The sequence below is a fragment of the Yinghuangia sp. YIM S09857 genome (assembly GCF_051388915.1).
Lineage (GTDB): Bacteria > Actinomycetota > Actinomycetes > Streptomycetales > Streptomycetaceae > Yinghuangia.
In genome coordinates this window covers 461157-515996 of record NZ_JBPKBH010000004.1, presented here as the reverse complement: position 1 = coordinate 515996, position 54840 = coordinate 461157, and the positions used below count along the sequence as shown (strand labels likewise).

Below are 54840 nucleotides of genomic sequence, written 5' to 3'. Positions count from 1 at the left end.
CCCCCCCCCCCCCCCCCCCCCCCCCCCCCCCCCCCCCCCCCCCCCCCCCCCCAGGGCCGTGCTCGGGTGGCTCGTGCCGACCGTCCTTTTGGTACAAAGGGACGTCCGTCAGCGCCGACGGCGTGGCACGCGCGAGGAGAGTCCGATGGCCGCCGAGGAGATCATCCGCAGGTACGACCTCGCGCCGCACCCGGAAGGCGGCTTCTTCCGGCGGATCTACACCAGCCCGCACACGGTCGCGCTGCCGTACGGCGAACGTCCGACGGCGACCTCCATCTACTACCTGCTGACCGCCGGCGAGCCGATCTCCCGGCTGCACCGCAACCGCAGCGACATCCTGCACCACCTCATCGACGGCGGCCCGGTCGACTACGTCACCCTGGACGACCGGGGCGAACTCACCCGGACGCGCCTGGCCCCGGACGGCGAACGCAGCCTCGTGGTGCCGGGCGGGGTCTGGAAGGCGTCCAGTCTGCCGCCGGATGTCGACTACGCCCTCGTGGCCGAGTTGGTCACCCCGGGGTTCTCCTTCGACGACCATGAGTTCGCGCCGGAGGCTCTTCTTGCCGAGCACCCAGGGCATGCGGCGACGCTCACCCCCTATGTCCTGTGGCACGTGTAAAAAGGGGTTCGGGCCCGCGCAGACCAAGCCCCGCGCGTCGCGATCAGCGGGCCGCGCGCAGGCGGTACGCCTCGCGCCACAGCAGCGACGTGAGCGTCTGACCGCGGCGGCGGTCGGGGCGGAACAGGAGGCGGCGGCCGTCGGTGACCTGAATCGCCCCGACGATCAGGTCCGGTGGCAGGTGCGACGCGCGCACCTGGCTGTCCGGCTGCCGCAGCGCCGCCGGTACCACCGGTGCCGGAACGGCGTGGTCCGCGGTCCAGGCGCGCGGCAGGCCGGGGGCCTGCCGAGGGAACTCGGCGTACCAGTCGCGCCAGGTCCACGGCGGGGCCGCGCACTCGCGCAGGAGGAAGAACCGCTCGACCGCGGCAGCCGGATACGGTTCGACGTGTGCCTGGAGGGCACGTACGACGAAGGCGAGATCGTCGGCCAGCGGGCGGTCGAGCGACGACATGGACAGCACGGGTGGGCTCGCCGCGAGGCCGCTTCGAGGTAGCCCGGTGCGCGCGGCGAGCGCCTCACAGAAGTCCGCAAATCCGGGGTGGTCCGCGAGCGGCGTGAGCACGAACTCGTAGCTGAAGACGTCGGCGACGCAATGCTCGCAGGACCGCGAGGTACTGTCCTCCTCGATCCACTCGGGCAGGGTGATGCCGTGGGCGTTCAGCACGCGTCGGCGTCTGTGCTCCCGGCGCGCGTCGTAGTAGGGCGTCACGTTCATCACGCGGATGTATTCGTCGAGGAACCGCAGCCATTGGCCTGGTGTCAGGTCCTCCCGCAACTCCGGCGCACGGTGGCGGACACGCGTTTCGATCGCCGCCATGACGTCGCGCGGCTCGAAGGCCGTGGCCCGCCGGTCCGCGAGGCTCCTCCCGAGCCAGTACAGCAGGCACCACCTCGACAGCGAGCCGGTGTGCCAGGGTGTGAGCCGGTCGCGTACCCGCTGTGCCTGCCACGCGATGTCGAACTCCGTGTTGGTCACCACCTCCTGCACCAGGTCGAGCCGGTGCGGGGGCAGATCGGCCACGACGATGTGCCCCGGCTGCGCACGGCGGTGCCGCCGTTCGGGCCCCAGTTCCCCGAAGGCGAACGTCATCGGGTCACCACCGCGGCCCGCGACCGGGGTGGTGCTCAGGAACACCCCGCGTTCGGGCTCGTGCGGAAGCGGGCGAAGCCCCAGGCGCAGTATGGAAGCCAGGCAATCGTCGGTCGTCCCGTGGAAGAGCAGTGCCATGTGGGCACTCTAGGACGGCTGCTTGGGGGACACGGAACGCCTGCGCTGAACGGCTGTTCTGTCGGTCCGTTTCGCGACGTCGGCCGGCGGCCTCGGTGAGCGTCACCGGCGGGGACCTCGGCGTCCGGGTCAGACACGGAAGGGGTGCAGGGTGTCTTCGATGTCGGTGCGCAGGAGGGCAAGGGGGTCGCCTTCGCCGTCCACGGCCCAGAGCATGAGGGTTCCGCTGAAGACGACGTGCAGGGTGCGGGCGGTGCGGGAGGTGTCCATGGCGTCGCGCAACTCGCCTGCGAATACCGCCTCGTCGAGCAGGGCGGCGGTCGCCTTGCGGAAGGCGGCGGCCTGGGCGGCGGCGTGGGCGCGGAACTCCGGGTCGGTGAGGTCGAGTTGCAGGAACGCCAGGTTGTTGGCCATCTCCTGGGGGGTGCTCGTGCCGACCGCCATCGCGGCGTACGCGTCGTGCAGGGCCTTGACGGGTGAGTCGGGGGCGGCGGTACGGGCGCGGGCGAACGCGGCTCTGGTGTCGTCCGGCGCGCGTTCGGCGAGGGCGAGCAGGAGGCCGCGCTTGGAGCCGAAGCGTTGGACGAGGGTTGCGGGCGCCAGCCCGGCTTCCTTGGCGACGGCACCCAGGGTCAGGCTGTTGGGCCCGTGCTGCCCGATGGCTCGCGCGGTCGCCTGGAGAATCGCCTCGTCGCTGGTCGTACGTGGTCGTGCCATCCCTGAGCCCTTTCGGTTGTGGTGAGAGATTGGTGGCCGTCGGCTATCCGGTTTCCGACGCGCGTCGGGTTAGTAAACGTACGTTCGTTTACTTGCTGTGACGGTAGCGCAGGGACCTGGGGTTTGTAAATGCATGTTCGTTTACTAATGCGGGCGGCAGGTGGCGCGCCCACCAACGCTGTCAGACCGAGATGGCACCCTGCCCCCATGGCTCAGCCCCTCAAGGACATGATCAACGCGCAATCGGTCGCGACCCTCGCGGACGGGATCGCCGCCGCCCGCGCGGCCTTCCCGCGCGACCGCTTCGTCGCCACCGCACTCGACGGCCTGGAGGGCCTGGAGCTCAAAAGCCGGGTACGCCACGTCGCCCGCGCCCTGCACACCACCCTCGACCTCCCCTTCCCCGAGGCCGCCCCCGTCCTCCGTGAAGCCGCCGCCCACGTCCGCCTCGACATGTGGAGCGGCTGGCCCGCCACCGACTACATCGCCGAGTACGGCGTCGCGCACCTCGACGAGGCCATGGCCACGATCGCGGTCATCACGCCGTACGCCACCGGCGAGTTCGCCGTACGCCCCTACCTCGACCGCTACCGCGAGACCGCGCTCGCCACCATGCGCGGCTGGGCCGACTCCGACGACGAACACCTCCGCCGCCTCGCCTCCGAGGGAACACGCCCGCGCCTGCCCTGGGGTACGCGCGTCCGCTGGCTGATGGACGCAACCGGCCCCACGCTGCCCATCCTCGATCACCTGCGCGACGACCCCAGCGAGTACGTCCGCCGCTCGGTCGCCAACCACGTCAACGACATCGCGAAGGACGACCCGGCCACCGCGGTCGCGCTGCTCGCCCGCTGGCAGGTCGCGGGCGGCACGCACACCGACCGCGTCCTGCGCCACGCCGTACGCGGCCTGCTGCGCACCGGCCACCCCGAGGCCCTGACCCTCGTCGGCGCGGCACACGGCACCGGACGCGTAGACGCCCTCACCGCCGACCCCACCGTCGCGGTGGGCGACCGCCTCCCCTTCAAGGTGACCGTACGCGCCGACGCCCCCGGCGCCCTGGTGCTCAGGTACGCGGTGGTGCGCGACGGTTCGCGCCGCGTGTTCCACCTGGGCGAACGCCTCGCCGAGGCCGAAGGCGACACGTTCACCCTCGCCAAGGCCCACTCGTTCCGTCCGGTCACCACCCGCACGGAACCGCCGGGTCCGCGAACCCTGGAGATCATCGTCAACGGTGAACCCCGCGCCACCGCGGCGTTCACCCTCACCCCCTGACCGGGGCCCAGGCAGCGAAGGCCCTGGAGCCGCCGGGTAGTTGCCCCGGCGGCTCCCCATGGGGCGAAGGTCTCACGCTTCCGTCAGTGGCACGCCCCGCCACGCCCCAACGTCTCCACCGGCGTCGCCCCCGGCCTGGTCCACTGCGGCACAGGCCGACTGGTCGGACCCCACGTCGACTCCCCGTCCGCGTCCGTGCGCCAGTACCAGCACGCGTGCCGCCCCTCGGGCCGACCCTCCGGCTGGTCCTCCCACGTCTCGCCGCGGCCGTACGGCGTCATGTCGAGCAGCCCGAAGGAGCCGTTCACCACCTCGATGCCACGGCCGGTGGTCGAGTAGGTGAGGAACGTACGGTCCCCGTCACGCAGATAGGCGGTGAGGTACCCCATGTCGCCCCCGGCCGGGCCCGCCACGCCGCGCACCGAGTACCAGGGTTCGGTGTAGCCCATGAAGTCGACGTACGCCGCGACTTCGTCCCATGCGCCGGTCGTCAGCACCGCATACGAGACACCGCGCGCGTTGAGGTAGACGGCGTCCTTCACGTGCCATGCGCAGGCCGTGCAGCCCTCGCACTGCCCTTGGTGCGGCGCCCCGTCGTACCACATGTGCTTGTAGACGACGAGTTCGTCGCGGCCCTGGAAGAGGTCCAGGAACGGGACGGGACCGTCGGGCCCGACGATTTCGACGGTCCCGTCGAACTCCACCATCGGCAGGCGGCGTCGGGCCGCCGCGATGGCGTCGCCTTCGCGCGTGTGGGCCTTTTCGCGGACGAGGAGCTCGTCGCGGGCGGCCTGCCAAGTGGCGAGGTCGACGACGGGCGGGAGTCCGGTCTTCGAGGTGGTCTGTTCGTCCGGTGCGGGGGTCATGCGCTCTCCTGATGTCCTCGGCGACGGCGACGCTTCGCGTCCTCCAAGTACAGACTCGATCGGACGCCCGAACTCATCGCTCCGGACGCCACGACCACCCGGCCGGCCGAACCACCGCCGTCACGAATCGCCGCCGTCACGAATCGCCGCCGTCACGAATCGCCGCCGTCACGAATCGCCGCCGTCGGGCAGGAGAACGATCTTGCCGCGCGTGTGCCCCGTGCGACTGGCGTCCCAAGCCGCCCGGACCTCGGCGAACGGGTACGTCGCGGCGACCTCCACGCGCAGCTTGCCCCGGTCCACCAGCTCGCCCAGCTCGGCGAGTTTCGCGCCGTCCGGACGTACCCAGATCCAACTGCCGCCGTGCTGCTCGACGGTGTTGTCCGCGATCGACGCGTGCCGACCGTCCGGCGCGAGGACCGCGAGGGTGGTTTCCAGCTGTCCGCCGACGAAGTCCGCGACGGCGGTGGCCCCTTCGGGTGCGAGGTCGCGAATGCGTTCGACGACGCCTTCCCCGTACGCGGTCGGCTCGGCGCCCAACTCGCGCAGGTAGTCGTGGTTGCGCTCCGACGCGGTCCCGATCACCCGGGCGCCCTTCTCGCGCGCGAACTGCACGCCGATGCTGCCCACTCCCCCGGCGGCCCCGTGGATCACCACCACGTCGCCGGGTCCCACTCCCAGACGTTCCAAGGTGCGTTGCGCGGTCATGCCGGCGAGCGGCAGACCCGCGGCGGCGGGCCAGTCCAGGGCGGCGGGCTTGCGGGCCGCCGACGCCGCGTTGACCGCGACGAGTTCGGCGTACGTCCCGCCGTGCACCATGTCCTTGCGGGCGTACGCCATCACCTCGTCGCCGATCTCGAACTCCGGCGCGTCGGGCCCGCGCGCGACGACCACGCCGGCCACGTCCCACCCGGGGACCACCGGGAAGACGGCGTCCATCATGCCGTCGAGCTTGCCCGTCATCAGCTTCCAGTCCACCGGGTTGACCGCCGCGGCACGCACCCGCACGAGAATCTGGCCCGGACCGCACTTGGGATCGGGCATCTCGGTGACGGACAGGCCGGAGTCATCGGTGGCGTACGCGTTGTAGGTCACGGCTCGCATGCGTCGGAATCCCCTTGTCGGTGGCGTGAGTTCGGTCGGTTTGTCGAAGTCGGTGCGGAAATCCAGCCGGAACAGGTTCAGTTGACCAGGCGTCGTACGCCCCCACTCGTCCTCACAGCTCGATCCACCCCGCGGCCAGCGCCGTGACCCCCGCGACGGCCCCCGCGATCGAGAAGACCAGCAGCGCGAGTTCCGGACGCGAGAACCAACGCCGGCCCTGCTCCCGGCGGGCCATGACGAAAAGGATCGTCGCCGGGGCGTACACGATGAACGAGACCAGCACGTACTTCATCCCTGCGGCGTACAGCAGAAACGCGGTGTAGACCGTGGCGATGACGCTGATGACGAGGTCACGCCCACTCCCGCCGCCCCCATCGGCGTTCGCCCCGGGCGCCGGCCGCCCCGACCCTGTCCCCGACCCCGCTCCGAATCCGAACCCCGGCCCCGCCGCGATCTTGACGGCGAACAACGCCGCCAGCAGAAACGGGATAAGCGACAGCGCGCTCGTCATATTGAGCGCGAAATCGAAGGCGTCGTCCGAGAACAGCGTGACGATCAACACGACTTGGGTCAGCAGCGTCGACATGAGCAGCGCCGCCGTCGGCACGTCCTCCGGCGTGGCGCGTCCGAGGAACCGCGGCATGTCGTCGTCCTTCGCGGCCACGAACAGCACTTCGGCCGCCATCAGGGTCCATGCCAGGTACGCCCCGAGCACCGACACGATGAGCCCGACGCTGATGAAGACCTCGCCCCACGTGCCCACCGCGTCCTCAAGAACACCCGCCATCGAAGGCTGCCGCAGCTCGGCGATCTCGTCCATCGGCATGATCCCGTACGACACGATCGTCACCGATGCGAACACCGCGAAGACGCTGAGGAACCCGAGGATCGTCGCGCGCCCCACGTCCTCACGGCGCTTGGCGTGCCGCGAATAGACGCTCGCACCCTCGACGCCGAGGAAGACGAAGACGGTCGCGAGCATGGTGCCGCGCACCTGGTCGAAGAGCGAGCCGGTGTAGTCGGCGCCCGTGACGTTGTCGGCGAAGACCCCCGGGTCGAGGTAGAAGAGCGCCAGGACGACGAAGAAGAGGATCGGCACGATCTTGGCGACCGTGACGATCCGGTTGATCGCCGCGGCCTCCTTCACGCCGCGCCGGATCAGCAGGAAGAACCCCCACAGCCCGACCGAGGAGAGCACCACCGCGAGCACGGTGTCGCCGTCGCCCAGCACGGGGGCGATGGCGCCGATGGTGGACATGATGAGGACCCAGTACGTCGCGTTCCCCACGCACGCGCTCGCCCAGTAGCCGAAAGCCGAGAAGAAGCCGGGGTACTCGCCGAAACCGGCCTTGGCGTACGCGTACACACCCGCGTCCAGGTCCGGCCGCCGCACCGCGAGCGTCTGGAACACGAAGGCGAGCATCAGCATGCCGGTGCCCGCGATCGCCCACGCGATCAGCGCCCCGGTGACCCCGGTCTCCTGCGCGAAGCGGCGCGGCAGGGAGAACACCCCGGCGCCGACCATGGAGCCGACCACGAGTGCGGTGAGCGTCGGCACGGAGAGCTTCACAGCACCGCCCGCCCCCGACGCACTCGATCCCGAGGTGCCCGACGCCGACATGCCCGATCCCGACGTGCCCGATCCCGAGGTTCGCGACCCCGACGTGCCCGACCCCTGCCTGCCCGATCCCTGCGAACCTGGTTCCTTCGTGCCCTCGGGGCCCGTCATTCGCGTCCTCCGCGGTCGCCGACCGATGGCCACACCCTAGAAGAACCGCATGAATTCACACTGAAACGCCACAAACAATATGAAGAACTGTCAGATCGCGTTTATCCCCGTAGCTAACCGATCACTCTCCCGGGAGCGCCGCCGCGGCGGAGCCGTGCCCGGAAGCACCCGTACGCACCCGACCGCGTCCGGCACCGCCGCCGCAGACCCGCGAAAGGCAAGGTGACCGCATGGCCGCTCCGGCCGACTCCCCCGTCCAGGCGTACGGCGTGCACTCCGAAGTGGGCCGGCTCCGCAAGGTCCTGGTCTGCGCCCCCGGCCTCGCGCACCGCAGGCTGACGCCCACAAACGCCGACGAGCTCCTCTTCGACGACGTCATGTGGGTGGAGAACGCGCAGCGCGACCACGCCGACTTCGTCGACAAGCTGACCTCGCGCGGCGTCGAGGTCGTGGAGCTGCACGCGCTGCTGGCCGAGACCATGGCCATCCCGGACGCGAAGGCGTGGCTGCTGGACCGCAAGATCACCGCGAACCAGGTCGGCCTGGGCCTCATCGAGACCACCCGGGCGTTCCTGGAGACGCTGGAGGCACGGCAGCTCGCGGAGTACCTGATCGGCGGGCTGGCCACCGCCGACCTGCCGGAGGAGTTCCGGCCGCCGTACGTGCTGCTCGCCCGCGAGCAGGTCGGCTCCCGCGAGTACCTGATGCCCCCACTGCCCAACACCCTCTACACGCGCGACACCACGTGCTGGCTGTACGGCGGCCTCACCCTCAACCCCCTCTACTGGCAGGCCCGACGCGACGAGACCCTGCTGATGAAGGCGATCTACACGTTCCACCCCGACTACGCGGGGTCGACCGTGTGGTGGGGCGATCCCGAACAGGACTGGGAACAGGCGACGTTCGAGGGCGGCGACATCATGCCGGTGGGCGGCGGCGTGGTCCTGATGGGGATGAGCGAGCGCACCTCGCGGCAGGCCATCACGCAGGTCGCCGCCGCGCTGTTCGCGCGCGGCGCGGCCGACCGGGTGATCGTCGCGGGCATGCCCAAGCTGCGGGCGGCCATGCACCTGGACACGGTGTTCACCTTCGCCGACCGCGACGTCGTCACGCTCTACCCGCGGATCATGGACGCCGTACGCACGTTCACGCTGCGCCCCGCGGACAACGCGGCGGGGCTGGACGTGACGGCGGAGGAGGGCCGGGCGTTCACGGACGTGGTGGCGAAGGCGCTGGGCCTTTCCGCGCTTCGCGTCATCGAGACCGGCGGCGATGAGTACGCGTCGGAGCGGCAGCAGTGGGACAGCGGCAACAACGCGGTGGCGGTGGAGCCGGGCGTGGTGTTCACGTACGACCGCAACACGACGACGAACACGCTGCTGCGCGAGGCGGGTGTCGAGGTCGTCACGATCGTCGGCGCGGAACTGGGCCGGGGGCGCGGCGGCGGCCACTGCATGACCTGCCCGATCATCCGCGACGCCGTCGACTACTGAGGCGTACCCGGGGTCGAGCCCGGGGCGGCCCCCGCAGTCGCGCCGAGGGTCGCATCCGGGGTCGCTCTGGGCGTGTGCCTGACGGACGGCGTCGATTCCCGTCGGGTAGGTTGCCGTCCGGCGGCGCGTCCGCGCCCACGGCCGCCCACTCGCGGAGGCGCACGGATCGGGGGCCAGCGCATGCGCAGACTGCGGATCGGGGACAGTGCGCACATCGGCGAGGTCGCGCCCGCCGGGGATCTGATGGTCGGCATCAGCGCGTCCGGTCCGGGCGTCGCGCTCCAGGCGGGTTGCCTCGGGCTGGGCGAGGGCTGGCGGCTCCAGGGGGCCCACTACGCGGTCGGGCCCATGCGCGGTGCGTTCCCCGAAGGGGGCGTACGCCTGGTTCCGAGCCACACCGGCGAGCTGCAACTTGTCGTCGATCTGCGCGCGGTGCCCGCCGAGTTGCATCACCTGGTGTTCGTGGCGCACGCCGCCCCGACCGCGCCCGGCGGGCCGACGTACGCGGCAGCGGGACGCATGCGACTGTCCTCGGGCGGCGCGGACACCGCGTACATGGACCTGGACGCGGCCCACATCGCGCCCGGCACGGCGCTGCTGCTCGCGGAGCTCAAGCGGCACGGGGGCGACTGGTGGCTGGGTACGCTGGGGCGACCGTACCCGGGCGGCATCGTGCAGTTGAGTTCGGACCTGGGCATACCGGTGCGGCAACTTCCGTTTCCCACACCGATGTTGGACAACACGAACCCGGCTGCCGGGGCCGCGGCGTACCTCCAGGCGTACCGCGCGCGGACGGCTGCACAGCAGCAACCATCACAGCAGCAGCTCCCGTTCCCGTCGCAACCGCCCGCTCCGCCGCCGTTCCCGGCGCCGTTCGCGCCGGGGGCGGCCGTGCCCGCGGTGAACCCTCCGGCCCCTCCGCTCCCCTCGGTCTCGCACCAAGCAGCCGCGCCCGCACCGCAGTTGCCCGTCCGCCACGACGGCCACGGCAACGCCGCGTTCGAACTCGCCGTACCCATGGGCCTGTTCGCCGTCATGGCCGAGTTCACCCCGGGTGGCCGCGCCGGACGCGGGTTCCTGTACGCCTGCGACGCGTTCGGGCGTACCGCCGGGACGGCCTACTCGACGTATGCGGGCCTGCCCGGCCGAGGTCTGTTCACCGCCCCCGCCGATGGCCGCTGCCGCCTGCGCGTCGAGCACGAAGGCCCGTGGTCCGTGGCGCTGTTGCCGCTCGACGCGGCCCGGTCGATCGGCCCGGTGGTCCAGGGTCAGGGCAGCGACGTCGTGCGCTGGGAGCCACCCGCCGGCCTGCTGAACGTCCAGTTCGACGGCAACGGCCCGATCACCGTCGCGCTGCACAACGGCGCGGGGCGGTGGCTGGAGGACCTGGTCGACGAGAACAACCGGTGCACGCTGCGGCTGCCGATGCGCGATCCCACGCGCTACCTGCACATCCGGACCGACGGGCGCTGGACGCTCGCACGCGGCTGACAGCGGCCGGGCGGGGTCGGCCGGGACGCCTCCGCATGCCGCACCCGACACCGCGGTGCCGTTCAACCCTCAGGGTCGGCCGGGGAGTTCCCGCAGCACCGCCTCCCACCACGCGGTGCCCGGGAGCGTCATCGGTGCGCCTTCGCCGTTGGTGACCAGGCGTACACCCGCCCGCCGCAGCACCGATGCGCTCGTCGGGTAGCGCGGGTGCGCGGCCAGGTCCGCGTTGAAGTACGGCGCCGCGACCATGGGCAACTTGGCGCCCAGCGCCTCGTTCAGCCCGCCGAGTGCCACATTGTCGGAAATACCGGATGTCCACTTGTTGAGCGTGTTGAACGTCAGCGGCGCCGCGAGGACCGCCGACGCCGGCGGGAAGGGCTTCTCCTCCCCGGGCAGGCGCTCCGCGGTCCGCGGGTACCGCCCGGCCGCCTCCGCGATGTCGTCCGCCGACTTCTCCACCCAGCGGGCGGCGGAGGGCGTCAACGTGAGGCACGGGTCCCACCCCCACGCCCGGATGAGGCGCAGTGCGTGCGCGATCTCCAGGACGGGCGGCGCGGCCCCCGCGATGACATGCAGGGCTGGCGGTTGTGGCATGTCAGGAAGCGTAAGCGCTCCCCGGTTCGGACGGGGTGAGGACGGCACGAGGACGGGCACGAGGACGGGCGCGAGGACGGGACGGGCACGGGCACGAGGACGGCATGGGGACAGGCATGGGGACGGGCACGAGGACGGGACGGGCACGGGCACGGCGACGATCGGGGCGCCGTCGGCGCGGGCCGTTTCGACCGCCCGGTCCGCCACCGACACAATCCGCGACGACCGACCGAATCCCGGGCCGGCCAAACCAGTTGGGCATACCGCACGCGAAGGCTAGGGTCCGGTCATGAGCACGCGCACATTCCGCATCACCGTCCGCGGTGTCTTCGCCGGTCTCGACGCCGACCAGCGCGCCGAGCTGCTGGCGCACGCCGCGGAACACGACGTCCTGCGCTCGGCGTTCACCCGCGAAGGGCACCTGGCGTACGACATCGCCGCACGGGACGCGTTCACCTTCCGGTTCGAGGACTCCGGTGAGGCGGAGGAGGACATCGTGCCCGCCACCGCACGCGCGGAGGCGGCCGCTGAGGCGTGGCTGTCGGAGCGCGGCTACGGCTACAAGAACCTGCGCGCGCAGGCGACCGACCTGTCCCAGGCCCCTCTGGGCAAACGTCAGCGCCGCGAGGCCGCCCGCGGCGAGGGCTGACGCCCCGACACCCCGACCGGCCGCTGCGGTGACGGGGTGACCTGGCGACGGGATGCACGGGCTACGACGGACCGGCGGCCGCAGGCGTGTGTCGGCGCACCCACGTCGGCGCCCCACACCCACGCGATCAGACCGCGTGGTAGGCCGCCCCTCCCGTGACGTTCGCGGCCGCGGCCAGAGCCGCCGCGAAAGGCTCGGCCTCGTCCGGCGCCAGTTGGGCGATCGTGACACGCACGGCTGGGGGCGACACGATGCGGAAGCGCTTCCCGGGCGCGATCAGCCAGCCTCGGGCGAGGAGTTCGGCCACCGTGCCGACCTCGTCGCGCACCGGCACCCACACGTTGATGCCCGAGCGGCCGTACGCCCGCATCCCGTGGCGCGCGAGGGCGGCGACCAGCGCCGCGCGGCGTTCCGCGTACGCCTGCCGCGCGCGCTCGACCTGTGCCGCCACCTCGGGCGACGTCCAGGCGTGCGCGACCGCGTGTTGCAGCACGTAACTCACCCATCCGGGCCCGAGGCGCTGGCGCCCGGCGATGCGGCCGATGGTGGTCTCGTCCCCGCATGCGATCGTGCAGCGCAGGTCCGGGCCGTACGCCTTCGCGCTCGACCGCACGTGCACCCAGTGCGCCGTGTCGCCGACCACGGACGCCAACTCCGTTCCTGCGATGGCGTTTCCGTGATCGTCCTGGATCAGCAGCACGTCGGGGTGCGCGGCCAACACCGCCCGAAGTTCCGCCGCCCGTTGGGGTGAGACGGCCGCACCCGTGGGGTTCTGCGCGCGGGCGGTGACGACGAACACCCGGGCCCCGTCGCGGAGTCCGTTCTCCACGTCGTCCGGGACCGGCCCGTCGTCATCGACGCGCACCGGGCGGGCGGTCAGGTTGAGGGCGGCCAGCAGGTCGAGGAAGTTCGCCCAGCCGGGGTCCTCCACAAGGACGGTGTCCCCAGGACGGGTGTGCGCCATGAGCGCGCGTTCGATGGCGTCGAGGGCACCGGAGGTGACGACGAGGTGGTCCGCCGGCACGCCCTCGGCCGCGAGGACCATGCGCGCGGCGTCGCCGAGCGGGCCGTACAGCGGCGGGTGGTTGTAGAGCGGGCGCCACGTCGCCGGATCGGGGAACACCGGGTCGGGCAGCAGCGCCGGATCCGGTTCGCCCATGACCAGCATGCGGGTCCCGGGCGGGGCGGCGGGGCCGAGTGCGTTGCGTTCGGTGGACGCCGGGCGCGGCAGCACGCGCGTACCCGCCCGGCCCTGCGCCTCGACGATGCCGCGCTCGCGCAGCAGGCGGTACGCGGCGGCGACGGTGTTGGGGTTCACGCCGAGCCCCGCGGCCAGGGTCCGCACGGGCGGCAGCGCGTCACCGGGCGCGAGGTCGCCCTGCCGGAGATCGCGCTCGATCGACGCCGCGATCTCGGCGGCGGTACGCCCGGTCGGGGCCACGGCTTCCTCCTGAACTGCGGGTGCTGCTCGTACTGCGGGTGCTGCTCGTACTGCGGGTAATGGCGGTGCCGCCGGCGCTGCGCCGAACAGCGGAGCCACGCACGGCCGCGCAGGTCGGCCGCCCGGCGACCCAACCGCCGGCCCCTGCGTGCCCCGCGTGCCCTGCCGGGCCGTTCAACCACGTCCCGCCGCCGAACCACCCGCTCGCACCCTATTCCGTTGACAGTCCCCCGACCCCTCCGCCTATTGTACTAGCACCAAATCATGATTGACCTAGTACAAAGAGGTTCCGCCATGAGTGTCGCTCGCGAGACCCCCGAGCCGCCGACAACCCCCGACGTCTACGCCCGCACCGAGGTCACCACGCCCACGCGCTACCGCGAGCGCATGCGCTACGACGCGGACACCGTGCACGCGATCCTCGACGAGGCGTTTCTCGCGCACGTCTCCTTCACCGCGTTCGGCCGACCGCAGATCCTGCCGCTGATCTTCGGCCGCGACGCCGGTCGCCTCTACCTCCACGCGTCCAGCGGCTCGCATCTGGCCATCGCGGTACGGCACGCGGGCGACGAGGGGCTGCCGGTCTCGTTCGCGGTGACGCTCGCCGACTCCCTGATCCTGTCGCGCTCGGCCATGCACCACTCCATGGACTACCGCTGCGTGATCGCCCACGGGCCGCTGCGCCGGGTGACCGACCCCGACGAGACCGCGCGCGGCTGGGCGACACTGCTCGACCACCTCATCCCCGGCAGGTACGCCGACAGCCGCCCGCCGAACGCCAAGGAGGCCGCGCAGACCGCACTGTTCGCGCTGGACCTGGCCGACGTGGCCGCGAAGTCCCGCTCACACGGCCTCTCCGAGGACGCCGCGGACCGGCACCTCGACCACTGGGCAGGCGTGATCCCCCTCCGCACCGCCGCCGCGGCCCCCCGCCCCGACACCGGTGCACCTGGCGAGCCCCCCGCCTATCTCAAGGAATGGCTGGCCCGACACGCATGACTCCAGGCCGCACCTCCCCCGGCGCCCCACCCCATCCCCCATGGACACCACACAGGACACCGGGCCGCCCCAACAGATCTCGTATACGGGATAAAGTCCCGAATATGAGAAACGATGTCGATGAACGCCTCGCCCGGCGGCTGACCGCGCTGCGCGTCGAGCGCACCTGGTCCCTGGACGAACTCGCCGGGCGGACCGGGGTCAGCCGCTCCACGCTCTCGCGCCTCGAACGCGCCGAGATCAGCCCGACGGCCGCGCTGCTCAACAAGCTCTGCGCGGCGTACGGCCGCACGATGTCGCGCCTCCTTGCCGAGGTCGAGTCCGACACCGAGCCGGTGCGGGTACTGCGCGCGGACGAGCAGCCGGTCTGGACCGACCGGGCCTCCGGTTTCGTGCGGCGCTCGGTGTCGCCTCCGCATCCGGACCTGCGCGCCGAGATCGTCGAAGGGGAACTCGGGCCGGGCGCGCATATCGCGTACGACGGCCCGCCGACGCCGGGCCTCGAACACCACATCCGCGTCGCCGACGGCACGCTCGCGGTGACCGTCGAGGGGGTTGCGCGCACGCTCACCGAAGGGGACGCGATGAGTTTCCGACTGTGGGGGGCGTCCGCGTACGCCAACCCGGGCGACCGCCCGGTGCGCTACACCCTCGTGGTGGTGGCGCCGTGACGGACGAGGCCGCGGTCCGCATCCACCGCCTGTCGGCCGACGGCTTCGACCGCGCCGCACCCGCGCTCGGGGCGCTTCTCGCGGAGACCGTGGCAGGCGGCGCTTCGCTCGGGTTCCGGATGCCTTTCGCGCCCGCCGACGCGGCCGCGTGGTGGCGGGGTCAGGCGCAGGCCGTTCGGTCCGGTGCGCTTGTCGTGTGGACCGCGTCCGACGAGAGCGGCGGCGCGCCCGGCCACCTGCTCGGCACGGTCGGCCTCGCCTTCAACACGTGGGCGAACGGCGGGCACCGCGCGGACGTCGTCAAGCTGATGGTCCACCGCGACGCCCGCGGGCGGGGCCTGGGACGGACGCTGCTGCGGACCGCCGAGGAGTACGCCGCCGCGACCGGGATCACGTTGCTCATGCTCGACACCGAGGCGGAGAGCCCGGCGGAGCGGCTGTACGCGGCGGCGGGATGGACGCGGTACGGCATTGTGCCCGGGTACGCGGCCGATCCCTCGGGGGCGCTGCGCGACTGCACCTTCTTCTACAAGCCCCTCGGCGGCGACTCCGTGGGCGGTGTCGCTTCGCGCGGGCGCGAGGTGCGCGGTGCGGCGGCGCGGTGACGTCGCGGGCCACCTTTCCCACATCCGGAACGTCCTAATCGCGGAGATCTGTCGGATTCTCATAACTTTGCCCCCGCTTTACCGAATCGACGCTGCATCACACGCGGGCCACTGTGGGTGAGGCGAACATGCCCTCTGTGGCGCGGCGGTCACCGTGCGGAGAAATTTGCACACATACCGGTCGATCCGAACTACACCGCGTGGCCTATTCCCCGTTCCGCGATATTCCCAAACTGGCTTTGCGGGAGGGGGATTTGAGTTGTCGGAGTCCGTCTGCCTACCTTTCTCGGCGTCGGTGTCCCACACATCGGCCCCGCTCGCCGGAACGCCTAATTCTGCCGCCGGCCGAGACGGGGAACGCTGAGAAGCAACCACGGCAGAAGCGGGGGAACCAGGTGAAACGCCGGCCCGGCGACAACCGGGACGGCTTGGGGTGAAGCCGCGCTCGACGGCCCTTTCCGAAGGGCGGACGAGAGCGGCCGGGCAACTCCAGCCCGAATCCGACAGCTCACCTCGCAGGCGTAGGAGAGGAAACGCTTGATGCTGTCCGCAACTCGCACCCGTCTGACCACGAAGTCCCGCATCGCCGTCGCCGCCGGTGTCACCGGCGCCGCGATCGCCGCCCCCCTGATCGGCGCCACGAGCGCGTCCGCCGCGCCCGTCAGCACCTGGGACAAGGTCGCCCAGTGCGAGAGCACCGGCAACTGGTCCATCAACACCGGCAACGGCTTCTACGGTGGGCTTCAGTTCACCAGCTCCACCTGGCGCGAGTTCGGCGGCACGCAGTTCGCCCCGCGCGCCGACCTGGCCACCAAGGACCAGCAGATCGCGATCGCCGAGAAGGTGCTCGCGGGCCAGGGCCCCGGCGCCTGGCCGGTCTGCTCCGTCAAGGCGGGCCTGACCAAGAACAGCGGCACCCCGTCCATCGACACCGGCTCCAACGGCGGCTCGACCGCCAGGACCGAGGCCGCGCCGAAGAGCCAGTCCGGCTCGAAGCTGTCCGAGGACACCAGGTCCGAGGCCCGTTCCGGCGCCAAGACGGGTGCCAAGTCCGAGGCGAAGACCGAGAGCAAGGCTCCCGCGTCCGCGTCGGCCGCCACCACCTCGTACACCGTCGTCGTCGGCGACACCCTCTCGAAGATCGCCGACGCGCAGGACGTCGCCGGCGGCTGGGAGAAGCTGTACGACCTCAACCGCGGCGTCGTCGGCGGCAACCCGAACATGATCTACGCGGGCCAGAAGCTCGCCCTGGCCGGCGGCCAGGCGGCGGCCCCGCAGACCGGTGCCAAGCTCACCGAGGACACCAAGCCCTCGACCGGCGGCACCAAGAACCAGGCCAAGAGCCAGTCCGGCGCCAAGCTGAGCACCGACTCCGGCAGCTCCGCGAAGTCCGGCGGCACCACGGCCAAGAACTCGGGTGACAGCGCCACCGCGTCGTCGTCCTCCGCGTCGGGCTACACCCGTCCGGTCCCGGGCGCGCCGCACGGCTCGTACGGCAACTCGGGCTCGCTGTGGTCGAACGGCCACACCGGCGAGGACTTCTCCGCCGCGTCGGGCACCTCCGTCAAGGCGGTCACCTCCGGCACGGTCGTCAAGTCCGGCTGGGGCGGCGCGTACGGCAACGAGGTCGTCATCAAGCACGCCGACGGCAAGTACAGCCAGTACGGCCACCTGTCGTCCTCGTCCGTGTCGGTCGGCCAGAAGGTCTCGACCGGCCAGCAGATCGGCCTGTCCGGCTCGACCGGCAACTCGACCGGCCCGCACCTGCACTTCGAGATCCGCACCACCCCGAGCTACGGCTCCGACATCAACCCGCTGGCCTACCTGCGCGCCCACGGCGTCAGCATCTGAGCCACGTCTGAGCCATACACCGGACGCCCCGCGCAGTTGTGGGGCTGACGCGGGACCGCAGTAACACCGACGCCCGGCCGGGTCATCCGGCCGGGCGTCGCCGCGTTCCCGCGGTGTCGTGCTCCCGCGTCGCCGCGTCCGCGCGTTGTCGTGCTCCCGGGCTGCCGCGAACCACGCGTACCAACAGCCCTCCGGGTTCCGGCGGTTCAGTCCTTCGGCGCCGCGCCGAAGCGCAGGAATCCGGCGACCTGCGGGGCGAACGTCACCACGCCGTCCCCGACTCCACGGCGTATCCCCTCGGTCACGTCGTCGTCCGGCCGGCCGTACACCTCGAAGCTCTCCACGCGGCAGTGCTCCATGACGCCCTGGATGTAGGGGTCCGCAAGTCGCCAATGCGCGCGCACCGCCTCGGAGTCACCGAACATCTGGAAGCTGTGCGCCGTCATCTCCGGTTCGTCGATGAAGACTTCGACCATGAGCTGGGGTCCGTGCCGCTCGGCGAAGTCGACGGCGTCGGCGATGGCCTTGCGGAAGGCGTCCAGGTGTCCGTCGGTGATCCGCATCGTGTTGTGGAAGAGCAGGATGGTTTTCGCTTCGCTGTTCATGCCGACCATCATTGATCTTGAACTGAAGTCCGCGTCAAATCCGCCCCGGCCGTGATCCGCGGAGCCCCGCGCCGCCCGCTCTACGATGAGCGCATGAGTTCGGGCAGCCAGGACACCGCAGCCGATGCGCACCCGCCGCACGGCCGTGCCTCCGCCTCGGACGCCGACCGCCTGGACGCCGCGGTGTCGGTGCTCGCGCTGCTCGCCGACCGCACGCGCCTCGCGCTGATGCGCGAACTCGCCGAGGGCGAGGCCGACGTGAGCACCCTGACCGACGCGACCGGCGCGCCGCGCACCTCGGTGAGCCAGCACCTGGCGAAGCTGCGCCTCGCGGGCCTCGTGGTGGCCCGCAAGGACGGCCGCCGCGTCGTGTACGCGCTGCGTCACGGCCACCTGCGCCGCCTCGTCGACGAGGTGCTGAGCGCGGCCGACCACCAGATCCGCGCGCTGCCGCCGCACGACTGAGCGGGCGCCGCGCTGTCGGGCCGGATCAGTGACGACAACATGTGCACACGTATGCACATGTTGCCTTATGATGGACGGACCACCTCGCTCCGACCGGGATGAGGCCCGCCATGCCGAACGTGCGCACCGCGTCGGCCGCGCGGCACACCCCGCGCATGCCGCCCCTGCCGGGCAACCGAACCTACCGCCGCCTGTTCGCCGCGCAGGTGATCGCGTTGGTCGGCACGGGTCTGGCGACGGTCGCGCTCAGCCTGCTCGCGTACGACATCGCGGAGTCGGACGCCGGAACCGTGCTCGGCACCGCGCTCGCGATCAAGGTGGCCGCATACGTCGCGGTCGCCCCGCTCATCGGCGCCGTCGCCGCCCGGGTCCCGCCCCGCGTGTTGCTCGCGGGCGCGGACGCGGTGCGCGCCGGGATCGCGGCCGTCCTGCCGTTCGTGACGCACGTGTGGCAGGTGTACGTGCTGATCCTCCTGCTCCAGGCGGCCTCGGCGGCCTTCACTCCGACCTTCCAGGCGACGCTCCCCCAAGTGCTGCGCGAGGAACCGGAGTACACGCGGGCGCTGACGCTGTCGCGACTGGCGTACGACCTGGAGAGCCTGTTCAGCCCGGCACTCGCGGCCGGGCTGCTTGCGGTCGTGTCGTACGACTGGCTTTTCGCGGGCACGGTGGCCGGTTTCGCGGCGTCGGCGGCGCTGGTCGTGTCGGCCGTGCTCCCCAAGCCGGCGCCCACCCGGTCGGCCGGGCGCACCGACCGCGACCCGTGCAAGCACCGCGCCCGCGCACTCGGTGCGAAAGCGACGTCCGGCACCCGGCTGCTCTGGACCACGCCGTGCCTGCGCGCGCTGCTCGCCCTGGACCTGGCGGTCGCGGCGGCCGGGGCGATCGTCTTCGTGGACACCGTGGTCGTCGTCCGCGACCACTTCGGGCGGTCGGCGGGCGCGGTGTCGCTGGCGCTCGGGGCGTACGGCGCGGGCTCCATGGCCGCCGCGCTCCTGCTCCCCCACCTGCTCGAACGGCTCGGCGACCGCCGGGTGATGCTGAGCGCCGCGTACGCCCTCCCGGTCCCGCTCGCCGTCGCCGCGGCCGTGACCGCCGTGTCGGGCGGCACGGGCACGTGGCTCGCGCTGCTCGGTGCGTGGGCGGCGATCGGCGCGGCGAGTTCGGCGGTGCTGACGCCGAGCGGGCGGCTGATCCGGCGGTCGGCGTCCGACGCGGAGCTGCCCGAGGCGTACGCGGCGCAGTTCTCGCTGTCGCACGCCTGCTGGCTGGTCACCTATCCGCTGGCCGGATGGCTCGGCGCCGGGGCCGGACTCCCGGCGACCGCAGGCGTGTTGGCAGCCTTGGTCGTGGTCGGCGCGGTCGCGGCCACGGCGGTTTGGCCCGCCTCGCACGAAATCGCCGCAAGCGAGCCCGAGAACGCCGCCCAGAACGCCATCGAGAACGCCGCCGAGAATGATTGTGCGAATAGCGCCGCGGCGCAATCCGCTACCTGCGCCGCAGGCGCGGCAAATACATCAGGCGCGCCGCCAGAAAAAACTAACGGCAAGGAGGAATCTTCTCTCCTTGCCACTCTTAACTTATAGCGCATGGGGGGCCTTGCGGCAAGGCCCCCTTCGTACCGCAAAATCGCAGGCCTATGCCGGACAACCTGCGGAATCAGGAGATTCACCACGTGCGTGTGCAGTTGTCGGAGAACCGCCTGCACGGCGATGCCGACGCTTTCGCCCTGCCCGAGCCGCTGGCCGCGAAGGCCGACCCCTGCCTCATCGCCGCGGACGAACGCCACTTCGCCGCCATCGCCGAAAGCCTCGACCGGGCGATCGCCGAACTGTCCGTCCAGCTCGACGCCACCCGCAAGGCGCCCGGCGGCGTCGGCCGCGACGCCATGGACCGGGACATCGAGGTCCACCGCCTGTCGTCCCGCCTGCGTGCGCTGCGGCGCTTCGGCCTCGACCTGTGCCTCGGGCGCATCGTCGGCGCGCACGACGCCGAGCCCGTCTACATCGGGCGCCTCGGCCTCACCGACGACTCGGGCCGCCGCCTGCTGCTCGACTGGCGCTCCCCCGCCGCCGAGCCGTTCTTCGCCGCGACACACGCGCACCCGATGGGCCTCGCCAGCCGCCGCCGGTACCGCTGGACGCGCGGACGCGTCAGCGACTACTGGGACGAGGTGTTCACCGCCGACGGCCTCGAAGGACATGCCGCCCTCGACGACCAGTCGGCCTTCATCGCCGACCTCGGCGGCAGCCGGTCCTCCCGGATGCGGGACGTCCTCGGCACGATCCAGGCCGACCAGGACGCGGTCATCCGGGCGGGCTCGCGCGGCGCGCTCGTCGTGGACGGCGGTCCCGGCACCGGAAAGACCGTGGTCGCGCTGCACCGGTCGGCGTACCTCCTGTACGCGGACCCACGGCTGGGCCACCGGCGCGGCGGCGTGCTGTTCGTCGGGCCGCATCAGCCGTACCTCGCGTATGTCGCCGACGTGCTGCCGAGCCTCGGCGAGGAGGGAGTGCGGACCTGCACGCTGCGGGACCTGCTGCCCGAGGGCGCGGCGGCGGAGCCGGAGGCCGACGCCGAGGTGGCGGGGCTGAAGGCGTCCGCGGACATGGTGAAGGCGGTCGAGAAGGCCGTCCGGTTCTACGAGGAGCCGCCGGCCGAGGGCATGGAGGTGTCGACGGACTGGGGTGACATCTGGCTGAGCGCGCAGGACTGGGCCGAGGCGTTCGCGGCACCGTCGGCGGCGACGCCGCACAACGAGGCCCGTGATCTGGTCCTGGCGGAGATCCTGGACATCCTTGCGGACAAGTTCGAGGGGGACGACGAGGTCTCACCCGACGCGTTCCGCAGGTCGGTGCGCCAGGACCCGGACCTGCTGGACACCCTGAACCGGGCGTGGCCGCTGCTGGAGCCGACCGACGTGATCGGCGACCTGTGGTCGGTCCCGGCGTACCTCCGCATGTGCGCGCCGTGGCTGACCGCCGACGAGGTACGGATGCTTCAGCGCAAGCACGCGCCGCACGCTTGGACGGTGTCGGACCTGCCGCTCCTGGACGCTGCGCGGTTGCGGCTCGGCGACCCCGAGGCGTCGGTGCGGAAGCGTCGGCAGGAGGCCGCCGAGGAGGCCGAACGCGCGCGGATGGCCGACGTCATCGGCAACATCATCGAGGCCGACGCGGACGGCGAGGGCGCGGTGACGATGCTGCACGGCAAGGACTTGCAGGACAGCCTCGTCGACGAGAGCGCACTGCCGGGCGCGGCAGCCGACCCGTTGGCCGGTCCGTTCGCGCACATCGTCGTGGACGAGGCCCAGGAACTCACGGACGCGGAATGGCAGATGCTGCTGACCCGCTGCCCGTCCCGGAGCTTCACGATCGTCGGCGACCGGGCACAGGCGCGGCACGGCTTCACCGAGACCTGGGACGAACGCCTGGAGCGCATCGGCCTCGACCGCGTCCGGGTGGCCTCGCTGAGCATCAACTACCGGACGCCGGAAGAGGTCATGGCGGCGGCCGAGCCGGTCATCCGGGCGGAGCTGCCGGACGCGAACGTGCCGACGTCCGTACGCAGCAGCGGAATTCCGGTGACGTACGGCTCCGCCGCCGAGCTGGACTCGATCCTCGCCGCGTGGGTCGCCGAGAACCCGGAGGGAGTCGCGTGCGTCATCGGCGACCCGGGCTTCGAGCCGACGTCGCGGGTGCGGTCGCTGACGCCGACGCTGTCGAAGGGCCTGGAGTTCGATCTGGTTGTGCTGGTCGACCCGGAGGCGTTCGGGACCGGGATCGAGGGGGCGGTGGACCGCTACGTCGCCATGACGCGCGCAACCCGCCAACTCGTGGTGCTCACAAGCGATTGAGGTCGCGGAGGAGTTGAGACCAGGACGAGGATGAGATCAAGAGGTGGCCGCGCTCGGTGGCCTTGCTGTCGCGAACCCCGACGGCGGGATCGAGCGCGGCCACCTCGACGCATTCCGTCGTGGCACTACGACTCGACTTGCGCCAAGCAACGTCGGAATCGCGATCGGCAAGGTTCATGCGTCGCCTCCAGTGAGCGAGTCCAACAACCTCAGACTGGCCTCCGGACTCAAAGCGGCCGTTCTCAGCAAGTCGTAGCTATGCTCGCATAGCCGTACTGCCGTTGGAAGATCGACAAGCTTGCCTCCGGCCATGCCCTCGACATATGCGCAGGTCGGGCTGTCCTCGAACGACAGCAGCACAACCCCGCCGTTCATTCCCGCGTGAGCGCCCGCCGACAGCGGCAGTACCTGCAACACGACAACGCGACGTCGCAACAGGTCTGCCAGATGGATGAGTTGATCACGCATGATCGCCTCACTGCCAACGCGCCGCAACAGCACCGACTCGTCAACCACCGCCCACACCTTCGGCTGACCACCGCGTCCGATGAGCTCCTGACGCCGCATGCGCAACGCGACAACCTCTTCCGCGGCCTCGGGCGCGTACACCCACCCGGCATTAACCACCTCGCGCGCATAGGCCTCGGTCTGCAATAGGCCCGGAACAACGGTCGGCGAAAAGTAGTCGATCTGGATCGCCGACGCTTCGAGCGCGACGTAGTCCGGGTACCAGTCGCGGTTGTCGGAGTTGTGCACCACGTACCACAACAGCTCCAACACGCCCTCGGTCTTCGTCTTCAGGACTCGATCGGTAAGGATGGCGAACTCTCGCGACGGCGACCGCCGCGCCGTCTCCACCATCGCCACCAACCCGTCGCTGTAGTTCAGTTCCTTCGCCAGCGCGGCCTGGCTCAGCCCCGCCTTCTCCCTGAACTCCTTCAGCTTCCTGCCGAAGTACGCCAGCGCGGACATCCCTTCGTACGGGTTCTCGCGCATGTCTCCCCCTTAACAACGAACGCGGTTAGTACCCGAACCATGGCTCACCGTAGCGCTATCCGGTTTGCTGGTTGGCGGGAAACCCACTAATCGCTGGGAGACGCATCCGTGCCCGAACGTCCGCCCGTGCCACGGTTAATGACCATTCGCGTGTACTCCGTTGACGCAGAAGGGCGGCGAAATCCGGCCACGAGCGCCCGGACGATCCGGTTCCAACCCGGAGCGTGGACCGCACCGGCCGCCCCCACCCACTGGCCGCCCTGCCGGTGCCCGAAATGCCTCGGCTCCTCTGCTGCTCTGTGACCGCAAGCCTTGCCCCTCGTCCGGCCGACACGATGAACTCGACCTTGTTGGCGACGTCGACCGAAAATCGGGGGAGCAGTGCACGAGCCGCGGCAGGCAAGGCAGTTCGGCTACGAGGTATCGCCCGGCCCGGCGATAGCGACCGACGGCGGACGGGAGTTCGCGACTGTGCTCCGCCGTCAGCCCTTGATCACGCTGAAGCATGGCAAACGGGTGGGCCTGGTGGTTGTGGTGATCTTGACCACCACCCAATTCGTCGTCTTCTGGGCAATAGGCGGTCTCGGCGACCTCGCCCTCCTGTTGGTCATCCTCGTTGTCCTCCAGGCACTGGGGATTGCCGTCACTCGGCGATACGAGGTGTCCAAGTCCAGGGCCTGGACCGAGAAGGCCGTCAAGGTGATCGAGGAGCATCCTTGGCAGGTGTGGCCCTGCCGTGTGGAGAAGGCCAACCCGGAGAAGACCATTCACCACCGGTTCGTCATGCGCTCCGCGGAGCGGGCAGACATGCGGGTGCTTGCCACATCCGTCTTCGTCCGCGTGATGCTGCTGGCGCCGGACGGGTCCGTGGCGCGCAGGTACGCGTCCCGCATCCCTGACGACGTGTGGCGCGGCTTCACCGACGGCTTGGGCGCGCTGTGGATCTGCGGAGACCTCCGCTTCGAGATCATCCTCGCCACCCCCGGCGCGCAGGACTGCTGGCCGGGCACCCTGCTCCCGGAGCTGACCACCCGTCCCACCCTCGCCCGGGAGCACCGGGAGAACGCGGACGACATCGGCGTCATCGCCCGCGAGGCTGGAAGTTGGGCCCTCAGTCAGTGGCTTGGGTGAACTCCCGTGCGGGTCAGGCGGGTTGGGGGCACGGCGAACGGGTCGGCGTCGGCCCTGGCAGCCCAGCAGGCGTGGTGTTCGCGGACGCGCACGTGTCAGGGTGGTCAGGGCCGAAATCGCGGGTGTGCTCGGCGAGTTGGGACGCGAACAGGTCCCGGGCCAGGGCGGCGTCCTCGGCTGCTCCGGAACCGAGGTCGTCGGCGCCAGGGGGCAGCATCACGTCGTGTTCCTCCGGATCCGGGGTTTGGCCAGGTCGGGGATCAGCGCCGCGAACAGCTCACGGGCCGTGGCGGGGTCGCCGGCTTCGGCGAGCCATAGGGCGTGGGCGCGGCGGGCGTCCAGCGTGTCCCGGTGGTCGGCGCCGCGGATAGCGTCCGCCCGTGCCACGGCTAATGACTATTCGCGTGTACTCCGTCGACGCCGAAGGGCGGCGAAATCCGGCCACGAGCACCCGGACGATCCGGTTCCAGCCCGGCGCGTGGACCGCACCGGCCGCCCCCACCCACTGGCCGCCCTGCCGGTGCCCGAAATGCCTCGGCTCCGTTCCTGCCCCGTAACCGCAAGGCTTGCCTCACACCCGCCGCCACGATGGACTCGGCATTGTTGTCGACGTCGACCGACAGACGGGGGAAACCGTGCACGAGCCGCGGCAGGCAAGGCAGTTCGGCTACGGGGTGTCGCCCGGCCCGGCGATCGCCACCGAAGGCGGGCGGGAGTTCGCGGCGGTACTCCGCCGCCAACCCACCCTCATCAGGCAGGCCGGCGTGCGGGTGGGCCTAAAAGCCGCGGCGATCTGGATCCCTTTCGAGTTGGCCGTCTACTTGGGCGGCGGCGCGCTCAAGGAAGTCGCCCTGGCTATGGTCGGCGCCTTCGTCCTCTCCGCGTTGGTGGGCGCCATCGCGCTGCGACGCAAGGTCTCTCGGTCCCGGGTCTGGACCGAAAAGGCGGTCAAGGTCGTTGGGGAGCACCCCTGGCAGGTGTGGCCCTGCCGAGTGGAGGAGGCCGACCCCGAGGGCAGCATCCAGCCCCGGTACGTCGTACCCTCGTTCGAGTGGCGGGACTTGCCTGCCCTTGCCACTCCCGTCTTCGTCCGGGTCATGCTGCTCGCGCCGGACGGGTCGGTGGCACGCACCTACGCGTCCCGTATCCCCGAGTACGTGTGGCACAGCCTCACCGACGGCCTGGCAGCGCTGTGGATCTGCGGGGACCTCCGCTTCGAGATCGTCCTAGCCACACCCGGCGCGCAGAACTGCTGGCTGGGCACGCCGCTTCCGGCGCCGACCACCCGACCCGCCGCGCGGGAGGACGCGGACGACATCGGCGTCATCGCCCGCGAGGCTGGAAGTTGGGCCGTGAGTCAGTGGCTCGGGTGAACTCGCGTACGGGTCAGGCGGGTTGGGTGGGCGTGGCGAACGGGTCGGCCTCGGCTGCGGCGGACCAGAAGGCGTGGTGTTCGCGTACCCGGGCGGTGTCGGGGTGGTCGGGTCCAAAATCGCGGGTGTGGTCGTCGAGTTGGGACGCGAACAGGTCCCGGGCGACGGCGGCGTCCTCGACCGCTCCGGATCCGAGTTCGTCAGCGCCGGGAGGCATCAGCACGTCGCGCTCCTCGGGCACGCGGGGCTTGGACAGGTCGGGGATCAGTGCCCCGAACAAGTCGCGTGCCGTGGCGGGGTCACCCGCTTCGGCGAGCCATCGGGCATGGGCGCGGCGGGCGTCCAGTGTGTCCTGGTGGTCGGCTCCCATGACGCGGTCCGCGTCGGCGACCAGCACTGCGAACAGGTCACGTGCCGCAGCGGGGTCACCCGCCACGCCGAGCCACCGGCCGTAGCTGAACCGCGCCGAAAGCGTCGTCTCCTGCTCCGGCCCGATGACCCGACCTGCCGCGGAGACCACTTCGGCGAGGAGATCTCGTGCCCCGTCGGGGTCGCCCGCTTCGCCGACGAGGGCGGCGTGGAACAAGCGCGTGACGATGGTGTCCTCATGGTCGTGCCCGAGGACAAGTGCCTGCTCGGACGCCAGTGTTCCGCACAGGTCGCGCGCGGTGGCGAAGTCACCGGCCATGGCGGTCCACGCAATCTGCCCGTAGCGCACGGCGAGGACGTCCGGATCGTCGGGTCCGAAGTAGCGCATCTGCCGGGCCACCACTTTCGCGAACAGTTCCGCGGCGCCGGGCGTGTCACCGGCAAGGCCGACAAAGTACGCATGGGCGAACTCCGCGTGGAGCACTTCACGCGTCTCGGGGCCGAGTACACGCGAGGCGCTTGCGGCCAAGGCCGCGCACAGGTCGCGTCCCTCGTCGAACGACGCCGGCGCGGCGACGAAACTCGCGAGATAGTCGAAGCGCGAAGCGAGCGTGTTGAGATGGTCGGTGCCCAGGACGCGTTCCTGGTCCGGGATCAGCGCGGCGAACAGGTCCCGCGCGGCGGCGTTGTCGCCGGCCTTGGCGGTCCAATACCCGTACGAGGCACGGGCCTCAAGGGTCTCGGGGTCGTCGGCGCCCAGTAGTCGGACGTGGTCGGGAATCAGCGCCGCGAACGCGTCGCGGGCTTGGGCGGGTTCGCCGGCGTCACCGACATCCATCGCTCGGGCGCGCAGTTCGACCAGTTCCGCGCGGACTTCGGCGTCGTCCCGGCGCGGCGTGCCGGTGTCGGCGGCGGTTTCCGGGGCTTCGTCCTCGCGGGGTCCGTCCTCGCTGTCATCCGCCGCGCTGTCGTCCGCGGGAGGTTCGTCCGCAGGAGATTCCTCCGCGGGCGGCGGATGTTCGGCCTGCTCCTCGGCGAACGGGCGGGTCGGGGGCGGCGGCGGGACGTCCGTCGTGTCGGGTCCGGCGTCCCGGGCGGCCTCCGGCCTGGCGCGGGTCTCGATCAGGGCGCAGACCCGCGGCGGCAGCCACCCGCGCGCCGCGTGGGCGGACGCGTCGGGTCCGGCGTACCGCCCGAAGCGGTCCAGGATTTCGCCGGGGGTCGGGCGCCGACCGGCCTCCTTCGCCAGGCAGTCCTGGACGAGTTCGACGATCCCGCCCGGGACGCCGTCGAGGTCCGGGGCGTCGAAGAAGGTCGCGGTCATCACCGCGAAGAAGTCGGGGCCGATGAACGGAGACCGCCCGGTGGCGGCGTACACCAGCAGTGCGCCGAGGGAGAAGATGTCGCTGGCGGGTTCGGCGGCGCCGCGCAGGTGCTCGGGCGCCATGTAGCCCGGGGTTCCGACGATTTGGGCCGTCGAGGTGTACACCGTCACCGAGTGCAGGGCCTTGGCGATGCCGAAGTCGATCACGCGCGGGCCGTCCTCGGCGATCAGGACGTTGCCCGGTTTGAGGTCCCGGTGCACGAGCCCGTGGACGTGCACGGCGGCCAGGGCCTCGGTGATCCCGGCGGCCAGCCACCACAGCGCGCGCTCGGGCAGCACGCCGCACGCGGACACCGCCTCGTCCAGCGCCGGAGCCGGGACGAACGCCGTGGCCAGCCAAGGCACTTCCTCGTCAGGATCGGACACCCCGACCACGGGGGCGGTGAACGCCCCGCTCACCCGCTGCGCCGCACGCGCCTCGCGGACGAACCGGGCGCGGAAGTCCCGGTCGTGGGCCAGGTGCGGGCGGATGGTCTTGAGCGCGTACAGCCTGGTCCCCTGGCCGCGGGCGAGATACACGCGGCCCATGCCGCCTTCGCCCAGCAGCCGCAGCAACGTATACGGGCCCACGCGCTCCGGGTCCCAGGCCTCCAGCGGCCGACCCCACACCAACCCCGACACCGCGCCCCTTCCCACGTCCTGGACGTCCCATCCTGTCGCCAACCCAACCCGCGCGGTGACGGAACCCCCTCACACCAGCGGGAACGGGCACGCGGTGTCCGGACAAAGGACCACGATCGCGGAGTCGCAACGACCCGGCGACCAGGGCGCGTTCCACAGATCATGATCGGTGGCGAGGGTGGACGGCAATAATGGGCCGGTCGTCGGGGGCGCACAACGGGGAGGCGTACGAAGATGCGGGAACTCGGGGCGCAGGATCCGCAGTTGGTCGGTCCGTACCGGCTGCTGGGCAGGCTGGGGACCGGGGGCATGGGCCAGGTCTACCTCGCCCGGTCCGACGGCGGCCGCACTGTCGCCGTCAAGCTGATCAGGCCCGAGATGGCGGACAACCCGGAGTTTCGCGCCCGATTCCGCCGGGAGGTAACGGTGGCGCGCAGCGTGTGTGGGCGGTGGACCGCGCCGGTCCTCGACGCCGACCCGGACGCGGCGGTGCCGTGGGTGGCCACCGGCTACGTCGCGGGACCTTCGTTGCACGACGTGGTGGGCCGCTGGCACGGTGCGCTGCCCGAACCTTCGCTGTTCGCCTTGGCCAACGGCCTGGTACGGGCCCTGTCAGACATCCACGCAGCCGGGCTGGTGCACCGCGACCTGAAACCGTCGAACGTGTTGGTGACCATCGACGGCCCGCGGATCATCGACTTCGGCATCGCGCGCGCCGTGGAGGTGGAGACCGCGGCCTGGCACACTGCGACGGGGTCCGTCGTCGGGTCGCCGGGCTTCATGCCCCCCGAGCAACTCCGAGGCGAGCAAGTCACTCCGGCCGGCGACGTGTTCTCCCTCGGTGCGGTCCTGGCATTCGCCGCCACCGCGCGGCCCCCCTTCGGGGACCCTGCCTCCGGTGTGCACGCGATGATGCTCCGGGTCTTGCAGAACGACAAGGACCTGAGCGACGTCCCCGAGCGGATGGCCGCCCTCGTCGAACACTGCCTGGCACCGGCCGCGGCCGACCGTCCCGGCCTCGCGGAGCTTGTGCGGCTGACCGCCGAGGGCGACGTGTGGGACGGCGGGTCGACGACGGAGCCGTGGCTGCCCGCCACGGTGATCGCGCGTCTGGGACGCCATGCCGTTGAGTTGCTCGACTCCGAGGCCCCGAACGGCGACCGGCGCGGCGCGCCGCGCCCCGGGAAGGCCCCGCACCCCGGGGACGCCGCACCCCAACCTGCAAGCACACCCGAGCCCTTGGCCACCGCCGCCTCCGACGCGCCGCCCAGCGCGTCCGAGCAGGGCACGCCTCCTGTGCCCGCCCTGACTGCCGGAACGCGGCGAGGACCGCGGCGCAGAATCGCCGTGACCGCCGCGGCCGCCGCCGTCGCGCTGGTGATCGGCATCGGCACGTGGGCGGCGTTGGACAAGGACGACGGCGGCCCCACCGCGAATGCCGGCAACGGCTCCCCTACCCCGGCCGCGAGCGAGCCCCGGACGTCCGGGGGCACCGCGGCGACCGACACCGGCACCGTCCCGGCCGTCGGGGACCGGGCCGCCCCGGCCCCGGGAGACCCCGCCCCGAGCACCACCTCGGCGCCGGTCACGCGCGGCATGGCCGATGTCGCGGGAATTTGGGAGGGCACGTCCCAGCGCATCGGTGAGGCGAACACCACCCACCACCGGTTCGAGCTGACCGACGGCAAGGTCGGGGACCGGGTCGGGAAGGTCTGGGCCGTGTACCCGCACGCCCTGTGCGTCGCCCACGTCGTCCCGGCCGCGGTGGAGGACGACCACGTCACGGTGAGCACGGAGAAGGCGTACGACGTGCCCGACGGGGCCTGCACGTTCACCGGCGTCTCCACCCTCGGCAAGACCGGCTCGACGCTGTACTGGAAGGACTCCGGGCTGACCGCGGCCCTGCAACGTGCCGCCGACCGGGCCGAGCCCGAGGCGGTGCCGGAGGCATTTCTCGGCGCTCGGCGGCAGACGGACCCCACCGGTGCCCGGCACGTTCTCACCCTCGTCCAGGGAAACGTCACCTCTGCCTTGCTGTCGTGGTCCGTCCGCGGACCCGACGGGTCGCGCTGCGCGTGGACGCACACCCTGATGGCCGTCGGCCCGCAAGGGGAATGGCTGTTGTTCGGCCCCGCAGACGACGCGACCTCGGAACCTGCGGGCGCGTGCGCGGACGGCGGCAGGCATTCCCTGCTGATCCAGGCGCCAACGGCCGACCGCCCGGAACTGACGATCCGCGAACTGCCCGAGGGACAAGGAACCTGGGAGTTCTCCTCCCGCACCTGACCTCGGACGGGCGGGCACCGGAGGTTACTTGCGACCGTGGCCTCCGGCGCGGTACCTCGCCGCAGGCGCGCCGCGCCGCGACGTCTCCGGCTGCGGACCTGTGCCGAGCCACCGGGTCGAGGACGTACACAGACCGTGGCGACGAGCCGGGGCATGCGGTGAATCCGGTGCGGCGGATTGCGGCCCGCGTGGAAACTTTTGTTTCCTTAAAGCGGATTTGGGAACTATAGTTGTCGCATGACGGTTTCTGAGATCACCCCGGACGAACAGGTGGAACTCGACAAGGCGCTGTACGACGCCTTGAACCCGCTGGCCTCGGCGATCCGCTCCCGACAGACCGGGCTGCCCGCGGACCGGATGTGGGCGGCGGATCCTGTCGACGTGGCACTGTCCGTCCTGGCCGCTTGGAAGGTGATGGACGCCGAGGTCAGGCGGTTGACCGCGCACGCGGCGGCAACGGCCGGCTCCTACGGGGCCAGTTACGAACAGATGGGGGCCGCCTGGGGCATCACCCGGCAAGGCGCCCGGAAGAAGTGGCCCGACGCGGTCAGCCGCTCAGCGCCCGCGGCGGCGGGCAGGAGCACGCTCGCGCTCTTCGGGGGCACTGCCGAACTGACCCAGGCGCCTTCCGGCGACTGGCGTTGGACAGGTGTGGGCGCCGACGGAGCATGCGCCCCGGCCACCGAAGGAACCCGCTACGCGACCGTGGAAGAGGCGGCAGCCCATGCCGGCGCGTTCCTCAAGGACCACGCTCTCGACGCCGACCGCTCGTAGCATCAGGCGACGAGCCGTGCGGCGTCGTGCCGGGGATCCGCCGCGTCGGGTTCGGCCGGCCAACTGTCGTCGGCCTTCGGCAGGGTCACGACGACGCGCAGTCCGCCGGTCTCGCGGGGTTCGGCCCGGGCGTCTCCGCCGTGCGCCCGGGCGACCGCGCGCACGATGGACAGCCCGAGGCCCGCGCCGGGCGCGCCCGCGAGGCGGTCGGCGGAGAGGCGGCGGAACGGCTCGAAGAGCGCGGGGACGTCGTAACGGGCCACGACGGGACCGGAGTTGCTGACCTCCAGCCGCACGGTCCCGTCGTCCTCCGTACCGCAGTCGACGCGGACCCAGCCGTCCTCGGGCAGGTTGTGCCGCACGCCGTTCTCGACGAGGTTCTGCACAAGCCGTTCGAGCAGCACGGGGTTGCCGGTGACGGGTGCCTCGTCCGGGGCCGCGACGACCTTGGTCCGGCCGGGGTCGAGCTGCGCGACGACGTGGTCCACGACGTCGGCCAGGTCGACGTACGCCCGTTCGGCCACCTCGGCCTCCGAACGCGCAAGCAGCAGAAGGCCGTCGATGAGCCGCTCGTGCCGCGCGTTGATGTCGAGCAGGGTCGTGCCGAGCCGGCGCACCTCGGCCGAGGTGTCCGCGCCCCGCACCGCGACCTCCAGGAGGGCCTTGTTGAGCGAGAGCGGCGTGCGCAGTTCGTGGGACGCGTTGGCGATGAACCGCCGCTGCCCGTCGAACGCGTGGTCGAGCCGGGAGAGCATGACGTCGAAGGTGTCGGCTAGTTCCTTGATCTCGTCGCGCGGCCCCTTGAGCGCGATGCGCTCGTGCAGACTGCGGTCCGCGGCCGGGGCCTCGGAGATGCGGCGAGCGGTGTCGGTGACGCTCTGGAGCGGTTGCAGGACGCGTCCGGCGATGAGCCAGCCGCAGCCCACCGACACGGCGCCGACCACCGCGAGCGCGATGCCGCCCTGGGTGAGGAGCGCGGACAGGGCGTCGTCCTGCGTGCGCTCGACGGTCTGGTAGTCGAGGGTGCCGTCGTCGGGGCCGACGCCGGAAGAGATTGTGTGCTCGGGCGGCATCGCGGACGGAGTCTCGGGCGGCGCAAGGGGGTTGCCGTCGGGGCCGATCTGGTGCGAGAGCATCTTGTCGCCGCGCTCGCGGAATTGCTGGGCGAGCAGGGCGTACGTCGTGCCGAGGACGAGGACCCCGGCGAGCATGAACAGGCAGCCGTACACAAGTGTGAGACGGGCCCGCAGGGTCAGCCGAGCGGGACGGCGCAGCGGATTCGTCACGGGATCCGGTACCCCACTCCCGGTTCGGTGACCACGACGGCCGGGTCGCCGAGCTTGCGGCGGAGTTTGAGGACGGCGATGCGGACCGCATTGGTGAACGGGTCGGCGTTCTCGTCCCACGCCTTCTCCAGGAGTTTTTCGGCGGAGACCGCGGCCCCGTCGGCGCGCAGGAGTTCGGCCAGAACGGCGAACTCCTTGCGGGACAACGGTACGTACCGTCCGTCGCGGTAGACCTCGCGCCGATGCGGGTCGAGCCGGATCCCGGCCCGCTGGAGGACCGGCGGCGCGGTCGGGCCGCCACGGCGGCCGAGGGCGACGACCCGTGCCGAAAGCTCCTCGAAGGCGAAGGGCTTGGGCAGGTAGTCGTCGGCGCCGAGGGCGAACCCGGCGACCCGGTCCCCGACTTCGGTCGCGGCGGTGAGCATCAGCACGCGGGCGGGGGAACCGTCCGCGACCATGCGGCGGCAGACCTCGTCGCCGTGCAGGACGGGCAGGTCGCGGTCCAGGACGACCACGTCGTAGTCGTTGACCATGATCCGCTCGGTGGCGGTGCCGCCGTCGTGCACGACGTCGACCGCGTGCGCGTCGCCGCGCAGCCACTTGGCGACCGCGTCCGCGAGCAGTTGTTCGTCCTCGACCACCAATATGCGCATCGGCCCATGCTCGCGAGGGCCGCGTTTCCTCCGCGTTAGCGCTTTCGGAAACGGCCGGGACAGCCGCGGTCGGCTCGAATGCGGCGGGAGCGGTCGGCGGACGTCCGGCCGCGGAGGAGGAACGCGGCGATGCATACCGTGACACGAACCGGCCCCGGCGTGCGGGGCGGCCGGACTGCCGTGGCCGGCGTGATGCTGGCCCTGGCCGTGGCGCTGGCCGGATGCGGGTCGTCCGGGCACGACGACAAAGTGGCCAGTGCCGACAACCCGTCGGCGAGCGCGAGCAACAGCCCGAGCGGCGCGGCGAAGGACGGCTCTGAGCCGGGCGACGCGCTGGCGGAGTCGCTGCGGTACGCGCAGTGCATGCGTGAGAACGGCGTGCCGCAGTTCCCGGACCCGGTGCAGAAAGGCAACGGCGGGCTGGACATCAGCGTTCCGGAGGGAGTGGATCGGCAGGCCGTCGACGCGGCGGAGAAGGTGTGCAAGAAGTTCCTGCCGAACGCCGGGGAGAACAAGCCGGTCGACCCGGAGATCGCGAAGCGCAACCGCGAGCTGGCCAAGTGCATGCGCGAGAACGGCGTGCCGAACTTCCCCGACCCGGGCCCGGACGGCGGCTTGCAGATCCAGAACGACCCGGGTAGCGGGCTCGACCCGTCGAACCCGGCGTTCGACGCGGCGAGCAAGAAGTGCAACATGCTCCCCCCGGGTGGCGAGGGCGGCGTGAACGACGTGAAGACGCCGTGAGTGGGGCGGAGGAGGTGCGGGGGTCGGACGCGGGGTCCGGGCCGGACGCGAGGTCGAAACCTGACGATGTGTCAGATGCGGGCGCGGGGATCGGACCTGCCGAGTTGACCGCCCCGACCGAACCGGCCGGCCCTGAGAACACCCCGGCCTCGGCCCCGCGGCGCAGGCGGCGCCGACGTACCGGGCGCGTGGTCGGGGCGGCCGTCGCGGTGGTCGCGGTGGCGGCCGGGACCGCGACCGGGCTCGGCTTCCGGCCGGAGTTCGGCGGCGGCGAGCCGTCCGGCGACGGCGGCGGCGGCAATCGCGGGCTGCCCCCGACCACCGCGCCGGTGACACGGCAGACGCTCGTGGACACCGAGACGGAGACGGGCGAACTGGGCCACGGCGACCAGACGGCCGTGTCGGGACGCCTGACCGGCACGGTGACCGGGCTGCCCGCCGCGGGCTCGGCTGTCGAGCGCGGCAAGCCGCTCTACCACCTCGACAACACGCCGGTCGTGCTGTTGTACGGCGCGCTGCCCGCGTACCGCGCGCTCGCGGTCGACGCCGAGGGAGCGGACGTCCGGCAGTTGGAGGAGAACCTGTGGGCGCTCGGCCACCGCGGGTTCACGATCGACGACGAGTACACGTCCGCCACCGCGACGGCGGTGAGGAAGTGGCAGAAGTCCCTCGGCCTGGAGCAGACCGGCGCGCTGGAGTTGGGCCGCGTCGTCTACGCGGCCGGCCCGGTCCGCGTCGACACCCTCAAGGCCGCGGTCGGCGACGCCGTGCAGCCCGGCGGCGCGGTGCTCACGCACACCGGGCTCACCCGCGTCGTGGTGGTGGACCTGGACGTGGCGCAGCAGCGGCTCGCGACGATCGGGGCACCTGTCACCGTGAAGCTGCCGGACGGCCGCACGGTCGACGGGAAGGTCGCACGGACGCTGACGGTCATCGACGCGGGCGATGACGGCGACGACGGAGGCGGCGGAGGCGGGGACGGCTCGGGCGACGCCAAGACGAAGATCCGCGTCACCGTCGACGTCGAGGACCAGCGGTCGCTGGACGGGCTCGACCAGGCCGCGGTGAGCGTCGTGTTCACCGCGTCCCGGCGCGAGGGGGTGCTGACCGTGCCGGTGGCGGCGCTGCTCGCGCTGGCCGAGGGCGGGTACGGCGTCCAGCTCGTGGAGGGCGCGGCGACGCGCATCGTGGCGGTCGAGACGGGGATGTTCGCGAACGGGCGCGTCGAGGTGTCGGGAAGCGGGATCGCCGAGGGCGCGGTCGTGGGGATGCCGACGTGACGGCGTACGGTACGGCGCTCCGGGATACGGACGCCTCGCTCCGGGAGCTGCCGTTGCGCCAGGAGGCCACGCCATTGGTCGAGTTGGCGGCGGTAGGCAAGACCTATCCGGGCGGGGTGGCCGCCGTGCGCGAGGTGTCCCTGACCATCGCGCGCGGCGAACTGGTCGCCATCGTCGGCCCGTCCGGCTCGGGGAAGTCCACGATGCTGCACCTCGTCGGCACGCTCGACCGCCCCTCGACGGGTGTGGTGCGCATAGACGGGCACGACATCGCCGCGTTGTCCGACCGCCGGTTGTCGGCGCTGCGGGCGGGCCTGATCGGGTTCGTGTTCCAGCAGTTCCATCTGGCGCAGGGTCAGAACGCGGTGGACAACGTCGCGGACGGCTTGCTGTATACGGGAGTTCCGCTGCGCGAACGCCGTCGCCGCGCGGAACGCACGCTCATGCGCGTCGGCCTCGGCACCCGGCTCGACCACATGCCGCACGAACTCTCCGGCGGCGAAAGGCAGCGCGTGGCGATCGCCCGTGCGGTGGTCGGCGAACCGGCGCTGCTGCTCGCGGACGAACCGACCGGGAACCTCGATTCGGCGTCGGGCGCGGGAGTGATGGCGCTGCTACGGGAGTTGCACGCGGCCGGTACGACGGTCGTGGTCATCACGCACGACCGCGAGATCGCCGCGTCGCTGCCCCGACAGGTGGCCATGCGCGACGGAAAGGTGGTGTGAGATGGCCCAGTTGCTCTCCCCCGCGCGACTGCGTCCGCGCGACGTGTGGCGCGTGGGTGTGTCGGGTCTGCGGACGCGCCGCATGCGCGTGTTCCTGTCGGCGCTGGGCATCGCGATCGGCATCGCCGCGATGACGGCGGTTGCCGGGATCTCGTCATCGAGCCGTGCCGAACTCGACCGGGAACTGGACGCGTTGGGTACCAACCTGCTGACAGTGGCGCCCGGACAGAGTCTGTCCGGGGCGAACGCGAGCCTGCCGCCGGAGTCGGTGCCGATGATCGCCCGGATCGGTCCGGTGCGGCAGGTCGCGGCGGTCGGGGACGTACCGGAGACGAAGGTCTACCGCAACGACCGTATTCCGGCGGCGCAGTCGGGCGCGATGACGGTGCGGGCGACGCACCTGGACCTGCCGCGTACCGTGGGCGCGGCGCTGGCGGACGGGACGTGGCTCAATGCGGCGACCGAGCGCTATCCGGCGGTGGTACTGGGGTCGGACGCCGCCGAGCGCCTGGGGGTGGGGGCCGCGGGGCCGGACATCCGGGTGTTCGCGGGCGGCGAGTGGTTCACCGTCATCGGAATCCTCGAACCCGTGCCGCTCGCACCGGAGTTGAACGCGTCGGCGCTGATCGGGTGGCCGGTGGCGACGGCGTTGCTCGGTTTCGACGGGCATCCGACGACGGTGTACTCGCGGTCGGACGACGGCGCGGTGGAGGCGGTCCGCGACGTGCTGGCGGCGACCGCGAATCCGGCGGCGCCGAACGAGGTGAACGTCTCACGCCCCTCCGACGCGCTCGCCGCACGGCACGCCACCGATCGCGCGTTCACCGGACTGCTGCTGGGCCTTGGCGCGGTCGCACTGCTGGTCGGCGGCGTCGGGGTGGCCAACACGATGGTGATCTCGGTGCTGGAACGCCGCGCGGAGATCGGCCTGCGGCGCTCGTTGGGAGCGACGCGGGGCCAGATCCGCACGCAGTTCCTCGCCGAGTCGCTCCTGCTGTCGGCGCTCGGCGGCGTCGGCGGGGTGCTCCTCGGCGCGGTGGTGACGACGGTGTACGCGGGCACGCGCGGGTGGCCTGCCGTCCTGCCGCTGTGGGCGACGGGCGGGGGCCTGGCGGCGACCTTGGTGATCGGCGCCGTCGCCGGCCTCTACCCGGCGATCCGCGCGTCCCGGCTGCCGCCGACGGAGGCGCTGACGGCGCCTTGAGGACGGGTGCCCTGGGCCGGACCGCGGCGCAGGGCACCCGCTCAGGGAACTCATCGGGGCCACGCTCAAGCCACATGCTCAGGCCACCTGCTCTCGCCACGTGCTCAGGCCAGTGCTCCGGCCGCGCGCTCCAGCCACCTGCTCCAGCCACCTGCTCCGGCGACCGGATCAGGGCCCCGGGTATTCCGGAGCGCGGAAGGATCTGCGGTACACCTGGGGGCTGACCCCGACCGTGCGCTTGAACCTGTCGCGGAACGCGGTGGGTGAGCCGAACCCTGCCTGGACGGCGATGCGTTCGACAGAGTGGGTGGTCGACTCCAGGAGGTACTGGGCCCGGCGCACCCGGGAGCGCTGCAGCCACTGGAGCGGGGTCGTGCCGGTCTGTTCGCGGAAGCGGCGGTTGAGCGTGCGGGTGCTCATACCGGCTTCGGCGGCGACGTCGTCCAGGCTGAGGTCGCGGCCGCAATTGTCCTCCATCCAGCGCAGCAGGGGCTCCATCGCCGAGCCGGCCGGTGCGGGCGGCTTCGTGTGCACGATGAACTGCGCCTGCCCGCCCTCGCGTTCGAGTGGAACGACGGCCAGGCGCGCGGTGTCGGCGGCAACCGCGGAGCCGTAGTCGCGGCGCACCATGTGCAGGCACAGGTCGAGCCCGGCGGCAGCGCCCGCGGAGGTGAGGATCTGCCCGTTGTCGACGTACAGGACGTTGGGGTCGACCTCGATGTCCGGATGCCTCTCGGCGAGGCGGTCGGCGGCCAGCCAGTGGGTGGTGGCGCGGAGGCCGTCGAGAAGACCGGTCTTTGCCAGGACCAGCGCACCCGCGCAGATCGACGCGATGCGGGTACCGTCGGCCGCGGCCTTGCGCAGCGCGTCCAGGATCTCGTCCGGCACGGACGCGGAGAACTCGTGGGTGCCGGGGACGATGACGGTGTCGGCCTGCTCCAGCGCGTCGAGGCCGTACGGCGCGCGGATCCCGAACAGCGCGGACTCCACGTCGGGGGTGGCCGCGCACACGATGACGCGGTAACCGGGCCGCCCGTCCGGGAGGCGGGTCAGGCTGAAGACCTCCATCGGGGTCACGAAGTCGAACGCGACGACCCGGTCGAGCGCGAGGACGGCGACCGTGTGCATGGCGCAACACTAGCCCTCCACCCGATTGCCGCCAACCGCTCTGAACTGGGGTCCTACCTGCCACGCATCGCAACCACCGCCTACAGACGTTGTGGCGAGAACCCGTTGGAACCTGTCACTTTCGCCACTTCTTCGGGCCATGGAGTGCGGCCTAGCGTCGTTGCCGTCGCGTTTCCGCCCATCCGGGAGAACCACCGCCGTGTCCAAATTCCTGCTGATCCTGCACGTCCTGGTGGCGATCGTCGCCATCGGGCCGGTGACCGTCGCGGCGAGCCGCTTCCCGACCGAGGCACGGCGCGCACTCGCCGACCCGGGGGACCCGGGGGCGGTGTCGTCGGTGCGGCAGTTGCACCGCATCTGCGTGACGTACGCCTTCATCGGCGCGGCCGTCCCGGTGTTCGGTTTCGGCACGGCGAGCAGCATGGGCGTTCTCGGCAGCGCATGGCTGATCGTGTCGATCGTGCTCACCGCGTTGGCCGCCGCCGCTTTGGGCGGCCTGATCCTCCCCCGCCAAGCCGCCATCGTGAACGCCCTGTACTCCCCGCCGGCAGACCGCGGTCCCCTCCCGGGCCGCGAAGCGACAGTGCGCCTGGCGATGTTCACGGGCGTCTTCAACGTGCTGTGGGCCGTGGTCACCATCCTGATGATCGTCCGCCCGGGCTCCACCACCGGCGCGTAGCGGCGTCCGCCGCAGGGAGGGAACCGGCTCGGCGGGGAGGGAGTGGGGTTTGGCGGGCCCGGCGGCGGGGCCCGTCCCGTCCACGCTGTGTCCGGTAGTTTCCGAGGCATGGGACGGAAACCTAACCCGGAGCGGCGGCCGGAGATCTTGCGGGCCGTGGTGGACGAGCTGGCTCGTACGGGGCTGGGGGACTTGTCGTTGCGGCCGTTGGCGGGGGCACTGGGGGTGAGTACGTACACGCTCTCCTACCAGTTCGGCTCCAAGGAGGAACTGCTGCGCGCGGTGCTGGAGTTCGTGGAGGCCGAGCAGGTCGCGACGGCTCGCGGCGCGGTGGGCGATGCGGCGGGGGACGTGGGTGCGGTGGTGACCGCGTACTGGAACTGGGTCGCGGTCCCCGAGCATCTGGCGCGTGTGCGGCTGGTGTTCGAGGCGTTGACGATCCCCCGGGTCGCGGACCTGCTCGCGGGGGACTTCCGGGCACGGCTGATGTCGGCGTGGGTCGATCTGCTGGCCGGTGACCTGGTCGTCGCGGGGATGCCGCGCGAGGACGCCGAGGCCGAGGCCACGATCGCCGCCTCGGCGCTGGCCGGGATGCTGCTCGATCTGCTGGCCACGGACGACCGGGAGCGGCTCGGGCGCGCCGCACGGCGGTTGGCGGATCAACTCAGGAGCCACCAACTCTCCTGCCGGGCACGGTAATCGGCTGAGGAACGCCGACCGGAGCGGTCGGCCGCGCAGCCGTTGCCAATTTTCATGACACTCGTTATGTTTATGAGTATGACTACTTCCTTCGCTGCCTCGTCCCGTCGTCCCGCCTCCGCCGACGGGTCCGGCGACGAACGCGCAGTCGCGCGGGCGCGCAGCACCCGCGGCCGACATGCCACGCGCGCCGAGACGCTCCAATGGGAGGGCATCGCCTGGGCCGTCGTCGGCGCGGCCTGGGTCGTCTCCGCGTGGCCCGGCGTGCTCGTCGAGTGGAGCGGCCCCGTGGTGGCCGTCGCCGCCGGGGTCGCCCTGGCCGCGGCCGCCGTCGTCTGCCAAGCCCTCGCCCACGGGGTGCGCGTCGGACGCGTCGGCGAGCGCGTGCTGCGCGTCCGTCCCGGCCGCCGCCGCAAGTCCCGGGGCCACATGCGCGCCACCGTCCTCGCCGACGCCGTCGTCATCGGCGGCTCAGGGGTGCTGTGGTGTGTCGCCGCCCGCGCGTTCGACTGGTCCGAGGCCGTCACCGGCGGTTCCGCCCAAGTCGCGGCGGGGACCGCCTTTCTGCTGTGGAGCGCCCTGCACATCCCCGCCGTCCGCCGCCTCGACGGGAGCCCTGTCGACGCGGACGTCGTCAGCCGCCGCGTGCTGGGGGCGGGCCCGTTGACCGTCGCGCCGACGACCGGCGCGCAAGCCACGGCCCTGGACGCCGCCGACGCGCGCCGCGGCCGCGTGCGGGGCCGCCGGCTCCAGCGCTGGGTACTCAATCCGCCGATGCGGGTGCTCGCGTGCTCGGGCGTACTCCCCCACCACGCCGTCATCGAGACGACCGGCCGCACGACGGGGCGCCCGCGCCGCACGGTCGTCGGGGTGCGCCGCGACCCGGACTCGGTGGTGTGGCTGGTCGCCGAGCACGGTCGACGCGCCGGGTACGTGCGCAATCTGCTGGCCGATCCGAACGTGCGGCTGCACCTGCGCGGCCGCTGGCTGCCCGGCGTCGCGGCGCTCGTCCCGGACGACGACGTGGCCGCCCGGCTCGCCGCCTTCCCGGCCGGTCACGCGCGCACGCTCCGCAGGTTCGCGACGACCCCGGCCACGGTGCGCGTCGATCTCGCCCCGGCAGCCTGAGCGACATCGGCACAACGGGCGGCAGTTCGACACCGTCTCAGTGCCCCGGCGGCCGCTCCGGACGCGCGCCGACCGTGCGCAGCGGGCGTACCGCACGCGCCGACACCGCGACGCACGGGGTGTCCTGCTCGCGGGCCACGAGCATCACGAACTCGGCGCCCGCGTAAGGCGGTCCGAACAGGACCGCCTCGCAGGCCCGGGGCCGCCACGGGGTCGGGTGCCACATCGGCGGGTAGGCGTACTGCGCGGCGCTCGGCGCGGCCCCGGCCTTCTTGGCGAGGTCGACGCCCTCCGTGGCGGGCGACGGCGGGTAGGCCCCGAACGGCGTCGCCCAGTACTCCACCTTCGTGCGGAACAACGGCCACGCGCGCGCCTCGTCGTCCTCCGCGAACACCTGCACGGTCCGGCTGTCGACGAACAGCACCTGCACGCGCAGCGCCGCCACCGCCGACCCGCCGGGACGCAGGCGCCGGGCCCGCCGCCGGGTGCGCAGCGCGCCCGAGGTCAGCATGAGACCCGGGACGGCGCACACCAGGATCCCCAGCCACCACGCGATGCCGTCGAAGCGCTCGTCGGCGAGCCGGGTCCAGTCGCCGTCGACCAGCACGCCGACCCGGTCGCCCACCTCGCGGTCGTAGTCGTCGCTCTCCGACACCCGCGGCTCGCTCTCGCCGTCGACCCGCACGGTGGTCGTCGTGTCGTCGACCTCGACGACGGTCGCCCACACCGTTTCGGCGCGCCGGGCGTGGGCGCGGTCGTCGGCGAAGGCGTCGACCAGGCCCCCCGCGCACAGTCCGGTCGTCACCAGCGCGCCGAGGCCGAACACCAGGCGTACCGCGGCCCGTTGCACGGTGCGCCCGAGGACGGCGGCGGGCACCGGGTGGGACACCGCCCCGGCCGCCTCCTCGGCGGCGTAGCGCTGGTCCCGTACGCGCGTGACGCGCACCGCCGCGGTCACGACGGCCCACGCGAGGCCCGCGAGGAGCAGCCACCACGGCCAGGTGGCGCCGACGTCCTCGGGGCGCGGCGGGTAGAGGACGAGTGCCAGGCCGAGGCCGATGAAGGCGCCGACGACGGCCAGGACGGGTTGGGCGAAGAGCGCGGCGACGGCGAGCAGGAGGCCGCCGAGCAGGACGTAGAGGACCCATTGGGGGCCGCACTCCCCGGCGTCGGCGTCGCATGCGGAGTCCACCGGAACCGAGCCGAGGCCGATGACGCCGACGACGATCGCCGCGACGGGCAGGTACGGGGTCGTCCACCGCGGCGGCCGTATCGCCGCCCACACCTGGGCGGCGGCGGTGGTCCACGGTCGGGTGTCCGGCGGGACCGCCTCGGGCGGCAGCGGTATGGGCGCCCGGGTGTCCGGCTGCGGCGTGCCGCCGGGGGGCATGCCGTACGGGAACTGCGGCGGCACGGCCTGCCCGTGCCACGCGTGGTGCGGCTCCCACGCCTGCCGCGGCCGTGCCGGGTTCCGGCCGGGCTGCTGCGGTGGGAACGGCGAGTTCACCCGGGCAGTATGGCGAAACGGCGCCGGTCCCCGCTTGATGTCCGCACAGGTTCGGGATAGGACACAAGGAACTGACGACCCGTCATACGTCCGGCCGCCCGCGGCCGGGGATCGGATGCCGCGATGACCCAGCCTGGTGCCGTGCCCGCCGACGCGACCGTCCGCCCGTTCCGGATCGAGGTGCCGGACGCCGTCCTGGACGATCTGCGCGACCGCCTGGCGCGCACCCGCTGGCCCGAGCCGGTGCCGGGCACGGGCTGGGACGCCGGTACCGAGACCGCCTACCTGCGCGACCTGTGCGCGTACTGGCGGGACGAGTACGACTGGCGCCGCCACGAGGCGGAGCTGAACGCGCACCCCAACTTCGTCACCGAGATCGACAACCAGGCGCTGCACTTCCTGCACTCCCGCTCGGCCGACCCCGACGCGCTGCCGCTGGTGATCAGCCACGGATGGCCGGGATCCGTCGCGGAGTTCCTGAAGATCGTCGGCCCGCTGACCGAACCGGGCCCGGACGCGTTCCACGTCGTGTGCCCCTCGCTGCCCGGCTACGGGTGGTCGAGCCCGGTCCGCGAGCCCGGCTGGAACCCCGCGCGCATGGCGTCCGCCCTCGCCGGGCTGATGGACCGCCTCGGGTACGCGCGCTACGGCGCGCAGGGCGGCGACTGGGGCTCGATGGTCTCCACCGAGTTGGCCCGCGCTTACCCGTCCCGCGTCGCGGGCCTGCACGTGAACCTGATCATCGCCGGACCGGCGCCGGACGACGACCCCGCCGACTTCACCGAGGCCGAACGCGCGTCGCTCGCGCGCATGCGGGAACTCGGCCGCACCGAGGCCGGCTACCTGCGCCAGCAGGCCACCAAGCCGTACACGCTGGGCCACGGCCTGGTCGACTCCCCCGCCGGACTCGCGTCGTGGATCGTCGAGAAGTTCCGCGGCTGGAGCGACTGCGGGGGCGACGTGGAGAGCCGCTTCACCCGCGACGAACTGCTCACGAACATCACGCTGTACTGGGTGACCGCGACCGCGCACTCGGCCGCGCGGATCTACTACGAGAACGCGAACACCCCGTCCCCCAGGGCCGGGCAGCGCGTCGAGGTGCCGACCGGGTACGCGTACTTCCCCGCCGAGAAGATCGGCACGCCGTCGCGGCGCTGGGCCGAGCGGCAGTACAACGTCACGCACTGGACCGACATGCCGGCGGGCGGGCACTTCGCGGCGATGGAGGAGCCGGGCGCCCTGGTCGAGGACGTCCGGGCGTTCTTCCGCCCCTTGCGCGGCAAGTGACGCTCGGCAAGTGACCGGATCCCGCGGGTGGCGTGCGCCCGGGGAGCGCACAACGTGACTGGCCGGTAACCACTCGTAGGGGTGGGCGGCTCATCATGAAGGTCCCTCGAATGGGTAGGGTGACCCCTGCCCTAATCCCGACCGGGGGAAGCCGTGCTGATCTACCACTTCATGCATCGCGTCGTCGCGCCGACCTCGCGGGCGATCTGGCGTCCCCATGTCGAGGGGACCGAGAACGTGCCGAAGACCGGTGGTGTGATCATCGCCAGCAACCACCTGTCGTTCTGCGACAGCCTGGTGATCCCGATCGTCGCGCCGCGCCAGGTGACATTCCTGGCCAAGGCCGAGTACTTCGACGGCAAGGGCATCAAGGGCCGGGCCAGCCGGGCGTTCTTCGAGGGCCTGGGCGCGGTCCCGGTGCCGCGCGAGCAGAAGCGCGGCGCGATGGCGGCGCTCGAAGCCGGCAAGGGCGTGCTCGACCGCGGGATGGCGTTCGGCATCTACCCCGAGGGCACCCGCTCGCTGGACGGCCGCCTCTACCGCGGCAAGACCGGCGTCGCGTGGCTGGCGCTGACCGCACGCGTGCCGGTCGTGCCGGTGGGCGTCATCGACACCGACAAGGTCCAGCCGGTCGGCACGCGCATCCCCAAATTCAAGCCCAAGGCCCTCGTGCGGTTCGGCGAACCGCTCGACTTCTCCGCGCACTACGAGCGCAAGGACGTGGCCAAGGCCCGCCGCGAGGTCACCGACGAGATCATGGAGGCGATCCAGAAGCTCTCGGGGCAGGACACCGCGGGCGTCTACAACGAGCGGCCGGCCGAAGCCTGACGCCCGGTCAGCGGGGCTCCGGACAGCGGGGTCCCGGCCCGCGGGATCCGGTCTGCCGGGTCGGTCTGCCGGGTCCGGGCCTCGGGGTCCGGGCCCGTGGACTCCGGGCCCGGACCGTCGGGCGGCGGGTCAGGCGCGCAGCGCGAGGCGGTCGTACAGCACCGTGCCGTCGTTGAACATCGTGATCCCGGTCAGCGTGCCCTTGTGGGCCACCGCCGCGACCGCGTTCTGGAACACCCACACCGGCAGGTCCGCGTCCAGGCGGCGCTGCACCTCGGCGTACGCCGCGGCGCGCACTGCGGGGTCGGTGCTGCTCCGCCCGGTGTCCAGCGCGCGGTCCACGTCCGCGTTGCGGTACCCGGTCCACGCCGACGCGCCGCCGCTGTGCAGGAAGGTGTAGAGCGCGGGTTCGGGGTCGTCGATCCACAGTGTGTACACCGAGGCCTGGAAGTCCCGGGAGATCTGGGTCTTGAGGGTCATCGCGCCCGGCTCCAACGTCTCGATGCGCATCGTGGCGTTCCGCAGCGTCTGCAACCTCGACTGGATGTACTCGGCCGTCTTGACGCTCGGCGGCGACGCGTACGTCGTGAAGGTGAATTCGAGCGGACGCCCCTCCTGGGCCAGTTCGTCCAGCAGCCGCTGCGCCTCGGCCGTGTCGTCGTCCGGAGTGCGCAAAGCGGGGTCGTGGAAGGCCGTCCCCGGCGCGAACATCCCTCGGGCGGCCGGCGCCTTGCCCTGGTACACCACCGAGTTGAAGCCCTCCGCGCTGAGCGCGAGGACGACCGCCCGCCGCGCCCGCGGGTCGTCGAACGGCGGCGCGGCCGAGTTGAAGACCACCATCTTGCCGCCGGACAGGTCGAGTTGCTCGACGGTGACGCCGTCCTTGCGGCCCTTGTCGATGAGCTGGTAGTCGACCGTGACCATGCCGGTGGCACCGCCGGTGGCGACCGTGCCCATGGCCTGCTGGATGTCCGCGACGACCTTGAAGGTGACGCGGTCCAGCGCGGGCTTGCCCGGCTGCCAGTACGCCGGGTTGCGCTCCAGCACCATCTGCGCGTCGCGCTGCCACTCCTTGAGCACGAACGGCCCGGCCCCGACGGGTTTGGTGCCGAAGCCCTTCGGGTCCTTGCGGAAGGCCTCGGGCGACCCGATGTAGGTCAGGTTCTTCGCCACCACGCGGTCGAAGTGCGCGTTGGGCGCCGGGAGTTCGATGCGCAGGACGAGCGGTTCCACGACCTGGAGGCGCAGCCCGGCCGCGCTGGAGAGCTGCGGCGAGCGGTTGGCGGGGTCCGCGTGGCGCTCGTAGGTGAAGCGCACGGCCTCGGCGTCGTACGGGGTGCCGTCCGAGAAGCGGACGCCGGGCCTGATGCGCAGCGTCCACACCCGCCCGTCCTCGGAGCCGGTGATGCTCTCGCCGATGCCGGGGCTGACCTGGCCGGTCTTCGGGTCCATCCAGAACAGCACGTCGTAGATCGCGGCGAGGCGGTTGCCGTCGCCGACGCCGGTGACCGCGGCCGCGGTCGGGTCCAGGCCGCGGACGGCCTCGGTGGGCAGCAGGATCGTCGCGGAACCGCCTTGCCGGGCCGGGCCGGAGGCGCCGCTGCCTCCGGTCCCTCCTCCGCCGCCTCCGCATGCGGAGGCGAGGGTGAGGGCCAGGACGGCGGCGGCCGCGGCGAGGGCCCGGCGCGGGTTGCGGCGCAGTGTTCGGTGCGGGGTTCGGTGCGGGCTTGCGGGCGGGGTTCTGTGCAGGATTCGGTACGGGGTTCTGGACGTACGCATGGGGGACTCCCGTCGGTGCTGGGGCACGCCCGGCAGGCCGCCCGGCCCCGGGACGACGGGGTCGGGACGGCAGGACGGGTGGCGGCGGTGCGGGGTGGGGAGGTGGTGGCGGGCGTACGGGGAGCCGGTCAGGCCCAGGGGCCGACCGTGCGGAAGGCGAAGGGGCTGGCACCGGCGGGGACGGCGTCCAGCGGCACGTCGATCTCGTCGCCGGTCATCGCGCCGATCTCCCGGGCGGTGGCGGCGAGGGCGGCCGGGTCGAGGCCGTAGACCTTGGCCGCGGTGCCGCCGAGCATGGCGCGTACGGCCTCGCGGTCGAGCCCGGCGAAGGTCGCGCGGATCGACAGCTTGCCCATCGCGACACGCTCGGCCTCCGGCGTCTCGGGGCGCTGGTACTGGTACGTGCCTTCCATGTGCGGGTAGTCCGAGCCCCACATGATGCGGTCGGCGTACCCGTCCCGGATCGCCCCGACGGCCTCGGTGCGGGAGAGGAAGCTGCCGCCGATGTAGACGTTGCGGTGCAGGTAGTGGCTGGGGAGCTCGGGGACCAGTGCGGCCAGTTTGGCGTTGCCCCGGGTCGCGGACATGTGCACGGTGTCCAGCTCGGTGGCCAGGTACGGCCACCACTCTCCCGGCTGCTCGGTCAGGACCAGCACAAGGCCGGGGTGCCGCTCGAACACGCCCGAGAAGATCATGTGGTGCGCGGCGCGGCGGCTGAACCAGCCGCCGGACTCGATCTGCTGGAGCGCGCCCAGTTCGGGGCCCGCGTACAGCGTCGGGTCGCCGGCCCCGGAGTGGGTGGTGAGCGGCATCGACAGTTCCTCGGCCGCGGCCCAGAAGGGCTCCCAGGCGCGGTCGTTGTAGTGCCGCAGCCACGGACGCGGCGCGGGGAAGTTAACGCCGCGGAGTCCGGCGTCCGCCGCCCAGCGCAGCTCGGCGACGGCGGCGTCGACGTCCCACATCGGCAGGTGCGCGAGACCGACGTGCCGGTTCGGGGCCGCGGCGCACACGTCGGCGAGCCAGCGGTTGTAGATGCGCATCCCGGCGGCGGCGAGGCCGGGGTCGTCGTTGGCGCCGAGCATCGAGGTCTGGAAGGGCACCGGCTGGTCGTTCTGGCTGCCGTGGAAGATGACCTCGGCGGCGACGCCCTCGCGGTCGAGGTCGCGGCGGCGGGCGGCCGGGTCGTGGTGTCCGTCGGTGAGCCGGTTGCGCCAGGGCGAGTCGGGGTCGACGGCGTCGTCGCGCTCCAGGTAGCGGCCGCGCGAGCGGTTCGGGTCGGCGACATACGCGTCGTACGCGTCGAGCAGGTCGGCGGGGCAGTACGGCCGCAGGTCCTCGACCAGGCGCGGACCTATGTGGCAGTCGGCGGAGACCACGGCGACGGGTTCGGTAGTCGTGTCGCTGTCATGCACGGGCACGGGAAACTCCCTTGCTGGGACGGGTGTTCATGGCTCCCGCCGGTCCGCTGCGGCGGCTGGTGCTGTGGCCGGGAGGTTTGCCTGTTCCCGGTGTCCGGTGCCGTGCCTCGCAAGGCGCGGTCCCGAAGCTCGTACTCGCTCGTACTCGCAAGGGCCCGCAACGCCGCGAGGCGTGGTGCCGGGCGCCGGGAACTGGTGAGCCTGCCCGGTCACAGCAGCAAAACGTCGAGGGCGGCGAGGGCGCGCTGCTGAAGGTCGTCGCGGGCTCCCTCGGCGGCCCAGCGCTCGGTGACGTCGTCGAGTACCGCCACGACGGCGGTGGCCAGGACATGTGCGGATTCCCTGGGCAGGCCCCCGCGTTCGGCGACCGCCTCGGCGATGCCGTCGCGCCACTGCCCGAGCAGGCCCAGCGCGCGTCCACGCAGGACGGCGGACGTGCCGATGGCGCGGCGTTGCAGCGCGAGTCGCCGCAGCGACTCGGCGTCCATCGGCGGCTGCCGGGCCACCGCGGCGAGGACGGCGCGCAGCGGTGGCTCGTCGGCGGGACGGTCGAGGATCGCGGCCCGCAAGGCGGGGACGCGCACCCCGCGCTCGGGGAAGAGCAGCGCGTCCTTGGCCGGGAAGTACCGGGCCACGGTCGCCGGAGACACCCCCGCCCGCGCGGCGATCTCGGGCACGGTCGTGGTGTCGTAGCCGCGGTCCGCGAACAGTTCGAGTGCGGCGTCGACGATGGCGGCGCGGACGAGCAGCTTCTTCCGCGCCCGCAGCCCGCTGCCGGCCTCCGCCGCATCGCGGGGGTCGGCGGCGGGGTCGGGGTCGGTGGTGGGGATGGGAAGGATGGGCAGCACGCAGGGATGATCGCCGACTCTCATTTGAGAGTCAACACTCATTTTCTGGCGAGGCAGACGACCCCGACGCCGACCGCGGGTACACGCCGCTGCCGGGCGGCGAAGCGCGCACGACGGGGCGGCCGGACCGCGAAACCGCGCGACGGGCGGGCCGCCAAGGCACGCGGCGGGGCGGCCGGACCGCGAAGGTGTGCGGGGGGCGGGGCGGCCGGGCCGTCGTTGAGCAAGGCGGACCGGTGGCGACCACGGGCACACGCGGCTGCCAGGCCGCGAAGGTACGCGGCGGGGCGGCCGGGCCGTGGTTGAGGAGCGCGGGACCGATGGCGACCACGGGCACACGCGGCTGCCGGCCGCGCAAGCGCACGGCGGGACAGCCGGGCCCGAAGTCGCGCGGCGGGGCGGGCCCTCGTCGGCGACCTACCGCGCGGCGAGGGCCGTGGTGACTGCCGGCCCGTCCGGGCAGCCGCATCCGCGGCGCGGCCCGGCACCTTCCTACTGCGCTCGGCCCCTACTGCGCCCGGCGGACCGTCCCCTGCGCGGTCGCGCAGATGCGCTCGGTTCCGTCCTCTCCCACCGCGACGATCTCGCACGAACACACCGCCTGGGAGCGGGTCGACGTCAGGACCGTGGCGCGGGCGCGGAGGTGGTTGCCCGAGGCGGGGCGGACATAGGTGACCGCGAAGCCGGCGGTCAGGATGGCGGATCCCAGGACCGTGCCCGCGGCGAACGTGATGGTGTTGTCGGCGAGGTACGCCAGCACTCCCCCGTGCACGAACCCGTTCTGCTGCCGCAGTTCCTCGCGTACGTCGACCTCGATCGTCGCGCCGCCCTCGCCGAACGCCGCCAGCCGAGCGCCGACCAGCACGCTGAACGGCTGGGCCTCCAGCGTCTTGGCCGCCGTCCGCAGATCGAGCGGGTGTCCGCCGTCCGCCGCCTGTCGCTCCGCCATGCCGCCGCCCTCCCGAGATCACTACCGGCTGGTAATGCCATCATGCTCGCGGCCGCCGTGCGCCGCGGCAAGCCGCGACACGTCGATTCGTCGGCGCTTCCTGCTTCTCCCGGGGCAGGTCGCGGAGTTACAGTCGTCGCTTCCCTTTGCGGGGGATTTGCCTAGTCATGAGGGGGTTCGTTATGCCGCAGATCGTGCGCGCCGCGCTCGTACAGGCCAAATGGACCGGAGACAGCGCGTCGATGGTGGACGTCCACGAGGCGTACGCCCGGCAGGCCGCCGCCCAGGGCGCCCAGATCATGGGTTTCCAGGAGGTGTTCAACGCCCCCTATTTCTGCCAGGTCCAGGAACCGGAGCACTACGGCTGGGCGGAACCGGTGCCCGAGGGCCCGACCACCACCCGCATGAGCGCCCTCGCGCGCGAGCTCGGCATGGTCCTCGTGGTGCCGGTGTACGAGGTCGAGCAGTCCGGCTTCTACTACAACACCGCGGCGGTCATCGACGCCGACGGCACCGTGCTCGGCAAGTACCGCAAGCACCACATCCCGCAGGTCAAGGGCTTCTGGGAGAAGTACTACTTCCGCCCCGGCAACCTGGGCTGGCCGGTGTTCGACACCGCGGTCGGCAGGATCGGCGTCTACATCTGCTACGACCGCCACTTCCCCGAGGGGTGGCGCGCCCTCGGCCTGGCCGGGGCGCAGCTCGTCTACAACCCGTCGGCCACCAGCCGCGGCCTGTCGGCGTACCTGTGGCAGCTCGAACAGCCCGCGGCCGCCGTCGCCAACGAGTACTTCGTCGCGGCGATCAACCGCGTCGGCGTCGAGGAGTACGGCGACAACGACTTCTACGGCACGAGCTACTTCGTGGACCCGCGCGGCCAGTTCGTCGGCGAGCCGGCCTCCGAGCGGGACGAGGAACTGGTCGTCCGCGACCTCGACTTCGGCCTCATCGACGAGGTCCGCAACCAATGGGCCTTCTACCGCGACCGGCGCCCCGACGCGTACGGCCCGCTCACGGAGGCGTGAGGCCATGGCCCGCACCCTGATCCGCGGCGGCCTCGTGGTGACCGCCGCCGAGGAAACGCACGCGGACGTCCTCGTCGACGGCGAGCGCGTCGCCGCGATCGCCGCGCCCGACGTCGCCGAGGCCTGGGTCCCCGGCGCGGACCGCGTCATCGACGCGACCGGGATGTACGTGATCCCGGGCGGCGTCGACGCGCACACGCACATGGAGATGCCGTTCGGCGGCACGGTCGCCTCCGACACCTTCGAGACCGGAACCCGCGCCGCGGCCTTCGGCGGCACTACGACGATCGTCGACTTCGCGATCCAGCAGGTCGGCGGCACGCTGCGGGCCGGGTTGGACGCGTGGCACGCCAAGGCCGAGGGAAACTGCGCGGTCGACTACGCGTTCCACATGATCCTCGCGGACGTGAACGACGCGGTGCTCAAGGAGATGGACCAGCTCGTCGGCGAGGGCGTCACGAGCTTCAAGATGTTCATGGCGTACCCGGGCGTGCTCTACAGCGACGACGGGCGCATCCTGCGCGCGATGCAGCAGGCCGCGGACAACGGCGCGCTGCCGATGATGCACGCGGAGAACGGCATCGCCATCGACGTCCTGATCGAGCAGGCGCTCGCGGCGGGCCGCACCGACCCGCGCGTGCACGGCGAGGTCCGCAAGGCCCTGCTGGAGGCCGAGGCAACCCACCGCGCGATCCAGCTCGCGCGCGTCGCGGGCAGTCCGCTGTACGTGGTGCACGTGTCGGCGGCCGAGGCGGTCGCCGAACTGACCGCCGCGCGGGACCTCGGCCTCAACGTGTTCGGCGAGACGTGCCCGCAGTACCTGTTCCTGTCGACGGACGACCTGGCGCGCCCCGGCTTCGAGGGCGCGAAGTACGTCTGCTCCACTCCCCTGCGGCCGGTGGAGCACCAGGCCGCCCTGTGGCGCGGGCTGCGGTCCGACGACCTGTCCGTGGTGTCCACCGACCACTGCCCGTTCTGCTTCGCAGGCCAGAAGGACCTGGGGCGCGACGACTTCTCGAAGATCCCCAACGGTCTCCCGGGCGTCGAGAACCGCATGGACCTGCTGCACCAGGCGGTGGTCGACGGGCACATCAGCCGCCGCCGCTGGATCGAGCTGGCGTGCGCCACCCCGGCGCGCATGTTCGGCCTCCACCCGCGCAAGGGGACCATCGCCCCGGGCGCTGACGCCGACCTGGTGGTCTACGACCCGGCCGCCCAGCAGACGGTGTCGGCCGCGACACACCACATGAACGTCGACTACTCGGCCTACGAGGGCCGGCAACTCACGGGCCGCGCAAGGACGGTCCTGTCGCGCGGCACGGTCGTGGTGGACGACGGGCAGTACACGGGGCGCGCCGGACACGGGGCGTACCTCAAGCGCGACACGTGCCAGTACCTGGTGTGAACCGAAGGAGAGAAACACGCATGGACTTCGGTCTGGTGCTCCAGGCGGACCCGCCCGCGTCCGAGGTGGTCGAGCTCATGAAGACCGCCGAACGCGCCGGGTTCACGCACGGCTGGACGTTCGACTCCGTGGTGCTGTGGCAGGAGCCGTTCGTCATCTACAGCCGCGTGCTCGCCGAGACGTCGTCGCTCACCATCGGCCCGATGGTCACCAACCCGCTGACGCGCGACTGGACGGTCACCGCCTCGCTGTTCGCGACGCTGAATGAGATGTACGGCGACCGCACGATCTGCGGCATCGGGCGCGGCGACTCGGCGGTCCGCGTCCCCGGCGGCAAGCCGTCGACGCTGGAACGCCTGGGCGAGGCCATGCGCGTCGTCAAGGAGCTCGCGGAGGGCCGCGAGGTGGACATGCACGGCACCCGGGTGCGGATCCCGTGGGTGCGCGAGGGCTCCGGCCTGCCGATGTGGATGGCGGCGTACGGCCCGAAGGCGCTGGAGCTGGTGGGACGTCAGGCCGACGGGTTCATCCTGCAACTGGCCGACCCCTACCTGACCGAGTACATGGTCAAGGCGGTGCGCACGGCGGCCGTGCGCGCCGGCCGGGACCCGGACGCCATCAAGGTGTGCGTCGCGGCGCCCGCGTACGTCTGCGACGACGACGCGGCCGCGATCGCGCACGCGCGCGAGCAGTGCCGGTGGTTCGGCGGCATGGTCGGCAACCACGTCGCCGACCTGGTGGCGCGGTACGGCGAGCACTCGTCGGCGGTCCCGGAGGAGCTGACCGACTACATCAAGGACCGGCAGGGCTACGACTACGCGCACCACGGCCGGGCCGACAACCCGTCGACGCATTTCGTCCCGGACGAGATCGTCGAGCGGTTCTGCCTCATCGGCCCGGTCGAGGCGCAGATGCAGCGGCTGATGGAGCTGCGCGACCTGGGGGTCGACCAGTTCGCGGTGTACGCGATGCACGACGCGCGCGAGTCCACGATCAAGGCCTACGGCGAGCGGATCATCCCGCTGCTGTCGTAGTGGCGTGTGGTTTCGTGCCGCCCGGTCAGCCTCCCCAACCGCTCGGCGGCGTGTGGTCGCGCAGCATCATCGTGTAGAGCGGGGCGAGCGGGTAGGGACGCGAGAAACCGACCGAGCGATAACCCTGGCTGTCCCAGAACCCCACCGCGGCGGGCGAACTCGCGCGCAGCGTCAGCGTGGTGCGCGTTCCGGTCCACGGCCCGACCAGGGCCTTGTGCATCGCGGTGCCGAGGCCCTGGCGGCGGTACGCGGCTCGCACCGCGAACTCCTGGACCGCGAACGTCTGACGGCCGTCCTCGGCGGTCATCGGCTCCGGCAGCGGGTCGACCATGCCGGCCCACCAGCGGGTGTCGGCGCGCAGCGGCACGCCCAGGCCGAAGCCCATGGGCGTGGAGTCCGCGGTGGTGCGGGCGAAGACCAGTGAGAAGCCGGGCGCGTCCAGGTGTTGGGGCAGCACGTTCTCGATCCAGTCGCGGGCGTCGGACTCGGAGCGAAGATACGGTTCTTCTCCGTACACCTCGGCATATATCGCTCTGATCGTCTGCCGCATCGCCGGAACGGCGACCTCCTGGCCGGTGAGGTGGTCGAGCGTCCAGGGGACGGGCGCGGCGGTCACGGGAACTCCTTTGCGGGGACAGGGCGGAGCGCGGTGGAACGGGCGGTGGGACCGAGGATGGGACTGGAGGTGGCACAGGCGATGGAACGTGTGGACGGACATCGTGGAGGACGGCGTGCCGACGCGACAACTGCCGGTGCGCCCGCTCCGGGAACAGCGCGGCTGCGGGCGACTGGCAGGTGGCGTGAGGGACGCTACCCCCTTGCGGGGATGCCGGGAACGCGTCCGCGGTTCCCGGCGCAGGACAGTCCACGCGGGAGCGCGTGCGGGCGCAAGCGCGACGGCACGTGCGATACGCCACGGGCGGCTGTGCCGGCGGCCGGCGCGCGGCCCCGCGCGTCCCGGCAACGGCGTGGCCCGGCGGGCGAACCACCCGGTACCGTGCCGCACATGATCAGAACCGCCACGCGCGACGACGTCCCGACGATCCTGCGCTTCATCCGCGAACTCGCCGAGTACGAACGGGCCGCGCACGAGGTGCACGCCACCGAGGCCGACCTCGAACGCGACCTGTTCGGCCCGGCCCCGGCGGCGAACGCGCTGATCGCCGAGGATCCGGACGGCACCGCCCGGGGCTTCGCCCTGTGGTTCACCACCTACTCCACGTGGCTCGGCAGGCCCGGCATCTACCTGGAGGACCTGTACGTCACGCCCGACGCGCGCGGCGGCGGCCACGGCCGCGCGCTGCTGGCCGAACTCGCCCGGATCGCGGTCGAGCGCGGGTACGGGCGCGTCGAATGGTCCGTCCTCAACTGGAACGATCCGGCCATCGGCTTCTACAAGTCCCTGGGCGCGGCCCCGCAGGACGAGTGGACGGTCTACCGGCTCACCGGCGAAGCACTCGCCAACCTCGGGACGGCGTCGGAGTCGGGTTCGGCATCATGATCGGGATCGGGATCGGGATCGGTGTCGGCTCGGGCTGAGCGTCACGCGGCCGGGAGCGGCTTGACCCAGCGGGTCCAGTGCGGCTCGGGCTCGTAACCGGACGCCGCCCATGCCGAGCGTCCCAGCGTGTTGCGGTCCAGCACCATGGCGTCGCCGCGTCGTCCGCCGAGCGCGACGAACCGGCGTTCGGCGGCGTCCAGCAGCAGGCGGCCGATGCCGCGGCGCCGGTGGCCCGGATCGACGGCGAGGCGGTAGAGGTGGCAGCGCCAGCCGTCCCACCCGGCGATGACGGTCCCGACGATCGCGCCGTCACCGCCGTCGCCTTCCGCCCCGTCGGAGACGGCGAGCAGCAGCGCCTCGGGGTCGCGGACAAGCAACCGGGCGACGCCGTCATGGTCGTCGCTGATGCTCGTACCCCCGGCGGCGGTCTCCCAGAAGGCCAGCACGTCGTCGATGTCGTCGGCCGTCGCGGCCCGGATGCGGAAGTCGCTCATGAGGACTCTTCTACTGGCCGGGCGCGCCCGGCCCCAACCGG

Annotated in this window: 52 protein-coding genes and 1 riboswitch; of the genes, 29 read left to right on the top strand and 23 right to left on the bottom strand. The window is 72.1% G+C overall.

The window, feature by feature from the left end:
- The first annotated feature begins 145 nt into the window (after positions 1 to 145).
- Entirely contained in the window at positions 146 to 622 is a 477-nt protein-coding gene (locus ACRX5S_RS11185) for a cupin domain-containing protein (protein ID WP_436772688.1), read from the top strand.
- 43 nt (positions 623 to 665) lie between these two features.
- On the opposite strand, the gene ACRX5S_RS11180 is transcribed toward ACRX5S_RS11185, so the two are convergent.
- Positions 666 to 1853, bottom strand: a complete 1188-nt coding sequence (locus ACRX5S_RS11180) for a hypothetical protein (protein WP_436772687.1) — start codon at positions 1851 to 1853, stop codon at positions 666 to 668.
- 129 nt (positions 1854 to 1982) lie between these two features.
- Positions 1983 to 2570: a TetR/AcrR family transcriptional regulator gene (locus tag ACRX5S_RS11175; protein ID WP_436772686.1), complete on the bottom strand. Its 588-nt coding sequence runs from the start codon at positions 2568 to 2570 to the stop codon at positions 1983 to 1985.
- A gap of 207 nt (positions 2571 to 2777) precedes the next feature.
- Here ACRX5S_RS11175 and ACRX5S_RS11170 point away from each other — a divergent pair, with 207 nt between their 5' ends.
- Positions 2778 to 3845 carry a DNA alkylation repair protein gene (locus ACRX5S_RS11170; protein ID WP_436772685.1) on the top strand — a complete coding sequence of 356 codons (1068 nt, stop codon included), beginning with the start codon at positions 2778 to 2780 and terminating at the stop codon, positions 3843 to 3845.
- Between the two features lie 83 nt (positions 3846 to 3928).
- Here the strand turns inward: ACRX5S_RS11170 and ACRX5S_RS11165 are convergent, their stop codons facing one another.
- The 3 genes from ACRX5S_RS11165 to ACRX5S_RS11155 all read right to left on the bottom strand — a co-directional run bounded on the left by ACRX5S_RS11165 (position 3929) and on the right by ACRX5S_RS11155 (position 7436).
- Positions 3929 to 4711, bottom strand: coding sequence for a DUF899 domain-containing protein (locus ACRX5S_RS11165; RefSeq protein ID WP_436772684.1), 783 nt, complete (start codon positions 4709 to 4711; stop codon positions 3929 to 3931).
- A 168-nt stretch (positions 4712 to 4879) separates the two neighbouring features.
- Entirely contained in the window at positions 4880 to 5815 is a 936-nt protein-coding gene (locus tag ACRX5S_RS11160; protein WP_436772683.1) for an NADP-dependent oxidoreductase, read from the bottom strand.
- Positions 5816 to 5927: 112 nt separating this feature from the next.
- Positions 5928 to 7436: a basic amino acid/polyamine antiporter gene (locus ACRX5S_RS11155; RefSeq protein ID WP_436772682.1), complete on the bottom strand. Its 1509-nt coding sequence runs from the start codon at positions 7434 to 7436 to the stop codon at positions 5928 to 5930.
- A 338-nt stretch (positions 7437 to 7774) separates the two neighbouring features.
- On the opposite strand from ACRX5S_RS11155, the gene arcA reads away from it, so the two are divergent.
- Complete coding sequence (gene arcA / locus ACRX5S_RS11150; RefSeq protein WP_436772681.1) at positions 7775 to 9037, top strand: arginine deiminase; 1263 nt, start codon at positions 7775 to 7777, stop codon at positions 9035 to 9037.
- Between the two features lie 180 nt (positions 9038 to 9217).
- Positions 9218 to 10528 carry a TerD family protein gene (locus tag ACRX5S_RS11145; protein WP_436772680.1) on the top strand — a complete coding sequence of 437 codons (1311 nt, stop codon included), beginning with the start codon at positions 9218 to 9220 and terminating at the stop codon, positions 10526 to 10528.
- A 69-nt stretch (positions 10529 to 10597) separates the two neighbouring features.
- On the opposite strand, the gene ACRX5S_RS11140 is transcribed toward ACRX5S_RS11145, so the two are convergent.
- A complete protein-coding gene (locus ACRX5S_RS11140; protein WP_436772679.1) occupies positions 10598 to 11122 on the bottom strand; it encodes a flavoprotein in 525 nt (174 codons plus the stop codon).
- Positions 11123 to 11411: 289 nt separating this feature from the next.
- Between ACRX5S_RS11140 and ACRX5S_RS11135 the strand changes: the two genes are divergently transcribed.
- A complete protein-coding gene (locus tag ACRX5S_RS11135; RefSeq protein ID WP_436772678.1) occupies positions 11412 to 11771 on the top strand; it encodes a DUF6204 family protein in 360 nt (119 codons plus the stop codon).
- Between the two features lie 127 nt (positions 11772 to 11898).
- Here the strand turns inward: ACRX5S_RS11135 and ACRX5S_RS11130 are convergent, their stop codons facing one another.
- Positions 11899 to 13212, bottom strand: coding sequence for an aminotransferase class I/II-fold pyridoxal phosphate-dependent enzyme (locus tag ACRX5S_RS11130; protein ID WP_436772677.1), 1314 nt, complete (start codon positions 13210 to 13212; stop codon positions 11899 to 11901).
- A 294-nt stretch (positions 13213 to 13506) separates the two neighbouring features.
- Here ACRX5S_RS11130 and ACRX5S_RS11125 point away from each other — a divergent pair, with 294 nt between their 5' ends.
- The 4 genes from ACRX5S_RS11125 (at position 13507) to ACRX5S_RS11110 (ending at position 17338) form a co-directional block, all read left to right on the top strand.
- A complete protein-coding gene (locus ACRX5S_RS11125) occupies positions 13507 to 14211 on the top strand; it encodes a pyridoxamine 5'-phosphate oxidase family protein (RefSeq protein WP_436772676.1) in 705 nt (234 codons plus the stop codon).
- Positions 14212 to 14315: 104 nt separating this feature from the next.
- A complete protein-coding gene (locus ACRX5S_RS11120) occupies positions 14316 to 14882 on the top strand; it encodes a helix-turn-helix domain-containing protein (protein ID WP_436772675.1) in 567 nt (188 codons plus the stop codon).
- A complete protein-coding gene (locus ACRX5S_RS11115) occupies positions 14879 to 15487 on the top strand; it encodes a GNAT family N-acetyltransferase (protein WP_436772674.1) in 609 nt (202 codons plus the stop codon). The genes ACRX5S_RS11120 and ACRX5S_RS11115 overlap by 4 nt, the downstream gene beginning before the upstream one ends.
- 348 nt (positions 15488 to 15835) lie before the next feature.
- Positions 15836 to 16024, top strand: a riboswitch (cyclic di-AMP (ydaO/yuaA leader).
- A gap of 3 nt (positions 16025 to 16027) precedes the next feature.
- On the top strand, positions 16028 to 17338 hold the full coding sequence (locus tag ACRX5S_RS11110) for a transglycosylase family protein (RefSeq protein ID WP_436772673.1): 1311 nt from the start codon (positions 16028 to 16030) through the stop codon (positions 17336 to 17338).
- Between the two features lie 206 nt (positions 17339 to 17544).
- Here ACRX5S_RS11110 and ACRX5S_RS11105 read toward each other — a convergent pair whose 3' ends face one another.
- A complete protein-coding gene (locus ACRX5S_RS11105) occupies positions 17545 to 17943 on the bottom strand; it encodes a hypothetical protein (RefSeq protein ID WP_436772672.1) in 399 nt (132 codons plus the stop codon).
- 93 nt (positions 17944 to 18036) lie between these two features.
- On the opposite strand from ACRX5S_RS11105, the gene ACRX5S_RS11100 reads away from it, so the two are divergent.
- The 3 genes from ACRX5S_RS11100 to helR all read left to right on the top strand — a co-directional run bounded on the left by ACRX5S_RS11100 (position 18037) and on the right by helR (position 22264).
- Entirely contained in the window at positions 18037 to 18408 is a 372-nt protein-coding gene (locus tag ACRX5S_RS11100) for an ArsR/SmtB family transcription factor (protein ID WP_436772671.1), read from the top strand.
- 155 nt (positions 18409 to 18563) lie between these two features.
- Positions 18564 to 19994: an MFS transporter gene (locus ACRX5S_RS11095; RefSeq protein ID WP_436772761.1), complete on the top strand. Its 1431-nt coding sequence runs from the start codon at positions 18564 to 18566 to the stop codon at positions 19992 to 19994.
- A gap of 89 nt (positions 19995 to 20083) precedes the next feature.
- On the top strand, positions 20084 to 22264 hold the full coding sequence (gene helR / locus ACRX5S_RS11090; protein ID WP_436772670.1) for an RNA polymerase recycling motor ATPase HelR: 2181 nt from the start codon (positions 20084 to 20086) through the stop codon (positions 22262 to 22264).
- Here helR and ACRX5S_RS11085 read toward each other — a convergent pair.
- Both ACRX5S_RS11085 and ACRX5S_RS11080 read right to left on the bottom strand, forming a co-directional pair.
- Entirely contained in the window at positions 22251 to 22442 is a 192-nt protein-coding gene (locus ACRX5S_RS11085) for a DUF397 domain-containing protein (RefSeq protein WP_436772669.1), read from the bottom strand. The genes helR and ACRX5S_RS11085 overlap by 14 nt on opposite strands.
- Entirely contained in the window at positions 22439 to 23260 is an 822-nt protein-coding gene (locus ACRX5S_RS11080; protein WP_436772668.1) for a helix-turn-helix domain-containing protein, read from the bottom strand. Before ACRX5S_RS11080 ends, ACRX5S_RS11085 begins: the two co-directional genes overlap by 4 nt.
- A 540-nt stretch (positions 23261 to 23800) precedes the next feature.
- Here ACRX5S_RS11080 and ACRX5S_RS11075 point away from each other — a divergent pair.
- Positions 23801 to 24391: a hypothetical protein gene (locus ACRX5S_RS11075; protein WP_436772667.1), complete on the top strand. Its 591-nt coding sequence runs from the start codon at positions 23801 to 23803 to the stop codon at positions 24389 to 24391.
- A 13-nt stretch (positions 24392 to 24404) separates the two neighbouring features.
- Here ACRX5S_RS11075 and ACRX5S_RS11070 read toward each other — a convergent pair whose 3' ends face one another.
- Together ACRX5S_RS11070 and ACRX5S_RS11065 are read right to left on the bottom strand one after the other, a co-directional pair.
- Positions 24405 to 24611 carry a tetratricopeptide repeat protein gene (locus ACRX5S_RS11070; protein ID WP_436772666.1) on the bottom strand — a complete coding sequence of 69 codons (207 nt, stop codon included), beginning with the start codon at positions 24609 to 24611 and terminating at the stop codon, positions 24405 to 24407.
- Positions 24608 to 24778: a hypothetical protein gene (locus tag ACRX5S_RS11065; RefSeq protein WP_436772665.1), complete on the bottom strand. Its 171-nt coding sequence runs from the start codon at positions 24776 to 24778 to the stop codon at positions 24608 to 24610. Before ACRX5S_RS11065 ends, ACRX5S_RS11070 begins: the two co-directional genes overlap by 4 nt.
- Before the next feature lie 248 nt (positions 24779 to 25026).
- Between ACRX5S_RS11065 and ACRX5S_RS11060 the strand changes: the two genes are divergently transcribed.
- On the top strand, positions 25027 to 25764 hold the full coding sequence (locus ACRX5S_RS11060; protein ID WP_436772664.1) for a hypothetical protein: 738 nt from the start codon (positions 25027 to 25029) through the stop codon (positions 25762 to 25764).
- Between the two features lie 13 nt (positions 25765 to 25777).
- Here ACRX5S_RS11060 and ACRX5S_RS11055 read toward each other — a convergent pair whose 3' ends face one another.
- Positions 25778 to 28138, bottom strand: a complete 2361-nt coding sequence (locus ACRX5S_RS11055; protein ID WP_436772663.1) for a protein kinase domain-containing protein — start codon at positions 28136 to 28138, stop codon at positions 25778 to 25780.
- 234 nt (positions 28139 to 28372) lie between these two features.
- Here ACRX5S_RS11055 and ACRX5S_RS11050 point away from each other — a divergent pair, with 234 nt between their 5' ends.
- Together ACRX5S_RS11050 and ACRX5S_RS11045 are read left to right on the top strand one after the other, a co-directional pair.
- Positions 28373 to 30424 carry a protein kinase domain-containing protein gene (locus ACRX5S_RS11050; RefSeq protein ID WP_436772662.1) on the top strand — a complete coding sequence of 684 codons (2052 nt, stop codon included), beginning with the start codon at positions 28373 to 28375 and terminating at the stop codon, positions 30422 to 30424.
- Positions 30425 to 30661: 237 nt separating this feature from the next.
- On the top strand, positions 30662 to 31198 hold the full coding sequence (locus ACRX5S_RS11045; protein ID WP_436772661.1) for a hypothetical protein: 537 nt from the start codon (positions 30662 to 30664) through the stop codon (positions 31196 to 31198).
- A gap of 2 nt (positions 31199 to 31200) precedes the next feature.
- On the opposite strand, the gene ACRX5S_RS11040 is transcribed toward ACRX5S_RS11045, so the two are convergent.
- Both ACRX5S_RS11040 and ACRX5S_RS11035 read right to left on the bottom strand, forming a co-directional pair.
- The gene (locus ACRX5S_RS11040) at positions 31201 to 32484 is read right to left on the bottom strand and encodes a sensor histidine kinase (protein ID WP_436772660.1); all 1284 of its coding nucleotides are present in this window, start codon (positions 32482 to 32484) and stop codon (positions 31201 to 31203) included.
- Positions 32481 to 33137, bottom strand: coding sequence for a response regulator transcription factor (locus ACRX5S_RS11035; RefSeq protein WP_436772659.1), 657 nt, complete (start codon positions 33135 to 33137; stop codon positions 32481 to 32483). The genes ACRX5S_RS11040 and ACRX5S_RS11035 overlap by 4 nt, the downstream gene beginning before the upstream one ends.
- Before the next feature lie 129 nt (positions 33138 to 33266).
- On the opposite strand from ACRX5S_RS11035, the gene ACRX5S_RS11030 reads away from it, so the two are divergent.
- The 4 genes from ACRX5S_RS11030 to ACRX5S_RS11015 all read left to right on the top strand — a co-directional run bounded on the left by ACRX5S_RS11030 (position 33267) and on the right by ACRX5S_RS11015 (position 37090).
- Positions 33267 to 33881: a hypothetical protein gene (locus ACRX5S_RS11030; protein WP_436772658.1), complete on the top strand. Its 615-nt coding sequence runs from the start codon at positions 33267 to 33269 to the stop codon at positions 33879 to 33881.
- Positions 33882 to 33949: 68 nt separating this feature from the next.
- Complete coding sequence (locus tag ACRX5S_RS11025; protein ID WP_436772657.1) at positions 33950 to 35161, top strand: peptidoglycan-binding protein; 1212 nt, start codon at positions 33950 to 33952, stop codon at positions 35159 to 35161.
- A 47-nt stretch (positions 35162 to 35208) separates the two neighbouring features.
- Positions 35209 to 35886: an ABC transporter ATP-binding protein gene (locus tag ACRX5S_RS11020; RefSeq protein WP_436772760.1), complete on the top strand. Its 678-nt coding sequence runs from the start codon at positions 35209 to 35211 to the stop codon at positions 35884 to 35886.
- Position 35887: 1 nt separating this feature from the next.
- On the top strand, positions 35888 to 37090 hold the full coding sequence (locus ACRX5S_RS11015; protein WP_436772656.1) for an ABC transporter permease: 1203 nt from the start codon (positions 35888 to 35890) through the stop codon (positions 37088 to 37090).
- A 168-nt stretch (positions 37091 to 37258) separates the two neighbouring features.
- On the opposite strand, the gene ACRX5S_RS11010 is transcribed toward ACRX5S_RS11015, so the two are convergent.
- Complete coding sequence (locus ACRX5S_RS11010) at positions 37259 to 38218, bottom strand: GlxA family transcriptional regulator (protein ID WP_436772655.1); 960 nt, start codon at positions 38216 to 38218, stop codon at positions 37259 to 37261.
- A 199-nt stretch (positions 38219 to 38417) separates the two neighbouring features.
- Between ACRX5S_RS11010 and ACRX5S_RS11005 the strand changes: the two genes are divergently transcribed.
- From ACRX5S_RS11005 to ACRX5S_RS10995, 3 genes are all read left to right on the top strand, one after another.
- Positions 38418 to 38897 carry a hypothetical protein gene (locus ACRX5S_RS11005; protein ID WP_436772654.1) on the top strand — a complete coding sequence of 160 codons (480 nt, stop codon included), beginning with the start codon at positions 38418 to 38420 and terminating at the stop codon, positions 38895 to 38897.
- Between the two features lie 108 nt (positions 38898 to 39005).
- On the top strand, positions 39006 to 39596 hold the full coding sequence (locus ACRX5S_RS11000; RefSeq protein ID WP_436772653.1) for a TetR/AcrR family transcriptional regulator: 591 nt from the start codon (positions 39006 to 39008) through the stop codon (positions 39594 to 39596).
- Between the two features lie 78 nt (positions 39597 to 39674).
- Entirely contained in the window at positions 39675 to 40724 is a 1050-nt protein-coding gene (locus tag ACRX5S_RS10995) for a nitroreductase/quinone reductase family protein (RefSeq protein WP_436772652.1), read from the top strand.
- Positions 40725 to 40761: 37 nt separating this feature from the next.
- On the opposite strand, the gene ACRX5S_RS10990 is transcribed toward ACRX5S_RS10995, so the two are convergent.
- Positions 40762 to 42231, bottom strand: coding sequence for a hypothetical protein (locus ACRX5S_RS10990; protein WP_436772651.1), 1470 nt, complete (start codon positions 42229 to 42231; stop codon positions 40762 to 40764).
- A 123-nt stretch (positions 42232 to 42354) separates the two neighbouring features.
- Here ACRX5S_RS10990 and ACRX5S_RS10985 point away from each other — a divergent pair, with 123 nt between their 5' ends.
- Together ACRX5S_RS10985 and ACRX5S_RS10980 are read left to right on the top strand one after the other, a co-directional pair.
- On the top strand, positions 42355 to 43518 hold the full coding sequence (locus tag ACRX5S_RS10985) for an epoxide hydrolase family protein (protein WP_436772650.1): 1164 nt from the start codon (positions 42355 to 42357) through the stop codon (positions 43516 to 43518).
- Positions 43519 to 43671: 153 nt separating this feature from the next.
- Positions 43672 to 44346: a lysophospholipid acyltransferase family protein gene (locus tag ACRX5S_RS10980; protein ID WP_436772649.1), complete on the top strand. Its 675-nt coding sequence runs from the start codon at positions 43672 to 43674 to the stop codon at positions 44344 to 44346.
- A 129-nt stretch (positions 44347 to 44475) separates the two neighbouring features.
- Here the strand turns inward: ACRX5S_RS10980 and ACRX5S_RS10975 are convergent, their stop codons facing one another.
- The 4 genes from ACRX5S_RS10975 to ACRX5S_RS10960 form a co-directional block, all read right to left on the bottom strand.
- Positions 44476 to 46125 carry an ABC transporter substrate-binding protein gene (locus ACRX5S_RS10975; RefSeq protein WP_436772648.1) on the bottom strand — a complete coding sequence of 550 codons (1650 nt, stop codon included), beginning with the start codon at positions 46123 to 46125 and terminating at the stop codon, positions 44476 to 44478.
- A gap of 128 nt (positions 46126 to 46253) precedes the next feature.
- Complete coding sequence (locus tag ACRX5S_RS10970) at positions 46254 to 47543, bottom strand: amidohydrolase family protein (protein WP_436772647.1); 1290 nt, start codon at positions 47541 to 47543, stop codon at positions 46254 to 46256.
- 209 nt (positions 47544 to 47752) lie between these two features.
- Entirely contained in the window at positions 47753 to 48391 is a 639-nt protein-coding gene (locus tag ACRX5S_RS10965) for a TetR/AcrR family transcriptional regulator (protein WP_436772646.1), read from the bottom strand.
- A 508-nt stretch (positions 48392 to 48899) separates the two neighbouring features.
- Positions 48900 to 49340: a PaaI family thioesterase gene (locus ACRX5S_RS10960; protein WP_436772645.1), complete on the bottom strand. Its 441-nt coding sequence runs from the start codon at positions 49338 to 49340 to the stop codon at positions 48900 to 48902.
- A 182-nt stretch (positions 49341 to 49522) separates the two neighbouring features.
- On the opposite strand from ACRX5S_RS10960, the gene ACRX5S_RS10955 reads away from it, so the two are divergent.
- The 3 genes from ACRX5S_RS10955 to ACRX5S_RS10945 are packed head-to-tail and all read left to right on the top strand — an operon-like array spanning position 49523 to position 52804.
- A complete protein-coding gene (locus ACRX5S_RS10955) occupies positions 49523 to 50365 on the top strand; it encodes a nitrilase-related carbon-nitrogen hydrolase (RefSeq protein ID WP_436772759.1) in 843 nt (280 codons plus the stop codon).
- A 4-nt stretch (positions 50366 to 50369) separates the two neighbouring features.
- On the top strand, positions 50370 to 51770 hold the full coding sequence (hydA, locus tag ACRX5S_RS10950; protein WP_436772644.1) for a dihydropyrimidinase: 1401 nt from the start codon (positions 50370 to 50372) through the stop codon (positions 51768 to 51770).
- A gap of 20 nt (positions 51771 to 51790) precedes the next feature.
- On the top strand, positions 51791 to 52804 hold the full coding sequence (locus ACRX5S_RS10945) for a TIGR03842 family LLM class F420-dependent oxidoreductase (RefSeq protein ID WP_436772643.1): 1014 nt from the start codon (positions 51791 to 51793) through the stop codon (positions 52802 to 52804).
- A 25-nt stretch (positions 52805 to 52829) separates the two neighbouring features.
- Here the strand turns inward: ACRX5S_RS10945 and ACRX5S_RS10940 are convergent, their stop codons facing one another.
- Positions 52830 to 53420 (bottom strand): GNAT family N-acetyltransferase, encoded by a 591-nt coding sequence (locus tag ACRX5S_RS10940; protein WP_436772642.1) that lies wholly within the window; start codon positions 53418 to 53420, stop codon positions 52830 to 52832.
- A gap of 390 nt (positions 53421 to 53810) precedes the next feature.
- Here ACRX5S_RS10940 and ACRX5S_RS10935 point away from each other — a divergent pair, with 390 nt between their 5' ends.
- The gene (locus tag ACRX5S_RS10935) at positions 53811 to 54305 is read left to right on the top strand and encodes an N-acetyltransferase family protein (protein ID WP_436772641.1); all 495 of its coding nucleotides are present in this window, start codon (positions 53811 to 53813) and stop codon (positions 54303 to 54305) included.
- Positions 54306 to 54346: 41 nt separating this feature from the next.
- Here ACRX5S_RS10935 and ACRX5S_RS10930 read toward each other — a convergent pair whose 3' ends face one another.
- Complete coding sequence (locus ACRX5S_RS10930; RefSeq protein ID WP_436772640.1) at positions 54347 to 54799, bottom strand: GNAT family N-acetyltransferase; 453 nt, start codon at positions 54797 to 54799, stop codon at positions 54347 to 54349.
- Between the last annotated feature and the right edge of the window lie 41 nt (positions 54800 to 54840).

What these genes read in the sequence shown, in the direction of transcription:
- ACRX5S_RS11185 (WP_436772688.1), top strand. Translation starts at nt 146, where the DNA reads ATGGCCGCCGAGGAGATCATCCGCAGGTACGACCTCGCGCCGCACCCG.
- ACRX5S_RS11180 (WP_436772687.1), bottom strand. Translation starts at nt 1,853, where the DNA reads ATGGCACTGCTCTTCCACGGGACGACCGACGATTGCCTGGCTTCCATA.
- ACRX5S_RS11175 (WP_436772686.1), bottom strand. Translation starts at nt 2,570, where the DNA reads ATGGCACGACCACGTACGACCAGCGACGAGGCGATTCTCCAGGCGACC.
- ACRX5S_RS11170 (WP_436772685.1), top strand. Translation starts at nt 2,778, where the DNA reads ATGGCTCAGCCCCTCAAGGACATGATCAACGCGCAATCGGTCGCGACC.
- ACRX5S_RS11165 (WP_436772684.1), bottom strand. Translation starts at nt 4,711, where the DNA reads ATGACCCCCGCACCGGACGAACAGACCACCTCGAAGACCGGACTCCCG.
- ACRX5S_RS11160 (WP_436772683.1), bottom strand. Translation starts at nt 5,815, where the DNA reads ATGCGAGCCGTGACCTACAACGCGTACGCCACCGATGACTCCGGCCTG.
- ACRX5S_RS11155 (WP_436772682.1), bottom strand. Translation starts at nt 7,436, where the DNA reads ATGTCGGCGTCGGGCACCTCGGGATCGAGTGCGTCGGGGGCGGGCGGT.
- arcA (WP_436772681.1), top strand. Translation starts at nt 7,775, where the DNA reads ATGGCCGCTCCGGCCGACTCCCCCGTCCAGGCGTACGGCGTGCACTCC.
- ACRX5S_RS11145 (WP_436772680.1), top strand. Translation starts at nt 9,218, where the DNA reads ATGCGCAGACTGCGGATCGGGGACAGTGCGCACATCGGCGAGGTCGCG.
- ACRX5S_RS11140 (WP_436772679.1), bottom strand. Translation starts at nt 11,122, where the DNA reads ATGCCACAACCGCCAGCCCTGCATGTCATCGCGGGGGCCGCGCCGCCC.
- ACRX5S_RS11135 (WP_436772678.1), top strand. Translation starts at nt 11,412, where the DNA reads ATGAGCACGCGCACATTCCGCATCACCGTCCGCGGTGTCTTCGCCGGT.
- ACRX5S_RS11125 (WP_436772676.1), top strand. Translation starts at nt 13,507, where the DNA reads ATGAGTGTCGCTCGCGAGACCCCCGAGCCGCCGACAACCCCCGACGTC.
- ACRX5S_RS11120 (WP_436772675.1), top strand. Translation starts at nt 14,316, where the DNA reads ATGAGAAACGATGTCGATGAACGCCTCGCCCGGCGGCTGACCGCGCTG.
- ACRX5S_RS11110 (WP_436772673.1), top strand. Translation starts at nt 16,028, where the DNA reads ATGCTGTCCGCAACTCGCACCCGTCTGACCACGAAGTCCCGCATCGCC.
- ACRX5S_RS11105 (WP_436772672.1), bottom strand. Translation starts at nt 17,943, where the DNA reads ATGAACAGCGAAGCGAAAACCATCCTGCTCTTCCACAACACGATGCGG.
- ACRX5S_RS11100 (WP_436772671.1), top strand. Translation starts at nt 18,037, where the DNA reads ATGAGTTCGGGCAGCCAGGACACCGCAGCCGATGCGCACCCGCCGCAC.
- ACRX5S_RS11095 (WP_436772761.1), top strand. Translation starts at nt 18,564, where the DNA reads ATGCCGCCCCTGCCGGGCAACCGAACCTACCGCCGCCTGTTCGCCGCG.
- ACRX5S_RS11085 (WP_436772669.1), bottom strand. Translation starts at nt 22,442, where the DNA reads ATGAACCTTGCCGATCGCGATTCCGACGTTGCTTGGCGCAAGTCGAGT.
- ACRX5S_RS11080 (WP_436772668.1), bottom strand. Translation starts at nt 23,260, where the DNA reads ATGCGCGAGAACCCGTACGAAGGGATGTCCGCGCTGGCGTACTTCGGC.
- ACRX5S_RS11050 (WP_436772662.1), top strand. Translation starts at nt 28,373, where the DNA reads ATGCGGGAACTCGGGGCGCAGGATCCGCAGTTGGTCGGTCCGTACCGG.
- ACRX5S_RS11045 (WP_436772661.1), top strand. Translation starts at nt 30,662, where the DNA reads ATGACGGTTTCTGAGATCACCCCGGACGAACAGGTGGAACTCGACAAG.
- ACRX5S_RS11035 (WP_436772659.1), bottom strand. Translation starts at nt 33,137, where the DNA reads ATGCGCATATTGGTGGTCGAGGACGAACAACTGCTCGCGGACGCGGTC.
- ACRX5S_RS11030 (WP_436772658.1), top strand. Translation starts at nt 33,267, where the DNA reads ATGCATACCGTGACACGAACCGGCCCCGGCGTGCGGGGCGGCCGGACT.
- ACRX5S_RS11015 (WP_436772656.1), top strand. Translation starts at nt 35,888, where the DNA reads ATGGCCCAGTTGCTCTCCCCCGCGCGACTGCGTCCGCGCGACGTGTGG.
- ACRX5S_RS11010 (WP_436772655.1), bottom strand. Translation starts at nt 38,218, where the DNA reads ATGCACACGGTCGCCGTCCTCGCGCTCGACCGGGTCGTCGCGTTCGAC.
- ACRX5S_RS11000 (WP_436772653.1), top strand. Translation starts at nt 39,006, where the DNA reads ATGGGACGGAAACCTAACCCGGAGCGGCGGCCGGAGATCTTGCGGGCC.
- ACRX5S_RS10995 (WP_436772652.1), top strand. Translation starts at nt 39,675, where the DNA reads ATGACTACTTCCTTCGCTGCCTCGTCCCGTCGTCCCGCCTCCGCCGAC.
- ACRX5S_RS10985 (WP_436772650.1), top strand. Translation starts at nt 42,355, where the DNA reads ATGACCCAGCCTGGTGCCGTGCCCGCCGACGCGACCGTCCGCCCGTTC.
- ACRX5S_RS10975 (WP_436772648.1), bottom strand. Translation starts at nt 46,125, where the DNA reads ATGCGTACGTCCAGAACCCCGTACCGAATCCTGCACAGAACCCCGCCC.
- ACRX5S_RS10960 (WP_436772645.1), bottom strand. Translation starts at nt 49,340, where the DNA reads ATGGCGGAGCGACAGGCGGCGGACGGCGGACACCCGCTCGATCTGCGG.
- ACRX5S_RS10955 (WP_436772759.1), top strand. Translation starts at nt 49,523, where the DNA reads ATGCCGCAGATCGTGCGCGCCGCGCTCGTACAGGCCAAATGGACCGGA.
- hydA (WP_436772644.1), top strand. Translation starts at nt 50,370, where the DNA reads ATGGCCCGCACCCTGATCCGCGGCGGCCTCGTGGTGACCGCCGCCGAG.
- ACRX5S_RS10945 (WP_436772643.1), top strand. Translation starts at nt 51,791, where the DNA reads ATGGACTTCGGTCTGGTGCTCCAGGCGGACCCGCCCGCGTCCGAGGTG.
- ACRX5S_RS10935 (WP_436772641.1), top strand. Translation starts at nt 53,811, where the DNA reads ATGATCAGAACCGCCACGCGCGACGACGTCCCGACGATCCTGCGCTTC.
- ACRX5S_RS10930 (WP_436772640.1), bottom strand. Translation starts at nt 54,799, where the DNA reads ATGAGCGACTTCCGCATCCGGGCCGCGACGGCCGACGACATCGACGAC.